Origin of the sequence: Megasphaera sp. MJR8396C (assembly GCF_001546855.1) — a bacterium.
Classification (GTDB): Bacteria; Bacillota; Negativicutes; order Veillonellales; family Megasphaeraceae; genus Megasphaera.
In genome coordinates this window covers 1-45,068 of sequence record NZ_KQ958166.1, presented here as the reverse complement: position 1 = coordinate 45,068, position 45,068 = coordinate 1, and the positions used below count along the sequence as shown (strand labels likewise).

Sequence of the window (45,068 nt, the reverse complement as noted above, 5' to 3'; positions counted from 1 at the left end):
CTGCTTTCGCGGCTGTTGTCTCAGCCGGGCTGTCTAAGGCGTTGCCCTGACAGCTTGTTAAGTATACTACGCTAAGAAACCCTTGTCAAGCAAAAAGTAGACAACTCGCAAAGTTTCCCTTCAAAGGCGTCCCCTTTTATAGTATAATTATGTGGAAGTTGTATTTTATATTTCCGCTTACATAAAGGAACAGGAGTTGTTACGTATGAACAAAAAGTATTTAGTTATGGCGGTAACTGCCGCGGCAGCAGCCACCTTACTCGCCGGATGTGGTTCTTCAACAGACAAACAGGGAGGCGCTGCCGATGAGCAGAAGACCCTCGTCGTCGGCATGGAACCGACCTTCCCGCCTTTTGAATTCACGGACAACGGCAAGTATGTCGGCTTCGATATCGATTTAGCCAATGCCATCGGCGAAAAGACAGGCATGCAGGTTGAAGTCAAGAGCCTCGGCTTCGATGCCCTTATCCCGGCACTGCGCAGCGGCCAGATCGACATGATTGCTTCCGGCATGGATGCTACGCCGGAACGACAGAAACAAGTTTCCTTTACGGAACCGTACTTCCAGGACGGCTATTCCGTCGTCGTCCGCAAAGATAACGACACGATCCACGGTTTTGATGACCTCAAAGGCCGTACCGTCGGCACCCAGGTCGGCACTAAAGGCGTAGACCTCGGAACGGAAGCCGGCGCAACGGTCAAGCAGTACGATGCCAACAGCCAGGGTTGGATGGAACTGCAGAGCAACACCTGCGATGCCGTCATCATCAACACGTCGGTAGCGCTCTACTATCTGAAAGAAGGCGGCGATAAGGATCTCAAAATCGTCGGTGACTCCAAGAAGACCGATGCCGGCATCGCCATGGCTGTCGGAAAAGACAACACGAAACTCCTTGAAAAGGTCAACAAGGCCTTGGCTGATCTTAAAGCAGACGGAACGTATGCCAAACTCTACAAAAAATGGTTCGGCGTCGATCCGCAGATGTAATCCATGTATAAGACATATATCTTCGACTTCGACTATACCCTGGCCAATTCGGAAAAGGGCATCGTCATGTGCTTCCAGTTGCTCTTCGAGGCCGAAGGCTATAAAGGCATACCCGAAGACGCCATCCGCCGTACGATCGGCATGACCATGTTCGATGCCATGAAAAGCCTTACGGGTGAAACGGCCCCGGACCGGATCTACGAACTGATTAAAGAGTACAAGGTCCGCTTCTCGGATAAGTACATGACGGCCAACACCCATCTCTATCCCGAAACCCTGCCGGTCCTAAAGGCTTTGAAAGAACAGGGAAGCCGCTGCTGCATCGTCTCGACGAAGACCCGTTCGCGCATTAACGAAACGCTCCGAAAATACGCCATGGAAGATCTCATCGACCTCGTCGTCGGCATGGAAGACGTCGATAACGCCAAACCCGCGCCGGACGGAATCAATCGAGTCTGCGACCATTTCGGCCTGGATAAAAAAGACGTTCTCTATATCGGCGACAACACCATCGACGCCAAGGCCGCACAAAATGCAGGCGTCGCCTTTGCCGCCGTGACGACAGGCACGACGTCGGAGCCGGATTTTCGGCCCCTGCCCCATGTGGCAATCATGAAAGACCTCAGTCATATCCTTGCTATTCCCTAATTGGAGGAACCTACTATGATGAAGAAAAAAGTGATGACCTTGGCAGCGGCTTCGATAGCCGCCTTGACGTTACTCGCCGGCTGCGGCGGCAGCACAGAACAGTCCGCCGGCTCCAAGGGAGATAAGACGCTCATCGTCGGAACCGAACCGACCTTCCCGCCCTTTGAATTTACGGAAAATGATAAGGACGTCGGCTTCGACATCGACTTAGCCCAGGCGATCTGCGATAAGTTAGGCTACAAGATGGAAGTCAAGAACCTCGGCTTTGACGCCCTGATCCCGGCCTTGAAGAGCGGTCAGATCGATATCATCGCCGCCGGCATGGATGCGACGGAAGAACGCAAGAAACAGATCAACTTCACGGACGTCTACTATCAGGGCGGCTACACCATCGTCGTTCCTGTAGGCAACACAGATATTACCGGCTATGATTCCATCGCCGGCAAGACCGTCGGCGCCCAGGTCGGATCAAAGGCTGCCGACTACGCCCGTGAGCACGGCGCCAATGTCAAAGAATTCGATACCAATACGCAGGGCTGGATGGAACTCGAAGCCGGCACGTGCGACGCCGTCTCCATCGACCAGGCTGTCGCCCAGTACTATCTCCAGCAAGGCGGCAAAGACAAGCTGAAACTCGTCGGGGCTCCCATCACCTCCCGCGGCGTAGCCATGGGTATCAGCAAAGATAAGCAAGAACTGACCGACCAGGTCAACCAGGCCTTAAAGGAACTCAAGGCTGACGGCACGTACGACAAGATTTATAAAAAATGGTTCGGCACAGAACCGAATAAGTGAGACCCAAAAGAGACGTTACGTCCTCTGGTCAACAGGACAGAAAAAATACAGCCATCCATGCGGATGGCTGTATTTTTATGTATCTTTATTTTTTCTTCTGCTGCAGTTTGGCCATGCGGTCCTTTAAGGACGTAAAGGGTGTCTGATTATCGGACTGGAGTTCTTCCGGTTGAATCGTCGTATCCTGGCGAGCGGCTCTCCGTCTGGCTTCCGCTTCGGCAGCCCGGCGTTCTTCCGCTTCACGATAGCTTTGTACGGCTTCGCGGATCGGCTGCAATTGGCTGTCGGGCACGACCAGGAAGCGAACCGGCAAATTGGCGGCTCCCGGCGGCATGATGTGAATGGTCATATCCGTTCCAGCCGGGAAGGTATCGACGTATTCCATGGCATAAGGGTCATTGAGCCCCATGGAATGGCGATTGCGCGGCAATTCTACGATTTTTTTATTTTCTCCTCGCTGAGGATCACTGTAGATAAGCTCGGTAACACCGGCATATTCACCACCCTGGGGATTAAAATAGAGGTGAATGTCTCCGGTCCCCTGGGTGCGCAGGTGAATGGTGTAATCGAGACCATAGTTGCCCGTATCCTGCGACGAGCGGTTATCCATGACGTCTCGACCTTGCAGGAAGCGGTCCATGACGCCGTCGGCCAAGAGGATGTAGCCGATACCGCTGTCCGTAGAGTACGGCGTCAGGGTACTCATGAAGCGGTCTTTGCCGTGAAAAGTCCCCCGCAGTTTGACCGAGTCACTGGACAGATACTGAAGCTTACGGACGAAGGCCGTCGGATCTTCTTTAACCGGCAAGATCATGGACGACAGAATCATCGGTTCCGGAAGGCTGACGTTGACGATGCCCGAAAAGAGCTGATCCGGATGGACGACGACTTCATTAAGCCGCTGGCCGACCAAGGCGTAATCATGAGGCTGCACGGTAACCTTATTGACCGTCATATTGCCTTCATAATACAGGGTCGACAGTTCTTTTCCGACCTGATAGTAGTCGGCACTGGGCCGCGTATACTGATAGCCTTGAAGGAAGGCGTCAATGGGATAGTCATGGGGATTATAGAGCATGGCTACGATTTTGCGGTCCGTCTGCTGTTGATTGACATGATAAAAATAGAGACGTACATCACCGCTGACCATATCCCCATAGAGGATGCCGTCCTTTTCGGCATATTCCGGGCTGTCCGATAAGAGCAGCGTTCCCGTATCGATGGGCGGCGTCATCGAAATAGCCCGCATCGGCTGCACGACGACACGGCTCATGACATCGGGATCATCGATTCTCGGAAACTCCGCCGCCAAGGACGCTCCCATGGGCATAAAGGCCGTCAAAAGACCGGCAATATAGGTACATAGTTTCTTAATGTTCATCATGTTGTTGACCTTCTATCTGTTTTGCTATATCCGCAATTTTTTTGAAACGGTGAGTGAGTCCGGACTTCGTCAGTCCGGACTGAGCTGCCAATTCGCTCATCGAGGCTTCCGGATTGGCCATGCGCAGTTCTGCCGCCTCGCGAAGCTTAGCTGACATGCGCTGGTAGAGCCCCGACTCCTGAATCCGGGTAATGGCCCGGCGCTGGCGAACGGCGGCATCGACGGTTTTTTGAAGATTGGCCGTTTCACAGTTGACGACGCGATTGACGTTGTTGCGCATCTCCTTTACGACGCGAACTTCTTCAAAGGTGAGGTAGGCCTGGGCAGCCCCAACGTACTGCAGAAAATGCGCCACGCCATTTCCTTCTTTTATATAGACCAAGTAATCCCCTTTGCGGTCGGTAATCTTGGCCGGCAAGCGGAAACGGCGCATGATTTTGAGCAGCTTTTCCGCAAAGGCAGCATTGCCCGTTACCAATTCCAAATGGTAGTCCCGTTGTGGCTGATTAACCGATCCGCCGCCCATAAACGCGCCCCGCAAAAAGGCACGTTGGCATTCTGTTTTGTTCAGATTGATGGCAGAAAATTCCTTATCCGTCGGAAAGAGAGACAAGTCTCGCAAAGCCATCGTACTCTCCGGGGACGGCGCTACGCGCAGGATATAATAATTTTTCTTTCGCAGGCGCAGTCCCTGGCGGACTCTCACTTCCGGACGAATGGGAAATGCCTTCATCCACATCTTCAGGACCTTACGGGCGACGGCGTTATTGGATGTACTGAATTCGATGCCAATCATCCCGTGAGAGCCGAGAATCAGTGAGCCGCCCATACAAAGGAGGGCTGCCAGTTCCGCAAAGCGGCAGTCGGCATTCTCTGGTTTATAATGAGCAATCTCATTTTTCACTTCTTCCGCAAAAGACAATGGCTGCCGCCTCCTAACGGTGAGTCAGCGTATAACGCTTGAGATAATAGTGAAGCAATTCCGGCGATAAATCGGTCCGCAGGGCATTGATCAAGTCAAAGAGGACATTCGCCAGTTTCTTCGTATCGTGAGTAGCACTGTTTTCTTTATTGATGAGATCCGACAAGATCAGCGTGGCACCGGTTTCACCGATTTCTTTCTTATCAATGATAACCGGGTGCGAGCCGTGGGCCACGTAGCGCTGGAGTACTGCCGGGTCAACGTCGCCGTTATTGGCAATGACAAAGTCGATGATCTTGTCACCGGCCTGACGATGGATGGCCTTGACGTGGTCGGACACGGTATAGTCATCCGTTTCGCCCTTCTGAGTCATGACGTTGCAAATATAAATTTTAGGAGCCTTGCTGTCCCGAATCGCTCCGATGATATCGGGCACACACAGATTCGGCATGATGCTCGTATAAAGGCTTCCCGGCCCCAGGACGATGGCATCGGCACCTTTGATGGCGTCGACAGCCGACTGGATGGCCTTGGGATGTTCCGGCGTCGTAAAGACGCTCTTGATACGGCCGTGGGCATGAGGGATCTGTGATTCGCCTTCGATGATCCGTCCATCGGTCATCTTGGCATTGAGGCGGATTTTCTCTGCCGACGACGGGATGACCTTGCCTCGGACACGCAGAATCTTACTGGTCGCATCCATGGCTTCTTCGACGTCGCCAAGGACCTCGATGAGGGCTGCGATGAAGAGGTTGCCGAAACTATGGCCGGTCAGGTCGCCGGAACCGCCAAAACGATGCGCAAAAAGCTGTTCCATGAGCCCTTCTTTATCGGCCATAGCTACCAGGCAGTTGCGCAAATCGCCGGGGGCAATGATATCCAGGTCTTCACGGATACGCCCAGTCGAACCGCCATCGTCGGCCACGGTGACGACAGCCGTCAAATTATAAGTCTTCGACTTGAGGCCACGCAGCATGACCGACAGGCCCGTACCACCGCCGATGACGACGACTTTCGGTCCCTTCGAAAGCTGAAATTTAGAAAAGATCAAATCGCTGAAATTTCCCGATTCACCGGGCATGACGACACCGATCATGGTCCGTATCAGCCGCCGCGTCGCCCAGCCCATAATGACCATGCCGACGAGGATGACAAAGATACCCAAACTAGCCAAAATCGTATAATTATAGTGCCCCGTCATTTCATAGAGCAACCGGAAAGCCCACTCTTCGACTTCACCCAACCACTGGTAGTTAAAGGTCAGGATAATGCCGAAGCTGGAAAACATCATGCCCAGCCCGAAAAGGAAGAGCCAGCGCTTAATGTGCAGTCCCGGATGCAGCCATTTCATAAAACGCATGACAGTACCTCCTAGGCTTCGCCTTCGTACCCCGGCGCATCTTCTTCAACGTCGTTTTTCTGAATATCGCGGTGTTCGATGGATACATCGACGCCGTTATCCCGCAGGTGTTTATACATCGCTTCGGCCATGCAGACACTGCGGTGCATCCCGCCGGTGCAGCCGACAGCAATGACCAGTTGGCTCTTGCCTTCTCGTTCGTAGTTAGGCAGGAGGAAATCGATCATATCGAACCACTTTTCCTTGTATACCTGGGTAATGGGGAAACTTTCCACGTAATCCCGCACGCAGGGAACGCGGCCCGACTTATGGCGAAAGTCGTCGATATAATAGGGATTCGGCAGGAAGCGAACGTCTTCGACGATATCGGCGTCAATGGGCATTCCGTGCTTAAAGCCGAAAGACACGACGGTGACGGTCATGCTCTTTTTGCTGTCCGTAATGGCATAGCGTTTGACCAGGATTTCCTTCAGCTGTTTCGGCTGTAAATTGGATGTATCGATGATAAAATCGGCTTTTCTTCGCAAGGAAGCCAGGCGGTTCCGTTCTTCGGCAATGCCCTGGCTGATGCGGCCGTGAGGCGCCAAGGGGTGGACCCGGCGCGTTTCCTTATAGCGGCGGACCAAGGCCTGGTCAGACGCTTCGATAAAGACGATTTCATAAGAAATGCCTTCTTCTTTTAAATCTTTCAGATCCTTCAGGCACTGGCTCATGGCGTCAAAAAATTCACCGCCGCGAATATCGGCAATGAGGGCGACGTGGCGCACTCTTTCGCCGCCTTTGATGCATAACTCGGCAAACTTAGGAATCAATACCGGCGGGATGTTGTCGATGCAAAAATAGCCGATATCTTCTAAGACTTGAACGGCATGAGTTTTGCCAGCACCGGACATGCCGGTAACGATAATCAAGTGAAAATGGTCCATAAGAACCTCCTATTACAATACAAATTTCTCGACGACAGCGGCCACGCCATCTTCATCATTCGACAAGGTGACGTAATTGGCAGCATCCTTCACTTCCTGGCCGGCGTTGGCCATGGCCACGGAAAAACCGGCAGCCTTCAGCATATCCAGATCGTTTTCTGAATCGCCAATGGCCATAATATATTTTGGATCTACGTCATAGAGCTCGCCGAGGCGGCGGATGCCGTGCCCCTTATCGACGCCAAGGGGCATGATTTCTAAAAAGGTCAGATCGGAAAACAGGATATTAAATCGTCCGGGGAAGGTCTTTTCAATAAGGGCCTTACGCTCCAGGAGTTCTTCATGGGGCCCCCGGCTGAGGAGTTTATTGCAGTCGCCCTGTACGCGGTAAAATTCATCGCCGCAGATGACGGCCTTGACCTTGGTAGTCCGTTCATAGTCGCGAATCCACGGTTCATCGAGTTCGACTCGCAAGACGTCGTCAATATAGGTCTGCATCTGCCAGGATTGTTCCCGGGCCAAGTTGACCAAATCCTGGGCATCTTGGCGGGGTACGGTCTGCTGAAACAGGATCTTCTTTGATTCCAGCGTTTGAATCAGACCGCCGGCAAAGAGCAGCATCGGACTGTCACCCAGAGCCAGACGTTCTCCATAAGCTTTCGCCGTCTGATACATGCGACCCGTGGCAATGGCGACGATGACGCCCTTTTGACGGGCTTTCTGCAGCGTCTCTACGGTGTGATCGGAAACGGAGCCGTCACTGCGAAGGAGGGTCCCGTCGAGGTCAATCGTAATCATCTTAATGGTTTCCATTATTTACTGGCTCCCTTCCAGTCAAAGGCGACGCCCTGCGGCGTATCATCGTTTTTTTGCGGTGCATCGGTCAGATACTGCAAGTCATCGGCATAGCTTTTAGCCAGTCTGTCGATAGACTGTTGCTGGGCTTCTGTCGCCTTGCTGCGGTTCTTCATGGCGACGGCGATCATGGACGTCACTTCATAACGCGTCAAGTTATAAGAACGGTCGAACCGTTCCATCGGCGCCCCGGTCAAACCGGCTTCGGACAAGGCGTAAACGGCCTTGTACTCCCAAGAACTCCGGTCAACACTATCAAATTGGTTGGGCGCATAGGGATTATAGGCACCGGCCGGGCTCACCACGCCTAAAAAGAGGCAGGCTGCCAGTAACAGAAAAAGCTTCTTCATCGTCGTTCCTCCTATAAATAAATATACTCCCCGCCGGGTCTAACATATGTCATACCTGAAAGAGAGCATATTCATGAAACACGTATTATTTGGATTTCGGGGCATCTTTTTTGCCGCCATCCTGCCGACCCTGGTCGGGGCGGGCCTGCTGTGCCGATTTTTCGTTGACAGAAACGGCCGGAGCCATATCAGACTGAGCCAAGATATCGGCTGCATTTCCTTCGCCGTCAGCTGCCATGTCATCGAGCAGCCGCAGCTGGCTGGTCAGTATAGCCTTGCATTTGGCGCGATATGCTCCCGTTTGAGCCTTGAGTTTTTCCCATTCCTGCTGTGAATTTTGCAGGCTCATCATCGTTTCGTCGAGCATTTTCTGCTTTTTGCTTTCGGCTTCCTGTAAAATCAGGTCCGCTTCCTTACGAGCCGAAACCTTAACATTTTCAGCCGTTTGCTGGGCCAGCATGAGCGTACTGTTCATGGTTGCTTCCATTTTTTCGTACTGCGTCAGCTTATCCTGCAGGCTGTCACAGCGCTCTTTCAGTTCACAATATTCCCGATATACTTTTTCATAGTCGCCGGCAATATTATTCATGAAAGCATCGACGTCTTCTTCGCTGTAACCACGAAAACCGCGTTTAAACTCTTTATTATGAATATCCATAGGTGTAAGCATGGTGGTATCTCCTCCGTACAAAGGGAACTACATATAGCGCTTCAACAGAACGCCGGTTCGACCTTTTCGCGACGTTCCGGTAATTTCGGCCAGCTCCATCCGCCCTTTGCCGCGGAGAGAAATGACATCGCCTTGACGAACTTCCTGACTGGGACCTTTGGCGGGCTGCCAATTTACCTGTACCCGTTCACCTTTAACGGCATCGGCTGCTTTCGTGCGGGAAATGCCAAAACCCGATGAAACGATGGCATCCAGGCGAAGCGAAGCCACAGTCGTCTTGATTTCTTTCACTTTTTCCTGACGCGGCGCAATGTCGCTCAGGGGTATTTCTTCAATCGTAATGGGGACCATCGCGATTTTTGTAAAATTCTGCTGTAAGTAGGGAACCAGCGGCGTCTCAGCCAGTAATACGGCTCCAGCATCCTGCATGATGATATCGCCGAAGCGTCCCCGGTCGATGCCGAGGCTCATGAGCGAACCCAGGACGTCGCGATGCCCTAAGAGGCGGTAGCGGTCATCCCAGCTCAGTTTGCAGGCCGTAATCCCAAAATCGACGGGGCCGTCATAGTCGACGCTGACAAAAGCCAATTTGACCCGTTCAGCCCCTTCATAACCGCCGGAAGTCCGAAGGACCAAAGACGGCACATGAGCCTGAATGGTTTCTCCGATTTGGACGGCACCGGGCGATACAAATTCACTGACGGCATAAGGCCGCCCTTTTGCCGTACTGTCTGCCAGGTCGATGAGACGGGCAGCCAGTTCGCCGTTATCCGTTCCCTGATAATAGCGGATAATTCTATCTCTATTCTTCAAAACAATCCCTCAATCATTAACGAAGCGGTGTATTGCCGCCGTTGTTGTCATTATTCGTACCGCCGGCATTCCAGGTAAGGGGCGGCGCATTAAAATCGCTGTAGTCATCGCGTTTGCCGTGGTCTACGGTAACATTGCTGGGCACGCAGAGGAAGATTTCCTTGCCGACCTTCTGAATATTGCCGTCGATAGCATAAGTAGCCCCGCTGACGAAGTCAACGACGCGTTTAGCAACGTCTTCCGGCGTCGCTTCAAAGTTGATGACGACCGGTTTGCGGTCGCGGATGTAGTCTGCAATGCTCTGAGAGTCATCGAAGGTTTCCGGTTCGACGATGACCATGCGCAGCGGTTTGGCCGGAGTCGGCGTGTAATTGACGCTGGTACGGCTCGGTGCTACGGCAGGGGTACGGCGCGGTACGCGTTCTTCTTCATATTCCAATTCGTCTTCGTATTCGTCCGTTTCAAATTCGTCGTCTTCGTTGACACCGCCTACGCCGCTCACGACATTTACAAATCTATTCCACATGTTCTTCGACTTCTTCATAGTAAATACTCCTCCTTAGTAATTACGTGCCCCAAAGATTGCCGTGCCGACGCGGACGACATTGGCGCCTTCTTCAATTGCTATTTCAAAGTCATGGGTCATCCCCATGGACAGATACCGGATCTGGCCTTCCGGAAATTTTGGCTTCATATCTTCATATAAAGCGTGGGCAATGCGGAATACGGGCCGCACGTCTTCGACGTTGTCGTAATTCGGGGCCATGCACATCAGCCCCCGGACACAGACGTGATCCAATCCCTTTGCCAGTTCACAAATCGCCGGAAAATCTTCGACTTCCATTCCAAATTTACTTTCTTCGCGGGCTACATTGACCTGCAAAAGGATATCCTGCACCTTCCCGATCTTGCCGGCTTCCTTATTTACAGCTTTCAGCAAGTGCTCCGAATCGATAGAGTGGATCAAATGGAAGTGTTCTACCGCAGGTTTAGCCTTATTGGTCTGTAAATGTCCGATTAAATGCCAGGTCAATCCATTATCCGGAAATGCTTCTAATTTTTGCATCGCTTCCTGGACACGATTTTCACCGACATCGGTCACACCGCACCTGGCGGCTTCTTCCATCATCTCTACAGGATGATTTTTCGTCACTGCAACAAGCGTAATTTTGTCAGTTCTGCCGACACGGGCAGCTGCATCAGCAATTTTCTTGTGTACTGCCTCAAGATTTTCCTTAATCAAGCCTATCCCTCCGTCGTGCATGCAATTATATGTATTTATAAAACATTACACTTCTTTTATTATATATAGTTAGCCCTATAAAAGCTAGTCATATTTAAAAATTTATTCATCGGCTTTTACAAAACTGCAAAGGCACCCATGCGCCCCGTATGGCCTCCATCGCGGCGATAAGAAAAGAATTTATCCGCCTGATCGAACACGCAACTCGTCGTCGTTTCAATGTGTTCGGGCACTAATCCGGCATCGGTCAAGAGAAGGTGATTGGCCTTCCATAAGTCGACGCGCCAGATTCCTTCCTGGTGCTCTGTACACGCGCCGTAAGCCGGTCCTAAATTCTGAAAAGTCATAGCCGTATCTTCACTGACTTCAAAATGAGCCTTTGAAATAGACGGGCCGATATAAGCCAGGATATCTTTCGGCTTGGATCCATAAGCTAGCTGCATGGCCAACACGGTCTTCGCGGCAAGCCTTTGCGCCGTCCCCCGCCAACCATCATGAACGACGGCACAAACGCTCTTTACCGGATCAAATAAGATGACCGGCACGCAGTCGGCAACGCACATCATGAGCGGTACTCCGGGAAGATTCGTCATGAGGGCGTCCGTATGAGGAAAGGCGTCGGCATAGCTTCCGGCACCGCGACCGATTTCCGTTTGGCCGACGGCGATGATATGGTCTTCATGGGTCTGCCGGGCCGTCGTAAGCTGCGGCAAATCGCAGTTCAACACTGCCATGAGGCGGCGCCGGTTTTCGAGGACATCCTGGGTCCGGTCGTCGACGTGAAGGCCCAGGTTAAGCGACTGAAAGGGCGCTTCACTGACGCCGCCGCTGCGGCCGGTCACGCCGTGACGCAAGCCGGCTTCGGCCAATAGCGTGCTTTCTTCCCAACAAATTCCGTTTTCATGTTCTACCCACTTGGTCATACTAGCCTCCACAAATATGGCAGCGGCGACAGCCGTCAAAACACGGCAAGGTATAGTCACCGGCTTCGGCCTTCTTCAATTCGTCGGTCAGATACGTCGGTACCAACCCGGGATCGAGCGTATCCCAAGGCAGGACGGCATCGATGGGCCGCTGGTCATATAAAAATCCGTCGATATCAAAATGAAGTTCCTTCGCCGCCCGCTTCCAGCCTTTGACGCCGCCATACTCACAGGCTTTCGCCAAAAGCTGTCCCACGCGGCGGTCCCCGCGGGACAAGACGCCCTGGATGTAGGCTGAACGCAGGGGCTCAATGAGCAGCTCTATCTGTTTATCTTTTAAAGCCTTCTTTAAAAAGGCCAGTCGTTTCTCAACGACTTTCTTATCAGTCATCGCCATCCATTGAAAAGGCGTAAGCGGTTTAGGGATAAAGGGGTTGATACTCAGGGTAATACGGCTGGTATTGCCGATGTCCTTCATATGGTCCTGGACCCGGCGGGTCATCTCGACGATGCCTTCGATATCGGCATCGGTTTCCATCGGCAGGCCGACCATGATGTACATGCGCACGTGACGGATGCCGGCTTCCGTTGCCAGGTCGATGGATTTCAGCAGATGTTCTTCCGTAATGCCCTTATTGATGATATCCCGCATCCGTTTACTCCCCGCTTCCGGCGCCAGGGTAATCGTCTTTTGGCCGCTCTCGGCCAGCCCCTTTACAATAGCCGGCGTAATCGAATCGGCCCGCAGGGAGGCGCAGGAAAAGCCGAGGCCCTGGTCGCGAATAAAGGTGACCAGTTCGTCGATATAGGGATAATCCGAAATGGCGGCCCCCATGAGGCCGATTTTCTTCCCCAGCTCCTTGCCGCGGAGCACGGCCGATTTGACGTATTCCAAGGGGCGGACGCGAGGTCGACGGTAACAGTAGCCGGCCATGCAAAAACGGCAGTGACGGCCGCAGCCGCGGGCAATCTCGATGAGATACATGGCGCCAAATTCCGTATTCGGTGTGGCAATGACCGTTTCTGCCGGCAATGTCAGTTCACGCCATTGCCGTTCCACCTTCGCCGGAATCCCGTCTTCCGGGACGATTCGCAGAAGATGGCCGTCATCGTCGTAGTCGTGACGGTATAAGGACGGTACGTAGACGCCCGGCACGCGCTGAGCCAGATAGCGAAGGAGGTCATGACGCCCCAAATGGTTCTCCTTCGCTTCTTCATAGGCATCGAGGAAGGCATGGATAAAGCCCTCCCCTTCCCCGACCAGGACGACGTCCACAAAAGGCGACAGGGGTTCGGGGTTAAAGAAGGCCACCGGGCCGCCCATGACGACCAGTGTATCGTCGTCGCCGCGCTCGGCTGCTAAAACGGGAATCCGCCCCATCTTCAAAATAGACGGCACATTGAAATAGTCCATTTCGAAACTGACGGAAAGCCCCAGGATTTCAAAATCTGACAAGGGCCGCCTGTTTTCTAAGGACACCAGCGGTTCCCCCGTCTTTTCAAAGACCTTCATCAAGTCTTTATCTGGCAGGAAAGCCCGCTCACAGAGCCAGTCCTCGCGGCCGTTTACTTCGCGGTAAATGATCTGCATCCCCAGATTACTCATGGCGACGTCATACGTATTGGGGTAGCAAATGGCCATGGCCCGCCGCGTCCCAAAAGGATAGACGACGGCACCGGTTTCCTGACTCATCAGTTCATCCAGCGCCTTCTCCACTTGCCAGCTCATCGACATTCCCCCTTCATACGGCAAAAGCTCCCCGGCTAAGGGAGCTTTCCGTGCAACTCCTTCGAGATTCACCAAGTCGCCGATAAGCGGCGGCCCTCATCTTAGGTATCCTATATTGTATCACAGATTGCCTCAATGGGCCAGCAGCCAATAGAAGGCCCTTACCGATAAGAAAAGGAGGCCAGCCATTGCACTCAAAGAACCATCGTGCTATCTTATAAAAGACCTAGTTTACGGGATGTATTTCATAGCACTGATCATAAGGAGACTATCATGGAAAAAATCATCTTCATTGCCCTCGGCGGCGGCATCGGTTCAGCCCTGCGCTACGGTATCACTCAACTGACACTTCGTTACGGAGCCGTCAGCCTCCCTTACGGAACGATCCTGGCCAATACCATCGGATCCTTTTGCATCGGACTCCTCTTCGTATTCTTTACGCAGATGTCGAACCTTCCGCCGACGGTCAAGCTCTTTTTCGTAACCGGCATCCTTGGCGGTTTTACGACCTTTTCGACGTACAACATGGAACTCTTGACCCTCGTCCGCACCGGCGATATACTGTCGGCGGCAGCTTATTTTTCTCTCAACGTCGTCGGCGGCTTCCTCTGCTGCTGGCTCGGATTTGCCGTCGGCAACGCCCTTTGGCAATGAGCCTTTAATGCTGCGCCGGCGCACTGACCTTTTCAGCCAGCCCGTCCGTTGAAATGGATTTCTTCGAAACCAGGCTGATACCGCAGAAGGTCACACTGCAAACGATCCATTCAGCATAAATGACATGGGGCAGCACGCGAACGGCAGGAATGACCATCCAGGCGACGAGGACGATGATCGAGGCCATAATCGTGTAGAAGGCCGCCTGCCGCGAGCAATATGCCGGGGCATACATCGTCATGAGGACGATGACGGCAAAGGCGGTCATGAGCGATAATCCCGCCATGAGCGTCGAAATGATGCCGCTGATCGTAAGGGCAAAGCCCAGTGTAAGAAGTCCTAACAGGAGTACCGACATGCGAGTGATGGCCATGTACTTCTTATCCGACATCTGAGGATCGATGAACTGTTTGTGGATGTCGTGAGAATAGAGCGTCGCTGCCGACAAGAGCAGGTTGCAGGCCGTACTGACATCGGCGGCCCATAAGGAGGCCAAGGTGATTCCGGCAATCCAGGGATTGAGCGACATGATGAGCTGCGGCAGGGCCGTCGTCGGGGAAATTGAAGGATACATTTCCGAAGCAATGACCCCGAGCAGGGCCGCGACGAAACCGACGGGAAGCATGACCAGGCCGCCGATGACGAAGCCTTTGCGGGCCGTCTGCACATCTTTAGCGCCGAGGGAAATCTGAATGATCGCCTGCAGGGAAATATTGACCGTAATCAAGACGACGATCCAGGTAACAATCGTCATCGGTCCCACACCGCTGAAGAAATCCATCGCCGTCACTGTCGGAGCCTGAATAGCCACGACATCGATGCCGCCAGCCATGGCCACGATGAGGAAAGCCGCAACGGTAATGCCGATATACTGCAGCGTTACATTGAGGATATTGGACTGACTGGCCGACCACATGCCGCCGATGAGGGTAATCCCGATGAATACGACGGCACTGGTGAACATCCCCGTAACCGGTGTGAAGATATCCGGCATGAGGGCGGCCAGGACGGCGCCGCCGGCTACATACTGCAGACTCATGACGACGAGCTGCACCAAGACCTGGCAGGCGATGCCGGCCACCATGCTGCGCCGGTCATAATACCTTTCTAAGAGTTCCGGAACTGTCGTAATATGGAGGCGGCGATACTTCTTGGCAACGGTCAGCCCCATAACGATAGCACCGATGCCCCAAGCCGCTGTATACCAGCCGGCAGACAAGCCGACCTTATAGGCCTGTTCGGCAACGCCGATCGTCGAGGCACCGCCGACGGCAAGACCGACGATGGATACCATGATAAGGGGCGTCGTAAGTCTGCGGCCGGCCAATACATAGTCTTCGGTCGAAGAGGCGGCCCGACGCTTCACATACCAACTGATGCCGAAGAGCACGCTGATATAAGCTAAAATAATAACGATTTGAATTCCTGTTGTTCCCATCCTAAAAACTCCTCTCTTCCTAATTTCCCGAAAAAAAAATCGCCCCTAAAAAGGGACGACAAGGTCGCGGTACCACCCAATTTATCGATAGAACAAAAAAAGGGTGGCACCCAGGGACGGAAAAATCCGCGGTACCACCCTATTTATCTTGAATCGATCAACTCATGGCCGTATAACGGCAGCCGCCCCGGTACAGCCTACTTCAGTTCAGCCGTACAGTTCAGGAATGAACTTCGGGCCTCATCCCCTGTATCCTCACACCACCCGGATACTCTCTGAAAAGTTTAAAGGCCTTACTTTTTTCCGTCACAACTGTTATCAGGAAATTAATTGTTGATAATGATTATACCGGAAAATAAATGAAAGTCAAGGACAGATTTCCATAAAAATCAAGAAAAATTACGTAAAACGTCGTACTAATCCGGCAATACCTGCGATTTCAAGATCAAGACGATTTCTGTATTCTTATGCGACTTATAATGATAGCGGAATAATTTTCCAATTAAGGGCAGGTCCGCCAAGAGCGGCACTTTACGGAAATGTTCAAGGTCTTCGCGGCGAATGAGACCGCCGATAACAAGCGGCTGACCTTCCGATAGACGCACCGTCGTCCGAGCCTGACGGGTCGCGATACGATAGGCTTTCAACTCGGGAACAAAGACCGGCGTGCTGACCTCGGCAAAGAGATCGGCCGTTACCGAATTGTCCGGATGGACCTGGGGCGTATAGGTCAATTTGATGCCCGCATCTTCATAAGTCGTACTGATGGCCGTCTCCTGACCGGACCGATGCTCCGTCTGAACGGGGATCTTATCGCCGATGAGGATATGGGCTTCCCGACCATTGCTGGCGACGATATGCGGACGAGCTAAGATTTTCGCCTTGCCTCGTTCTTCTAAGGCGTGAATCGTCCCGGACAGGGAAAAAATGCTGTGATCCGCCCCGCCTTCAACGGTAGACCAATTGTACTCAATGCCGGTCTGCTTCAACAAGCTGTCGTCGATGGAAGCGATTTCAACTGAAACATCAACCTGCCGGACCGGTACATCGAGGCGCCGGACCAAGGCCTGTACGGCAGCCTGGGTCTGTGCCGTCCCGCCGACGACCACCGTATTGGTATCGCCGTGACAGCGCACATCGGCTTCGGGAACCGCCGCCTCAACAGCTTTCTTTACTGCTTCAGGATCGGCATGGCGAAGCTGCCACGTATGAAAGGTCTTGACACTCTTTCCGGAATGGGGTCCGGTCATCGTCCGTATGGGCCCGGAGGCATCGTAATAGAGGCCTTTGCTGTCAGCAATAGCCTGCAGGGCCTCATCGACAGTGATATCATGCAGGGTCATGGTGAGGGTGCCATCTACACTGTCATCGACGATGAGATTGATATGACCCGACCGTGCCAAACCCTCAAGGACGGTCCGAACCGGAACGTCCCTCACCTGAACATCAATGGCAACTGCCTGAAAAGGCAAAAAGCAACAGACCGCTGCCGTCCAGGCTTTGGTATAAAAATTCATGACACTTCCTTTCTCCCCATCACAAGCGAATTTCCCAAAGGTTTCCGTCGCGCATGAGTCCCACGGCCTGGCTGTTGACATAAGCAACATACCAGCCCTGCCAGGATTCTCCGGCTGCACAGGCAGCCGACTGGCCCTGCCACTGTAAAATGACCAGGTGCTCCTCACCTTGATGAATAGACCCGCCAACGGTGGGCAACGTCCACTGCGGCGAAGCGGATTCCTTTTCCGTCACCGATCTTACCGTCAGTGATACCTGAGACACCCCTGTTGGTTCTGCGGCGACAGCTTTCTTCGGCAAACTGCCGCCAAATAAATCAGGCAATGGCTTATACTGTATCGCCGACCTTACGTCGTAGACGAGGCTTCCTTCGGCCTCCGTCTCCGGCGTATCAAAAACGGGATGCTTCTCAGCTTGCTGCTGAGAGGCATCCCGTTTCATGTTTACTTGTCCCTGGGGCTCTTCCCACCAAAACCATACAGCGCCAAGGCAGACAAGTATCCCCACATAGGGAAGCCAAGTCTTGCGACGTTGAACGATACCGTTCCCCACCCTTTGCAGGACCGATAAACCCCTATTTTTTATCGCCATACCCCTGCGGATGGTGTTGATGCCAATGCCAGGCATCGGCTATAATTTGTTCTACGTTACTGTGTGTCGGCTGCCAGCCCGTAAGGCGGCGGATTTTTTCCGACCCGGCAATGAGCACGGCCGGATCACCGGCACGACGCGGTGCTTCTTCCACGTTAAAATCACGGCCCGTAACCTTCTTGGCGGCTTCAATCATGTCCCGGACGCTGAAACCGTTCTGAGAGCCCAGGTTAAAGTACTGTGACTCGCCGCCTTCGGACAGGTAGCGAAGGACCCGTACGTGGGCATCGGCCAAATCCGTGACGTGAATGTAGTCACGGATACAGGTTCCATCAGCCGTCGGATAGTCTGTACCGAAAATTTTAATGCTCTTCCGCTGTCCCAAGGCCGTCTGCAGGATCAAGGGAATGAGATGTGTTTCCGGTGTATGATCTTCTCCGATGGCACCGCTGCCATCGGCACCGGCCGCATTGAAGTAGCGAAGGGCTACATAGTGCAGTCCATAAGCACGGCTGAACTGGGCCAGCATCATTTCGATCATCAGCTTGGTCTGACCGTAGACGTTGGTCGGCTGATACGGCATGTCTTCCGTGATCGGCGTCTGTTCCGGTTCGCCATAGACGGCAGCCGTCGAGGAAAAGACGAAGTACTTGACCTTAGCCTGACGTACGGCTTCAAGGAGGCTGTACGAGCCGACGACATTATTATCGTAATAAATAGTCGGATTTTCCATCGATTCGCCCACCTGGCTATGAGCCGCAAAATGCATGACGGCATCGATGTTCATATCTTCAAGGATCCGGCGCACACCGTCGATATCGTGGATATCGACGACGTAAAAAGGAACCGATTCCGGGACGGCTGCCCGATGGCCGCGGGACAGGTTGTCGATGACGACGACCTTATGGCCTTCGTGAAGCAAGGCCTTCACCGTATGGCTGCCGATATAGCCGGCACCGCCGGTAACTAATACATTCATAACTTAACCTTCCTGCAGTTTTTTCAGGCGGCCGCCGAGGAATTTCTTGTATACTTCGACGCCGGGCTGGTTGAAGGCATCGACGTTGGCAAATTCGCCTTCGTAAGCAATGGACAGGCAGAGCATGAACATCAATTCGCCCAAATGATACGGAGTCATAGCCGGCATGATGTAGTTAGCGCTGGGACGGCCGTCGCCGGCAAGGGCTTCGGCGTTGGAGCTGCGGGCAGCTTCCAAGATCTGGCTGAGGGGCAGACCGCTGAAAGCAGCCAATTTCGGATATTCATCGTACAGGTGAGGCACCGTAACGTCATCGGGCCAGTTTTCGACAGAAACGAACTGGACGACTTTATCCTGGGGCCCTTCCTGATGTTCCTGAGTCTGGGCATGCATGTCCGTCGTACCGACAGCGACGATCGGCGTACGGCCATAGTTGACGACATTGCCCTGCTTATCGAGGCGCTTGCCGAGGGATTCTGCCAAGAGCTGAATATACCATTCCGACAAGGATTTCAAGCTGTCGGCATAGGGCATGAGGACTTCCAGGCTGCGGCCATGATTTTTACCGGCCAGGAATTTAAGGACACTGTTGAGGAGAGCCGGGTTTTTCCAAATATCCGGATTCTGGCAGGCGTGATCCATATCACGGGCACCGTCGAGGAACTGACGGATGCTGAAACCGGTCAGGGCGCCGACGATGAGGCCGACTTCGGAAAAGACGCTGAAACGACCGCCGATGCCATCGGGAACGTAGAAAATGGGCCAGCCCGATTTCTTAGCAAGGCCGTGGAGCAGCGTTTCTTTATCGCCGCCGTCGTGCGGGTCGGTAACGGCTACCGTTTCAAGGGTAATGCCGGCGTCGTTCATAGCGGCTTTTAATACCATATAGTTCGACATCGGTTCGATCGTCGAGCCCGATTTCGAAATGACGACGGCCATAACCGTATAATTCGGTTTCGTCTGGCTGTCATTTTTCAAGAACTGAATAAGGCCTGTCATCTTATGAGAGTCAACATTGTTGCCGGCAAAGAAAGCTTTCGGGAAGCCATTGCGTTCTTCCGTGCTCTTCATATTCCAAAATTCACCGCACTGAACGTCAAACAGTACTTTCCCGCCCAAATAGGAGCCGCCAATCCCCAAGAATACGACAGCATCGACGCGGTTGCGCGTCGTCCGAGCCAATTCTTCCAGGGCAAAAATACGTTCCGGACTGTTGATGTTGCCATCTTCAATGTACGGAAGCTGTGTAAAAAGGACGGCTTCCGGTTCTCCATCTTTGGAGAGATGGCCCGGCATGGTACCGTTTTTGCGCATGTTCATCACTGCTTCGTGCGCTTTGGTATAGACCGGTGAAAAGTCCTTTACCTCTGCTTCCGTGACGGCCTGAGGGCCATAAAGATTGGTTACATCAAAAGTAAAGCCTGAACGTAATTTTAATTGTGTCATGTTCACTTCACTACCTTTCGATAGAATAATGTCTTATTCGCGTATGAAATCATTATAGCACAGAACGGGTATACTATGCCACCTGCGGGGCATTGAATGACCCATGTAAACAAAAAGCCCCTTTAAGGGGCTTTAAAGACAGCAATATCGCAGCTTTTCGTTTAGAATCGCAGCATCGATTGGAGAAAGCTTTGCGTCCGTTCATTTTGCGGATGTTCAAAGACGTCTTCCGGTTTGCCTTGTTCCTGAATAATGCCGTCGGCCATAAAAATAACCCGGTCGGCCACTTCTTTGGCAAAAGCCATCTCATGGGTTACGATGACCATGGTCATGTTTTCATCGGCCAGTTGCTGTATCGTGCGCAGGACTTCACCGGTCAATTCCGGGTCAAGGGCACTGGTCGGTTCGTCAAAGAGCATGATATCCGGGTCCATCGCCAAGGAACGGGCAATGGCCACACGCTGCTGCTGACCGCCGGAAAGGCGTGACGGATAGGTATCCCGCTTTTCCCACAAGCCGACTTTTTTAAGCAGTTCCTCAGCCTTCGGCATGATTTCTTCGGTCTTCATCTTCTTGACGACGCGAGGCGCTTCCAAGATGTTGTCCAGCACGGTCATATGCGGAAACAGGTTGAAGTGCTGAAAGCACATGCCCATGCGGCGACAGATAGCCCGAACGTCGGCAGCCGGTGCATAGACGGCACGCTGGCTTCCGGCCGGCGTACTGGCCATGGTCTTACCGTCGACGACGATGGAACCGCTGTTGATGGTTTCCAACTGGCAAAGACAGCGCAGGAAGGTACTCTTGCCGCTCCCGGACGGGCCGATGATGGAAACGACTTCCCCCGTTTCAACATGAAGGGAAACGTCTTTTATGACTTCCAAATTTCCGAAACTCTTTCGGATGTGATCCATTTCAATAAAACTCATGACAAGACGTCCTCCTTATTCATCATAGACGGCGTAACGTTTTTCCAGGTACCCGAAAATTTTGGTCAGGATAAACGTAAAGAACAGGTAGAATACGGCGGCGACCAAAAAGGCTGTCGTATCGAAATCACGCTGAACGATGGACCGCGTAATACGCAGGATATCGTTCATGGCCAGGATGTAGACGAGGGACGTATCTTTAAGCAGGTTAATCGTTTCATTGGACACTGGCGGCAAAACCCGTTTTACGACCTGAGGCAGGATGATCCGGCGCATGGTCTGAATGTAGGTCATCCCCAAAACCTTGGCACCCTCATACTGGCCGCGGTCGATGGACTGGATGCCGCCGCGGAAGATTTCGGCAAAGTAAGCGGCATAGTTAAAGACGAAGGCGATGATGGCCGCCGGAAATGCCGGCAGGGTAAACCCATTGATGATAAAGGGCAGGCCGTAGTAGATGAACAAGATCTGCAGCATCAGCGGCGTACCACGCATGACATAGATATAGGCATACATGACCTTTCGCAGGACGGCGATCTTAGAAATACGGCCAACGGCCATGAGGATACCCAAGGGCAGACTCAAGACGATGGTGATCACAAAAATTTGCAGTGTAATTTTCAGGCCTGCAGCAACGGCAGGCACAATCTGAATTAAATAATCCATGCTGGCTCCTTCTTCAGGCACGGCGTTTCACACAGGCAGTGTGCAGCACGGAAAAACAACCTCTCCGTCCATGCCGGGGACCTCTCCACGACGGGGAGCTGTCAGCGTCATCTGACCGAAAGGTTGTTTTTCGTACATCTTTCCCGATTACCGTACTTTTATGGTAATATCTTCGTTAAACCACTTCTGGGACAACTTAGTCATTGTACCATCTTCACTCATTTGTTTCAAGACGTCGTTGAGTTTATCCCGCAGGAGGTTGTCGTCTTTACGCAGGCCGACGCCGAATTGTTCGTCGCCCATCTTGTCGTCAATGACTTTAAACTGGCCCGGCTTCTTGGTCATGTAGTAGCGGCCGACGACACTGTCGACGAGGACGCCGTCAATACGGCCGATTTCAAGGTCCATAAAGGCGTTGACGAAGTCGCCGTATTTTTTGACTTCAGACAGGGATTTCTGGAAGTCCATGTTCTTTTCCAAGGCATTGATCGAGCTGCTGCCTTCCTGAGTCCCTAAGATCTTGCCGGCCAATCCTTCGCGATTGGTGATCGGCGAATCATTGCGGACAACGAGGAGCTGCTGGTTGTGCATATAGGGTTTTGAAAAGGCAATTTGCTGTGCCCGTTCATCGGTGATGGTCAAGCCATTCCACAAGAGGTCGACTTGCTTGCTCTTAAGAGCAGCTTCTTTACTGTCCCAGTCAATCGGTTTAAATTCAACCGGGATTCCGAGTCGTTTCGACGCTTCCTGAGCCAGGTCGATATCGAAACCGACGAGGTTGCCGCTTTCATCACGGAAGCCCATAGGCGGGAAATTATCATCGAGGCCGATAACGATTTTATCCGGTAGTTTCTGCTCTGCCTGACTGCTGTTATCAGTACCGCAACCAACGAGTAAGGCAGCCGCTGCTGCTGTCAATGCGCCGGCAGCCAATATTTTTTTCCAATTCATGTAAATTCCTCCTTACAGAGTAACATAACGAGTAAAGGCTGTCAGAAACTCCCTTCCCGGCCTTCAGTCAAAAGCCTGTGAGTTTCCTTACGTTCATCAGGAATGGCCGTTCTCCCAAAAGGCGAACACTTCCTGATGTATATGACATATTTTACTTTATTTCGTTAAAAAGATAAAGGGTTTGGATTATGAAAAATCAGCATGTTTCCATGCTGATCGATGCATATTTCGAATGGTTCACACGGTTACGCCTCTTCATCATCCTTGTCCTGCATGTCCTTGATGGTGTCGATAATCTGTTGTTTACTCTTTTTCGACAAAAACTGGAGTCGGACGGGAAGGACGACGAGGCCCCCTTCTTCGGCTTGGCCTAACTGGATTTCCTGCCACGTATCGCCGATGACAAAGATATCCTTATAAGGCAGGAATACCAGGCTTCGGTCGGTATGAAACAGGTCGTCGTAAAATTCGTGAAGGGATCGGAATTGACGGCGGACAAGGATGCCCTTTTCCGCCACGTAGCACATGATGTCACTTTGCCGGTGCATGCGCCACAGACAAAACGCGAGGACGGCCCAGTTGTCAAGATGCTCGACGAGATGGGCCTCGCCCATCATGAGCCAGAAAAAGTAAATGGCCACCAAGAGAAACAAGACTCTCATAAAACCAGAAAACCATTTTGAATTTTCATAAGCCGCCTTGATGGGGCCGCAGTGAAACTGTTTTTCTAAGTCCTTGTGTTCCATGGCCAGGCCTCCTTCAACGACAATCGGCGGCAAAGCTATTTACGCAGTTTTTTGCTGGTCTTAGGAGCCGTTTTGATGACGACGTTACGGCCATCTTTTACGACTTCCAGGGAAATATCACCGACTCCGTCTTTAAAATAGGCCATCTTGATATCGAGGAGGATGGAACCCACTTTTTCCTGAAGGTCATCGGTAAAGAACTGGCGGCGAAAATCGCCGGCCGTCTGTTTTTTATCTGCTTTTCGAACAGGTTGACGGCGAGGGCTGGCGTCATCATCTTCCCAGCCCGTCGTTTCAAAGGTATCTTCTTCCTGAACACCTTTGAACATATCTTCAATTGAACGATTCTTAGGAATCTTATGTTTTGCCAAGGTCAATCACCTATTCCTTTTCCATTTTATCCGACTTTTCCGAGGCTTCATGCATGCTGTTTAAGGTGATGCTGTTGAAGTCTTCCGGCGTCCGATAGGTAGCAATCTTCTTAAAGCCTACGCCTAAACGGCCGCGATAAGCGGCAATGACTTTGTCGTCACGATTCATTTCAGCGATATAGATTTCCTGGCCGTCGAGGCCGATGAGTCTGAAATTACCGCTCGGTGAAATTTCACGCCAACTGCTGGTAGCCCCGTCGAGCATGTAGACGACGCCGGTCCGGAGGTTATCGTAGAAGAAGGTATCCGAATCGTAGAAGACGGCAATGCGGCCGATATTTTCAGCCTGGACGTGAATGCGCCGCGTATCATAGTTGGCGTCGGTCCGATAAATGCGGTAACGGTCTTCGCCGACTTCAAGTTTCATGTAAACGACGTTGGTCGCCGTCGAATACGCGACGTCGACGATTTTGCTGTCTGCCGGTGCATCTTCAATAGGCGTATCTAATTCGCGGTCCGGATAGATGGGGTTGTACTGGGCGATGTAGACACCGTATTCCCCGGTCTTATTGTCGCGGCCATAGGTTGCAAAGATAGCCAGATTGCGGTCCGGAAGCCATTCAAAGAAGGATACGTTGCGGCCGTGCAGATTGATGCGCTGAGGATCGTTCTTTTTCCCGGCTTCATAGATCGTAACCTGATCGTCGAGGATGGTCGCCATGAAGCGCTTGTCATAGGAATAGAAGCTGCGGCCGTTCGTTTCCGTACCATCCCCCATGGCTTCCTGCTGGGTCGTACCGCCGATTTGGAAATCCGACGTCGGCGCAAACAAGACCTGATCCAAATAAATATAAACGCCGGCCTGGACGGCAATACCGGCCACAAAGACGGCAATAAACTTTCGAAATTTCATAGCCTGCCCTCCTACTTGACGACGAACGCCGTCGGAATCATGCGTTCACCCAAGAGGTCCGCCGGTTTGTTGACGACTTTTCCATTGTAATATAAGGTCGAGCTGGACCCGCCGTCGAGGTTAGCTGCAATGACGGCACCTTCTTCATACAAAATATTCTGCAAATCGCGCAAGGTCGCACCGACAGAATAGCCAGGCTGACGGCCGTCGATAACCAGCAGCAGCACCGTGCCGTCCTTACGCTGGCCAATAGCCGTGCGCGGTCCGACACCCCAGCCGCCGTCGCCATTGGTAATCATCTTTTCACCGTTGACGATGAGCGCCGGTCCGAAGGAAATGCCTTCGACGACGTCCTTTTCCCGCAGTTCGGCCTTGGAATAATTGCCGACGATGAGGTTGCCGCCGGAAGTGAAGCCGACAAATTCATTCGTTTCATCGTCAGAAGAGTTTTGACCGAGGAGGTACTTTCCATCATGGATGATGAAGCCGTAAGGCTGGCGGCCCGTCCCGGTCCCATTGGCATCATAAAAACCGCCGGCATTGATGGCCGCTACAGCACCGACGCGTTCGGCAATGCCGCTCGTCGTATCGCCTTTTTCATCCATATTTTCCGCCGTTGCTACCTGCAGGCGATGGGGATCAGGGACTTCCAGCAAGAAGCCCTTAAACCGACTGGAATCAATATTTTTCAGGGTAAGTGTCGTATCCGTGCGGGCCTTGAAATTAAACAATTCCTGCTTCGGCGTCGAACTGATACCGCCTAAGATCTCATCGATTTCCTGCTGCGTAAAAAGCCACGTAATGTACTGCGGATGGCGGCTCTTCAAAATAGCGCCCACAACCGTCCGCTTCAAATTGTCGAAGGGTCCGAAGAGGACGACAAAGGGTGATGTCAGAGAGAAAAAAATGGCGATAAAGATAAAAAACTTACCGATTTCTTTTACGTGTTTCCTCATATGTAACCTCGAAAAAATAAAGTTAACGTTCTTCGTATTGCGGTGTCGTAACGCGCTGCTTGAAGTTTTCAATGTCGACAGCGTTGCCGATCCAAATCCGTTTGACGGCATACAGGTTATCCCCGTATTTTGCCCAGCCCGGATCCATGGTCACGGCCATTTTAATACCAGCGGCCTTTAAGACGTCGCCGGCTTCCCGGGTATACCCGCCATAGGGATAACAGAAGTATTCATTAGTAATGCCGAGCTGTTCTTTTAACTCAGCCTGGCTCTTTTTGACTTCGTCGGCAAAGGAGTTGCCCGTCATCTCCGTCGCCCGCTCATGATGATAGCTGTGCGAGGCAATGGTAAGGCCTGAGGCCTGCATTTCCTTTACCTGCTGCCAATTGATGCGCGTCCCCTGGTCGGTGTCATAGGTCGGCACGAAGACCGTCCCGGCAAAGCCATATTCCTTTAAAATCGGCATGACGATACGATACGTATCGGGGTAGCCGTCATCGAAGGTGAGGACGACGGGCCGAACCGGCACCGGTTTGCCCTTGGCCAAATAGTCGTACAGCTGATCCATGGTCAGGGGATGAAAATCGTTATCCTTTAAAAATTTCATCTGTTCCCGGAAATGAGACTCTAAGAGAACGGCGTCATTATCCGGAACGTCGCCGATCATATGGTACATCAGAACGGGAATCCCCTTTTCCGGTACGGCCATGGCAACTTCCTGCGGCGGGTTCTTTTCCGCCGCAGGTGTGTCCGCCGTTTTATTGTCCAGTGCGCAGCCTGCCAGGATAAGGCAGCTCAACAGAGCCATACAGGCCAATTTCAAGATGCGCAAATCGTACAGCTCCTCTCGTCAAGATTATTCGCTGTCCCGTAAGGTAACTACGGGCAATTCATCGTAATGGCCGGCCAGGAAAAGCCGGATATAGCGTTCGGCATCGTCGCGGATGTCACGCATCGCTTCGACGGAATGGAAGCTGACGCTCGGCGTCAATAAGAACTCCGGCCGGGCAATCATCTTGAGCAGCATCGGGCTCGGATGTTCTGTCGACAGGGCATCGAGGGCGGCGCTGCGGATATGGCCGTCGTCGACGGCATGGTACAGAGCCGCTTCATCAACCAGGCCGCCGCGGCAGCAGTTGACGAACATGGAGCCCTTTTTCATTTCTTCGAATTGTTCATCCTGAAAAATGTAGCGTGTCGATTCGTTCAGCGGCATGTGCAGTGATACGACGTCGCTAGTCTGAAGAAGTTTGTCAAAATCGACGGGGCGGACGCTGCTTTCCATCATGAATTTTTCACTGACGAAGGGATCGTAAGCCTGGATTTTGCATCCAAAAGCCTGCAATCGCGAAGCAACGGCACGGCCGACATGGCCAAACCCGACGAGGCCGATGAGATTTTTGCTGACCCGGTGAAGGGGCCAGGGAACAGCCCCGAATTCCCAACGGCTGTTGGTCCGGATATCGCTTTGATATTCCGGCAGCTGACGAATCAAGGCCAAAATCATGGCACAAGCATGGTCGGCAATGTCGTCGACACAGTAGGAAGTATTATTGATGACCATGACGCCCTTTTCGTGGGCCGCTTTCACGTCGACGTTATCCGACCGGGTCGATAAGACGACAATCAATTTCAAGTCATCGAGTTTCTCGAGGAGTGAAGCCGTAATCGGTTCATGATGGCAAATGAGAATATCTGCTTCCTGAAGCCTGTCGGCTAATTCATCTTCATCTCCTGGAGGACAATATTCAACGCGCGCTACATCGCGCAGTCTCTCTCCAAAATCATCTTCATCCTGACGTCCTGTCAAAACACTTATGTGATACATTATCACAGCCCCTTTTCTATAAACAAAATCATTTAGACATAAAGATACATCTAATTATATACCATGTAATCGTCAATTATCAAGTATTCTGGCCGACCTTGACGGAGTTGTCGAAACTTTGATATAATATTTTCGTTATGGAAAGGTGTCCGAGTGGTTTAAGGAGCTAGTCTTGAAAACTAGTGATGCGGCAACGCACCGTGGGTTCGAATCCCACCCTTTCCGCCAAACAAAAAAGCAGGTCCCGACGGGGCCTGCTTTTTTTATATACCGGTATGCCGGATTGGCATACGCTCGAGTCGGTTCAAAGCCTTTTACTTGCGATGGAAAAAGTGCGGCGAATCGCCCCATTGGCCAAAACCAATCGTATCGCCGACGGAAGCGACGCGGGCGCTGATGCAGTTTTTGCACTGTTCCGGCACTTCATCGACACAAGGTTTGTTGTCATACAAGAGGTACTGCGGACGGAATTTAGGAACGGTGACGATCGGCATGAGGACGTTGGCCCCGGCCTTTAAGCCCAGTTCCCGTCCCAAAGGATGGAGAGCCTGAAGGGCCGTCGTCGCTGCGATGTTGACGTCGGGTAAAAAGAGGCGGGTCACGGCGATCATCTTAAGTCCCATTTCCAGCCGCCGCTTCTGTTCTTCTTTGCTGTCCATGCCGCTGGCAAGGACGGCTTTCCCGATGGGCGTATTATGGTGGACGACGTAGGGTCCCATGCCGATCATATCGATATCCATGTCGCGGTAGAGGAGGATATCGTCAGCCAAGTCGCCGAGGGTCTGGCCGGGAAGGCCGATCATATCCCCCGTCCCGACCTGATAGCCGATACGGCGCAGGCTTTCCAGGCAGGCTTTGCGGACCTGCCATTTATGATGGCCGTCATCGGGATGGAGGGTCGCATAGAGAGCGGGATTGCTGGTCTCGATGCGCAGCAGGTAGCGGTGGGCACCGGCTTCAAACCAGCGCCGATAGGTTTCTTCCGTCTGTTCGCCGACACAAAGGGTCAGGCCCAGCTTGCCGTCGCTCAGTTCCTTGATGTCGCGGACCAGGCCTTCGACATAATCGATGAAGGCCTCGTCCTGCCGTTCGCCGGACTGGATAGTCAGGGAGCCGTACTTATTCTCATAGGCCCAGCGGGCCATGGCCAAAATATCTTCCCGCGGCGTATCAAAGCGTTCGACTTCGTCGTTGCTCTTGCGGATGCCGCAGTATTTACAATCTTTAATGCAGTAGTTGGAAAACTCGATGAGCCCCCGATAGTAGACGACGCGGCCGACATTTTCAGCCTTGACGGCATAAGCCGCATCATACAATTCCTGCAGGTCGTCGGGCTCAGTCAGACTCAGCAGGGCGATTAAATCATCGCGGGTTTTCGGTGGTTTAATCTTCATCATAATATCTCCTTTCAGAACCGCCGGAAGCAGCCCTTACAGAAAAGCGGAGGAAAGGCCTTTATTCTTCGTTGGCCCAGTGGATTTTTTCAAAGAATAAGAAGACGCAGCTCATGACCATGGCGACGACCGTTGCCAGGCCCATGCCCTTGAGCTGGACCGGGCCGAGTACGATGGTAGCGCCGCTAAGGCCGGAAATCATAGTGACCGCCGTTAAGATAAGATTCTTCGAACGTGTATAATCGACTTTCTTTTCAACCAGCATGCGCAGCCCCGATGCGGCAATGAAGCCGAACAAGAGGATGCAGACGCCGCCCATGACCGGCGTCGGAATGGCGTGGATGAGGGCCGCGATTTTACCGATAAAGGAAAAGAGGATGGCAAAGATGGCAGCGCCGCCGATGACCCAGGTGCTGTATACACCGGTAATGGCCATGACGCCCATATTTTCACCGTACGTCGTATTCGGCGTCGAGCCGACGAGGCCGGAGAGGACGTTCGATACGCCGTCGGCGAAGAGCGAGCGGTGAAGGCCCGGATCGGCAATGAGGTCTCGGCCGACGATATCACTGGTAACGAAGAGGTGCCCCAGGTGTTCAGCCAGGACGACGAACAGGGCCGGCATGATCATCATGATGGCACTGAGGTTAAATTCCGGCTTATAAAAAGTCGGCAAGGCAAACCAGGGAACTTCCTGAACATGGGTCAAGTCGACGACGCCCATGAAGAAGGACAGGATATAGCCGGCAATGACGCCGATAAGAATGGGGATGATGCCGATGAAGCCGCGGCCGAGGACAGTCGTCAAAATGGTGACGATCAAGGTAAAGGTCGAAATGATCATGGCCGTTTCGTTGGACATGCCCTGGACTTCGCCCATATAGCCCGACATGTTCATGGCCAAGGGCGCCAATTCCAAGCCGATGATGGCGACGATAGAACCCATGGCAGCTGGCGGAAAGAGGATGTCGATCCACTTCGTACCCACCTTATCGACGACGGCCGCCAAGATAATAAAGGACAGCCCGAAGACGATGAAGCCCCCCTGGGCATCGCCATAGGTCATGCCCGGCGTAGCCGTAACGGCCAGGACCGGAGAAATAAAGGCAAAGCTCGAGCCGAGATAGGCCGGCAGCCGCCATTTACAAATGGTCAGGTACAGCAAGGTGCCGACGCCGTTCATAAATAAAGCCGTTGCCGGATCGACATGGAGCAGGAACGGGACCAGGACTGTCGAGCCGAACATGGCAAATAAATGCTGCAAACTCAACGGAATAGTCGGCAGTACGGGCAGCCGTTCTTCTACGTGGATAACCCTATGTTGTTGCATGCAATCTCCTCCCAAAAAAGACAGATTTCTTATAAAAAATCAGCGTTATCAGGCGCCGCTCCTTAGAACGGCTCCTGTTCGACGTCAGCCTGCCCCGCCTCGGCTTCGCAGAAATTATCATAACTGATGCGCAGTAAAAACGTAACCGAAATGATATTTAAAATAAGCGAAGACCCGCCGTAGCTGATAAAAGGCAGGGGCACCCCGACGACAGGGACAATGCCCGTGACCATGGCCATGTTGATGAGGCCCTGGATGCAGAGCGAAAAGGTAATGCCCAAGGCCAGAAAGGTTCCGAAGCGGTCGCGGCAGCGGATAGCCGTTTTCACGCCGACGGACAGCAGGCTGCAAAACAAAAACAAGACGGTGACGGCCCCGATGAGGCCCCATTCCTGGGCGATGACGGCAAAGGCAAAGTCCGTATGGGCTTCCGGCAAGTAATTGAACTTACTGATCCCGGTCCCCATCCCCTGGCCAAAGACGCCGCCGGAGCCGACGGCAATATAACTTTGAACCGTTTGATACCCGCTGCTCTGACTATAAGGCCACGGGTCCCACCAGGTAACGATTCGCATCATCTGGTACGAGTGGGCAAAGAGATAAACACCGAGTCCGATAAGGGCGACGACGCCAATGGCAAAGGCCAGGCGCTGCTTCCATGAAAATTTGGTGTGAATCACCGTCAGTTCGCAGCAAAAAAACATCATCAGAACAGGGAAAAAGATGACGATAGCCGTCCCGGCATCGGGCTGCAGTGCTACTAAGAAAGCAAAAAAGAGGGTCGGGAAAAAGGCAAAAAGGCCGTATCGATTGAGGAATAAGGCAAAGAGCCGCTTCCCGAAGGGAATCTTTCGTTCCAATTTATCGATGGGAAAGATATTGCGCAGGTGAAGGGACATCAATTCCTTATTCCCATGTCGTTCCAAATAAAAGGCAATGGCCGCAGCCATCGTGATAATCGCCGCTAACTTGGCAAACTCCGAAGGCTGAAAGGAAAAGGCACCGAAGCCCAACCAGCGGCGAGCGCCGTTGACCGTAATGCCGACGAATTTGACAGCGATGAGGCAGACGATATTGATTAGGACAATTTTGCTGCACCAGCGGCGAATAAACTGATACCCCAGCTTCCAAATGACCCGGGCAATGACGACGCCGGCAACTAAAAAACCCAGTTGTTTGCCCAAATAACCGGACAAGGACGCTCCTTCGTCGAGGACAAAGGTCGAGCTGAGGATATTTTCAAGGCCAATGACAACCAAGAGGGATACAGACGCCAGCATCCAAAGGAGGTTACTCCTCCGGGCCTTCGTTTCGGCATTCATCTTTTTCGACAACATGAGCTATCACTTCCTGTGGGCGTGTGGCAACACAATGAAAAATAGGCTGTCCCTTGGCACTGAATTTAGCCTCGTATTCGGTCATGGCTTCATTCAACACCGAGCTGTTATGCAAATCATAGGTCACTTCCGACAGCGGCCATCCGCAGGCTTTAAATTCATCGAGGGTAAAGTCGAAAAGGCCGGCATTGTCGGACTTAAAGTAGATCTTGCCGCCTTCTTTTAAAAGACGGGCATAGCGGTCGAGAAAGCTGCGGTAGGTCAGACGCCGCTTGGCATGGCGCTTTTTAGGCCAGGGATCGCAGAAATTGATGAAGAAGCGGTCGACTTCACCGGGCTCAAAAATATCTTCCAGTCGGGCGACATCACAGCGCAGGAGCTGCACATTATCGACTTCGGCATCGGCACACTTCTTGCCGGCATAATAGAGGACCCCGGCCTGAATTTCAATGCCGATAAAGTTGACGTCGCGGTGAAGCTGGGCCAATTGGGAAATAAAGTTTCCCTTGCCGGTCCCAAGCTCTACCCACAACGGCGCTTCCGGGGATTTAAAGAGCGTATGCCACTTCCCCTTATACATTTGACAATCGTCGAGGTGGAGAAACTCATTGTACTCCTTGATAGCCTCGTCAATCCACGGTTTTCTTCGTAAACGCATGTATCCTCCTCGATTCATAAATGGATTCATCGTACAAGAACCCTTCAGACCTGCTGCACAAGCCGGAAGGGTTCCTTAACAAACTGTATGATACTTTTTTTATTATAAAAAATGTCAGCCATCGTGTCAACAGAAAAAGCCGGACCCGTCCTTTAAAAAGGGGTCCAGCCTTCCACACCTTGAATGCCAAGGCCCGGCATGTCCGAGAGGACGAGATGGTCCTCATCATAGGTAATGCCGCCCTGAATGGGATCTGCCGCCATGAGATCGGCTGCATCCAAATCATTCTTTGTAATCACTGCCGTCCCGGCCGATAAGGCCGCCGCTGCCGTGATACCGATTTTGCATTCCAGCATGCAGCCCATCATGCATTCGACACCGGCCGCTTCCGCCATGGCAGCGATTTTCGAAGCCGGCCCGAGGCCGCCGGCCTTCATGAGCTTTATATTGATCAAGTCACAGGCCCGCATGGACAGCAGGCGAAAGACATCGGCCGGGCTGAATGCCGATTCATCGGCCATGATCAGGGTATCGACATGATCCGTCACCTGTTTCAGGCCTTCAAAATCGGCGGCCTTTACGGGCTGTTCGATGAGTTCGATAGCAAGACCGGCATCTTCCATGGCCCGGATGAGGCGGATGGCTTCTTTGGGCTTCCAGCCCTGATTGGCATCGAGGCGGATGGCAACGTCTTTCCCGACAGCCTGGCGAATGGAGGCGACGCGGTCAAAGTCAACGGCACTGTCGCTACCGACTTTCAGCTTCAAATGACGGTACCCAGCCCGAACGGCTTTTATCGCATCAGCGGCCATGACGTCAGGCGGATTGACACTGATCGTAAGGTCCGATGCGATGCGCTGGCGGCGGCCGCCAAAGAAGCGATAGAGGGGCAGACCATAACGCTGGCCGAAGAGATCATGGACGGCGATGTCGAGGGCGGCCTTAGCCGATGTATTGTGGACCATCGCCCCTTGGATTGTTTCTAAAATGAGTTCCCGGTCGTCGATATCCATGCCGATCAGCTTCGGCCCGATGACATGTTCGACCGCCCCGGCTACCGATTCGTGGCTGTCGCCGGTGATGACGACCGTTGCCGGCGCATTGCCGTAGCCAACGTGTCCGTCATCGGTGTGGACCTTGACGACGACGTCTTCGGCCACATCGACGCGGCGCAGGGCCGTAATAAAAGGTGTTTTTAAGGGAATGGCAATTTTCCCGATTTCAATGGCTGTAATCTTCATAAATATGTCCTATACTAAAAAATCTAAAATAGCTTCCACACTGGTGACGATATGAGAAACGCCTTCTCGTTCAAACATCGTCCTGGCCTCGTCTCCATCGATACCGGTCAAGGTCCCGATCATGACGGCCCCCAAGGCTTTGGCACACCAAACGTCGGCTAAGGAATCACCGACGACATAGTACGTCCCCTGCTTGAAATCATCCATGCAGTTCACATAGTCCGCGTAGCGGGCCTTATCCTTCCCAAAGGCACCGAGGCAGTAGACGAAGGGATGCGGTTTATCCAAAGACAGGTTCAGCATGCCTTCCGCTTCTTCGACGTCGCTGTAGGTGGCGGTGTAATGCTCGTCAAATTCGTCCAGCCAGCCGTAGGTGCGGAAAGGGATTTCCATTTCCGCCCGGGACCGACCGGTAGCGATGGCAATCTCATAGCCCCGGCGCTTGAGTTCACGAAACATATGCCGGATGCCTTCGATCGTTCCCAGCGGTTCTTCGCGGGTCAGAAAGCCCGGTTTTCCCGGCGCATAAGGCTTTTTCCCATACGTCTTTTCATAGAGCGAATCGCCAAAGTACCAATCCTGAAAGGCTTCAAAAGCCAGATTCCACAGCGGCGAACGAAGGGGCGTCCACTGGCGCGTCCCCTCTCCCAGAGATGCCGCAACGGCATCGCTCAGGTAAGCAAAGACGTCGTCCTTACTAGCCTCATCGGGCACCGTTTCAGCCAACCTTTGACAGACGTCATCGGCCGATGGAAGTTCATAGGCCTGAAGAAGTCTGCCGAGCCCTTGAACGTCGGCATTCGTCTCAATGACGGTTTCCACGGGACCATGCTGTGCGGTATACCGTTCCAACAGGAGCCACAAGGTGACGACGAGATGGGCGTGGACCATATCCCAGTTGCTGTTGACACCGTGCTTTTTCAGCCACAACAATATGGCGTCGTCTTTCCAAAACCGGCCGCGCAGGCGGTCAATGGCTTCATCACTGAGTTCGGCCGTAACCGTCTCATGGCCCAAATGCAGGTATTTTTCACTGTAATACCACTCCCAGAGGACCAGGGCCGATACGTCAAAATACCGTTTTTCGCTGAGTAAGACGCCGTCGACGTCAAAAATTACTTTCTTCATGGGACTCCCTTTTCTTAAAACGTCTTATCTAAATGACCGACGGTCTTCTTATTGCCCTTGACATGGGACCGTTCTTCCAAGACCTTCATGACGTCATTCACCGTAACCCCCGTATCTTCCCACAAGACGGCCAGGTGATACAGTAAGTCCGCCGACTCCTTGCAGACTTCGAGCCGCAGGTCTTCGGCCTGTTCTGACTTGTCATCGGCAACGGGATCGGCATTCTTGGCAGCGATGATGACTTCTGCCGATTCTTCACCGATCTTCTTGCAGATCTTATCGATACCGGTCTGGAGCAGATAGGACGTATACGATTTTTCCGTCGGATGAATCCGCTTGTCGCTGATTTCCTGGCTGAGATCCGACAAAATGGACAAACTTCCGGTATAGCTCTTTTCCCATTCCGTCATGGACCGGAAGAAACACGATTTATGGCCCGTATGGCAGGCCGCGCCGATTTGGTCGACAGTCAGTAAGATCGTGTCGGCGTCGCAGTCGACGGCAATGGAACGGACGCGCTGGAAATGGCCGGACGTTTCGCCCTTGTGCCATAAAGCCTTGCGGCTGCGGCTGTAATACCAGGCATCGCCGCTTTCTACCGTACGCTGCAGGGCTTCTTCATTCATATAGGCTACCATCAAAATTTTGCCGCTGCAGCCTTCCTGAACGACGGCCGGCACCAGACCTCTGCCGTCAAATTTTATATCTTTCATCGATACACTATCCATTTATACTTCTGCCCCTCTCATGGGAATGCCCTGTCCCTGTAAATAGCCTTTCAAATCGGGTATGTCGATTTGGCCAAAATGAAATACCGAAGCTGCCAGAGCCGCATCGACACCGGTATCGAAGACGTCCTTAAAGTCCTGCATCGTACCGGCCCCGCCGGAGGCGATGATCGGTACCGGGAGTTCGGACGCTAAGCGGCGGTTCAATTCCAAATCGAAGCCGGCCTTTTCCCCATCGGCATCCATAGAATTCATGCAGATTTCGCCGGCACCTAAGGCCACGCCTTCTTTAGCCCAGGCCATGGCATCGATGCCCGTATTCTTGCGTCCCCCTTCGACGTATACCTGCCAGCTGCCATGGTTGTCGCGCTTGGCATCGATGGACAAGACGACACACTGGCTGCCAAAACGCTGAGCCGCTTCGCGGATCAGTTCCGGCCTAAGAACGGCTGCCGAGTTGACCGAGACCTTATCGGCACCGGCCCGCAAAACCTGGTGAAAGTCATCGATACTGGCGATACCGCCGCCGATCGTAAAGGGGATGGTAATCGTTTCGGCCACAGCACGGACGACGTCGAGGAAGATATGGCGTTTTTCATGAGTCGCCGTAATATCGTAAAAAACGAGTTCGTCGGCCAACTGGTCCGAATAGAATTTCCCCAAGCTGACCGGGTCGTCGACATCCTGCAGGTGCTTAAACTGCTTCCCCTTCACGACGCGGCCGTTGCGGACGTCGAGGCAGGGTACAATTCGTTTCGCCAACATCTTACATTCCCCCTAAACTACGGATTTCAGCCATGGTGATTTTCCCTTCGTACAGGGCCTTTCCCGTAATGGCCCCATAGATGCCCATGGACTTCAGTTTCTTCAAATCGTCGATGCTGCTCATCCCGCCCGATGCGATAAGGCGGATATAAGGCAGCTGCTGAAGCTGGCCGAGCATGGTAAAATTCGGTCCGGTCAGCATCCCGTCGCGGCTGATATCGGTGTAAATCAAGGTATTGATGCCCAGGTCCAACATCGCTTGGGCAAAGGGCAACACGCGTTTATCGCTGCCGTCGACCCAGCCGCGGGTAGCGACGACATCTTCCTTGGCATCGATGGACACGGCCAGCATAGAGCCATATTTTTTAGCCATGGCCGCCATAAAGTCCGGATCTTCGACGGCCTTAGAACCGATGATGACCCGATTGACGCCGGCCTCTAAATACGTTTCGATAGCTTCTTCACTGCGAATGCCTCCGCCGACTTCGACAGGGATATCGACGGCTTCACAAATATCACCGATTATCGAGGCGTTAGAGAGACTGCCCGAAAAGGCGCCGTCGAGGTCGACGACGTGGAGAAAGAGAGCCCCTTCGTCGGCCCACTTTACCGCCGCTTCGACAGGATTGTCAAAATACGTCGTACTGTCTTCCTTTACGCCCTGGCGCAGGCGGACGGCACGGCCGTTTTGGATATCAATAGCGGGAAATACAATCATGGTCTCATCCTTCCTGTTTCACGTAATCGACGACATTTTTAAGGAGCTGCTGCCCGACGCGGCCGCTCTTTTCCGGATGGAACTGAAAGCCAAGGACGTTGTCCAGGCCGCAGATAGCCGGTACGGGTTCTCCATAGTCGGCAGTGGCAATGACGTCGGGCGTATCAGCCGGTGCTTTATGATACGAATGAACGAAATAAACGTAAGGTTCTTTGGGAAGATTCTTTTGGAGCCAGTGAGCCTTCCGAAATTCCAAGGCGTTCCAGCCCATATGGGGGACCTTCAATTTCGTGTGGAAGGGAACGATATCACCGGGCAAAAAGCCTAAGCCCTTATACGTCCCCCCTTCAAAGCTCTGTTCAAATAAAAGCTGCATCCCCAGGCAGACGCCCATGAAGAATTTTCCAGCCTTTACCTGTTCCTGAAGGAGGGGTATGAGGTCAAATTTTTCTAAACTCCCAATGGCATCCCGGAAGGCCCCGACGCCGGGGAGTTCGATTAAATCGGCGTCGCGGATGACGGCGGCGTCGCGGGTAATGACCGCTTCGATGCCCAGACGCTTCCAGGCATGATAGACATTGGCCAAATTTCCAACTTCATAGTCGATGACAGCGATTTTCATTCCAACACCCCTTTTGTCGATAAGACACTCGTTTCATCCCCATCGATACGGACGGCTTCTTTCAAGGCATGGCCTAAGGCTTTAAAGACCGATTCGACGATGTGATGGGCGTTTACACCATATAAGTTGGTCACGTGGAGGTTCATGCGGCCGTGCACAGAGAGCGCATAGAGGAATTCCCGCAGCATCTCCGTTTCAAAGGCACCGATTCGTTCTACCTTGAGTTCCACATCGTAAACGAGGTAGGGCCGGCCGCTGAGATCGATGACGACCCGTGTCAGGGCTTCATCCATGGGGCAGTAGAACATGCCGTAGCGGCGGATTCCCTTCTTATCCCCGAGAGCCTTGGTCAGGGCGTCGCCAAAGACGATGGCCAAATCTTCCAGGACATGATGGGTATCGACGTCGAGGTCGCCGTGGACGTGGAGTTTGATATCCATGCCGCCGTGGCAGGCCAAGAGGTTCATCATGTGATCAAAAAAGCCGATGCCCGTCGAACCGCCAAAGGTTCCGGAACCATCGATATTGAGGGAAACGGCAATCTGCGTTTCTGCCGTTTCTCGTTCGATTTGAGCACTACGCATGTTTTTTCACCTCTTCCTTCAGGACAGAGACGACCTTTCGGACGACGTCTTCTGTCGTAATCGTAATTCGCAGGCAGTTTTTGAGATTTTCCGCCTTATAGGAACGGACGGAAATATCGGCAGCGCGCAGGGCCTTGTCCATGGCCGGTCCGTCAGGGACGCGGATTAAGACGAAGTTGGTCGCGCTGGGGTACATCGTAATTTCAGGCACATCCTCCAAGGCTTTATAGAAAACGTCGCGGGCCGCCAGCGTCGGCGGGATGTTGTGAGCCAAGATTTCGTCGGCGTATTCCAAGGCGGAAAGCGCTGCATTCTGAGAAAGGACGTTCAGGTTGTAGACCAGTTTTGTCAGGCTCAAGGCGTCGATGACCTCTTTTTGGGCTACGCCGTAACCGACGCGGCAACCGGCCAGGCCAAAGGCCTTAGATAAGGTACGGATGACGATGAGGTTATCGTACTGGGAAAGCTTGGTAATGATGCTGGGTACCCCGGAAAATTCCAAGTACGCTTCGTCGACGACGACGGGATTTTCCGAAGCCTGTAAGACCGCTTCGACATAGGACATCGGCAGGAGTTCCCCGGTCGGGTTATTGGGATTGCAGAGGACCGTGACCTTAGGCTGCAGTTCTTTTATTTTTTCAAGGAATCCGTCGCAGTCCCGGCGGTAGCCGTCGAGGTCGGGAACGGTGACCACTTCAGCACCGAGGACTTCGGCATCGAGGCCGTAAATATCAAAAGTCGGCGCATGCGTAAGCAGAACATCACCGGGATTTAAGAAGGTGTTCATGACCAGGCTGATGATTTCATCGCCGCCATTTCCAACTAGGACTTCATCGGCCTCGCAGCCGACGTAACCAGCCAGGGCCTGCCGCAGTTCTCCGGCAAAAGGATCGGGATAATGGTAGGACGGCGTCTGTTTCATGCGGGCCAAAAAGGCTTCTGCCACCTTGGGAAAATCGAAGATATTATACGGACTTTCATTGGCATCAATGACGATATTTTCGTTGATGTTCGGAGCCGCGTAGGGCTTAAAAGATTGTATGGTCTGACGAAGCCATTTATTATTCATCGATTCTCCTCCTGACAGCCAGGCCGTGGGCCTGTAATCCTTCGACATTGGCAAAGCGGATGACCTTATCGGCGACGGCTTCAAAGGCTTCCTTATTATAGGACAAGAGACTGCTGCGCTTGACGAAATCATAGACGCCGAGAGGCGATGAAAAAGCAGCCGTCCCCATGGTTGGCAAGGTATGATTAGGCCCTGCAAAATAATCGCCTAAGGGTTCCGTCGTATAAGGGCCGATGAAGATGGCTCCGGCATTGACGATTTTTTTCGCATAGGCTTCGGCATCGCTAAAGGCAATTTCCAAGTGTTCTGGTGCAATGAGATTCATGATCGCGACGGCCTGGTCCTTATCTTTGACGATGAAGAACTTGGCGTATTTTTCAATCGCTTCAGAAGCGATATCCTTCCGCGGCAGTTCTTCTAACTGGCGTTCGATTTCACGTTCAACTTCAGCCGCCAGGGCGGCACTCGGCGTAACCAGGAAGACCGCAGCCCGCCGATCGTGTTCGGCTTGGGCCAAGAGGTCGGCCGCAATCCAAGCCGGATTGGCTTCGTGATCAGCCAGGACGCCGACTTCACTGGGTCCGGCAATCATGTCGATGCCGACCGTGCCAAAGACCAGCCGTTTGGCCATAGCGACATAGGCGTTGCCCGGTCCGACGATTTTAAAGACCGGGGCAATGCTTTCCGTTCCGTAAGCGGCCGCCGCAATGCCCTGAGCCCCGCCGACCTTGTAGATTTCCGTAGCACCGGCGACGTGAGCCGCTGCCAGGATGTAAGGATTGACCGATCCGTCTTTGGCCGGCGGCGTAAAGACGGCAATGGACGGGACGCCGGCGACGTGAGCCGGAATGGTATCCATGAGAACCGTCGACGGATAGGCTGCCGTGCCGCCGGGTACATAGACGCCGACTCGTTGAATAGGCGTAAACTTAGCGCCCAGACGGACACCGGGACGGAAGGTATCGAACCAGGTCTTTTCCACCTGCCGTTCATGATAAGCCCGGATATTGGCCGCTCCTTCTTCAAGGATGCTCATAAAATCCGGACCGACGGCGGCGACAGCCTTTTCTATTTCTTCGGGCGTGACCAAGAAATCGTCGATGTCGACGCCATCAAATTGTTTTGTATAGGCACGAACAGCGGCGTCGCCGCCCTGTTCGACATTGGCTAAAATTTCTTCTACAGCCTTGCGGATCGCTTCACTTTCGGCCTGATCGCGCCGGGTAATGCGGCGAATATCGCGCAAGGTCAACCCCTTAGCGGGTACATCTATCCATTCCATCCTGATTCCCCCTACTTATGCCTTCATGCTGTGCTGACGGATGACGTCCATGAGCAGCTGAATATCGCGGTACTTCATTTTAAACGAAACGGGATTGCAGATCATACGGGCACTAAAATCCATAAAGTAATTCAAGACTTCCAAGCCATTGGCTTTCAGTGTATTGCCCGTTTCGACAATATCGACGATGACGTCGGACAAACCAACAATGGGTGCCAGTTCGACAGAGCCATTGAGTTTGATAATATCTACGCTGTGGTGATGGGCTTCAAAGTAACTTCGGGCAATGCGCGGGTACTTCGTGCCGATCGTAATGCGTTTGGTCATGTCGACTTTTTTCCCGGCAATGCCGGCGACGGCCATGCGGCAGCAGCCGATACCAAGGTCCATGACTTCGTAGACATCGGCTCCCGGAGCTTCTTCAAGGAGGACGTCTTTACCGACGATGCCGACGTCGGCTGCCCCTCGTTCGACGTAGACCGCCACATCGGGCGATTTGACCAGGGTTACCTTGAGCTGCCCCTTGGCATCTTCAAAAATCAGCCGGCGGCTTTCCTCGGAATACGTCGGAAATTCATAGCCGCTGTCGGCCAAATACTTCATGACTGCTTTATGAATGCGGCCCTTAGCCAGGGCAATGTGAATCGCCATCTTACAACCTCCCCATCAATGCTTCCAAGTCTGCTGCCGTCAGGCACTGGCCGTCTTTATAGTACGAGCCGTTGCGGTATATGGCATGAATGCTGTAATCAGAACTGTCGATAAACGACGAATCAGGATAAGCCGCAACGCGGAACCCCTTACTGCGCCAGTTCATGAGATCGCGAATCAAGGGCTGGTCCGTCGTCGTATAGGAGACAGCGAGCTGGAAAGACGGCTCCGTATCTTCAAGGAGGCCGGCGTCGTTCATGTATTCATACAAGAGGTTGATATTCATGCCAAAGCCGCAGGCCGGCCGATCGACACCGAAGCGGGACGACAGTCGATCATAGCGGCCGCCGTCGATGATGTCATACAGGGCTCCGTCGACGTAGACCTTAAAGACCGTATCCGTATAGTACCCCAAGGGGCTGGCAAACCCGAAATCGAGCTGGACTTTATCGGCATAGCCGGCATAGAGGATATAGTCGTAAACGGCTTCCAGTCGGGACAGGGCGTTGAGCATGCCGCTGTTGATCGAATAGTCGCGGGCCTTACTGAGGGTCTGGGCATAGGAACCGAATAGGACCGGCAAGGCGATGAGGGCTTCCCGGGCTTCGGCCGAAAGGGAGAGGGACTCGATATAGGACTTGCAGGCCACGAGATTCCGTTCTGCCATGTATCGCTTCAGCGTGTCTTTCTGTTCCGCCGAAATGGGAAGGCCTTCGAAGAGAGCCTGGGTATAAGCCGCCGTACCGATATCGATGCGAATGTTTTCGACGCCGACAGCCTTTAATATCTCCGCTGCCGTGACGATGACTTCACCGTCGCACTCCGGACTGGAGTCGCCTAAGATTTCAATACCGCCCTGTAAAAAATCCTTGCCATACGTCGACCGGCCATAGTATTCACGGAATACGGTGCTGACGTAGCCAAATTTAATGAGCTGGTTGGCACGGGGAAATTCGCGGGCCGCCGTTTCGACAACCGGCAACGTCACATCAGGCCGCAGGACCAGGACCCGGCCGTCGGTATCGATGGTCTTGACCATTTGCTGGCGGAGCTGAGGAAAGAAGTGTCGGTACACATCGTAATCTTCGAAGCTGGGCGTTTCAATAATCTTACAGCCGTGGTTCATGATGACAGAAATGATTTTTCCCTGGATTCGGTCATAATTGCGCATTTCATCGTGGTGGAGCATCTTCACTCCATCCAAGGTATTGTTGTTCATCCTATGACCACCCTTTCTTTATCGCTTTATCTTGGTAAAGTATTAAAATATTAACTGTTGATTATTGTACCACAAAGTTCCCAAAATAAAAATACCTTTTTCTAAATTTTTACGCTTTTTCTGTATTTTCGCCATGGGTATGAAGCCGTTTCTTGACGGCCTTTTCAAACTTCGGTCTGGGGATCATGACCCGGTGACCGCAACCGGTACAGCGGATGACAAAATCGACGCCGATGCGCAGTACTTCCCACTCGTTGCAGCCACAGGGATGGGCTTTCTTCATTTGGACCACGTCGCCTACATAGTAACGAACAAAATCAGCCATTAAAAATTCCTCCTCTATAAGAAGCTAATTATTGCATATATATCATTATATAGTCTGAGCCACGGCCCCGCAAGTCACAGCCCGCGGAAAAGAGGCCCATAATTGACCGACCTCAGCGGCTGTGTTAAGATAAGGGATAATCACAGAAACGAGGAGGGATTTTTTTGACGTCATCGACGAACCAGCAAACCCTGCGCCGATTATATCGACTCTGTTATGCTGCCGGCTCCGTTCTGACCTTGTGCATGGTCGCCCTTTTGGGCTGGATAGCCGTCTGTATCGCCTTAGAAAAAGAACCGCTGGCATCGATTGCCTTTTTACCCGATATGCCAACCTACGGTATCTTCATCCTCATCGCCGCTACCGCGGCTGTCACCATTGCCGTCTGGCAATACGGCGCGTCATTTCACCAGCGCTATGAAGAATCGGTAAGAAAGGAAGGGCCTCTAAACCAAAGACATGAGAAAGAATGAATTCATGGACCTCTTGCAGTATTACTTCCGCAAGAGCGATAAAAACGACTTAAAAGGCATTATTGAAGACTGTGAAGAACAGTTCCGCCTCGGCGCTAGCCAGGGAAAAACAGAAGAAGAAATCTGCTGTAAGCTCGGTCACCCAAAAAACATCTACCGCTACTATATCGGCGAACCCGTCGTCCCCGAAGACAATCCGCGGATGCCCGGCGACGACTACGACGACGCCTACCAGGAGTATGACGATTTCGGCCCGGGGGCCTCGTCGTCCCGCTATGATTTGCCGGAACAGCCCATCGATGATTATCGCCGCCCCCGCGAAAGGCGTCGGCCCTACGAATCCCGTCCGCCCCAGCACAGGGCCTACCGAGAACCGGACCGGGAAACAGGCAAGGATTTTAATTGGAATGACGGGGCCAACAACACAGCCAAAGCCGTTGCCAGTCCTTTTTTAGATATTCTCGGCACCTTGTTCGGCATTCTAAGCGGTTTCTTATACGCCGGGCTCACCCTCGTCATATTGGCATCCATCGCGATTTCCTTCATTCCCGCCTATGCCTATAGCGATCTTCTGCCCTTGCCTACGATTTCTATCGTGACCCGCATCCTGGTCGTACTCACCGTCCTCTTTGCCAGCTTAACCGCCAGTTATGCCGGCCAGGCCTGCCATGCGGCAGCCCGCGGAAGGAGGTCCTAAAAATGGCCCGTGTTATCATCTGCCTCTTTTTGACCCTGGCCTTTGCCTTCGGCAGCTATACGTCCTTTATGAGCAATGACTATCCGGCCCTGAAGCGTTGGATGACTTATTATAAGGAATATAAAGAACTCCAGGGAGCCCTCGATAAGGGCAACGCCAGCAAAGCCGAAATGCTCGATAAACTGCGAACCATGTATCCTGAAAAAGCCGCCGAAATCGAACGCCAATTTGAATCGAAGTACGGCAACCTGAAGGATTCCGCCGAAGAAGCCGGCAGCGACATCCAACACGAATGGGACTCCCGCGTCCGTGATGACGGCGACAGCCTCCGCAGCCGGGATGAATCTTCCGATTCCCAAAAATCATCCGACTCGTCGACACGCCGTAAAGAACAGACGCAGGATACCCGCCGTAACGATACCAGATCCCAGTCGGAATCATCGGATCGTTCCGCCGTTCACGACAATAATCGCGCAGCAGACGAAAAAAACCAGTAATTTAGGCCTATTCCTTTTTATCAACAAAGAATTAATCTTCGTTGACAGTAAAATCAAAAGGTGTTACAATAATATCAACCCAGAGGGGTGCTAACAGTAACAACGTCCCTATGAATTTATTACCATTAAGGAGGAATTGAGTTATGGAATTTAAAGGTTCAAAAACAGAAAAAAACTTACAGGCTGCATTTTCCGGTGAATCCCAGGCACGCAATAAGTACACCTATTATGCCAGCGTAGCTAAAAAAGCAGGCTACGAACAGATCAAAGCTTTCTTTGAAGAAACGGCCAACAACGAAAAAGAACATGCTAAAATCTGGTTCAAACTTCTCCATGGCGGCGAAATGCCGAACGACGTCGATGCATTGAAAGATGCGGCTGCCGGCGAACATTACGAATGGACGGAAATGTATCCGACCTTCGCTAAAGAAGCTCGCGAAGAAGGCTTCGACAAGATCGCTTTCTTGTTCGAAAAAGTCGCTCAAATCGAAAAACATCACGAAGAACGTTACTTAGCGCTCCTCAACAACATCGAATCGAAACAGGTATTCAAACGCTCTGAAAAGAAAACGTGGGTATGCCGCAACTGTGGTTTCATCGTAGAAGCCGACGAAGCTCCGAAGATCTGTCCGGTATGTGCTCATCCTCAGGCCTTCTTTGAAATCCAAGCTACGAACTACTAAGCAATACGAAGGGAGCCCTCTTTGATGTGACCCCAAAAAGTTAGGCCTAGCCACCGTAACAAAATGTTGCGGTGG

Annotated in this window: 50 protein-coding genes, 1 tRNA gene and 1 other annotated feature; of the genes, 9 read left to right on the top strand and 42 right to left on the bottom strand. The window is 52.6% G+C overall.

The window, feature by feature from the left end:
• Positions 1 to 205: 205 nt before the first annotated feature.
• From HMPREF3201_RS04330 to HMPREF3201_RS04320, 3 genes are read left to right on the top strand one after another with little or no spacing between them, the layout of a single operon-like run.
• Positions 206 to 988 carry a basic amino acid ABC transporter substrate-binding protein gene (locus tag HMPREF3201_RS04330; RefSeq protein WP_062411917.1) on the top strand — a complete coding sequence of 261 codons (783 nt, stop codon included), beginning with the start codon at positions 206 to 208 and terminating at the stop codon, positions 986 to 988.
• Positions 989 to 991: 3 nt separating this feature from the next.
• On the top strand, positions 992 to 1,636 hold the full coding sequence (locus tag HMPREF3201_RS04325; protein WP_062411916.1) for an HAD family hydrolase: 645 nt from the start codon (positions 992 to 994) through the stop codon (positions 1,634 to 1,636).
• A gap of 15 nt (positions 1,637 to 1,651) precedes the next feature.
• A complete protein-coding gene (locus HMPREF3201_RS04320) occupies positions 1,652 to 2,431 on the top strand; it encodes a basic amino acid ABC transporter substrate-binding protein (protein ID WP_062411915.1) in 780 nt (259 codons plus the stop codon).
• An 85-nt stretch (positions 2,432 to 2,516) separates the two neighbouring features.
• Here the strand turns inward: HMPREF3201_RS04320 and HMPREF3201_RS04315 are convergent, their stop codons facing one another.
• The 12 genes from HMPREF3201_RS04315 to HMPREF3201_RS04260 all read right to left on the bottom strand — a co-directional run bounded on the left by HMPREF3201_RS04315 (position 2,517) and on the right by HMPREF3201_RS04260 (position 13,606).
• Positions 2,517 to 3,815, bottom strand: coding sequence for a hypothetical protein (locus HMPREF3201_RS04315; protein ID WP_227163217.1), 1,299 nt, complete (start codon positions 3,813 to 3,815; stop codon positions 2,517 to 2,519).
• A complete protein-coding gene (gene whiA / locus HMPREF3201_RS04310) occupies positions 3,802 to 4,737 on the bottom strand; it encodes a DNA-binding protein WhiA (RefSeq protein WP_062411914.1) in 936 nt (311 codons plus the stop codon). The genes HMPREF3201_RS04315 and whiA overlap by 14 nt, the downstream gene beginning before the upstream one ends.
• Positions 4,738 to 4,750: 13 nt before the next feature.
• Positions 4,751 to 6,097, bottom strand: a complete 1,347-nt coding sequence (gene yvcK / locus HMPREF3201_RS04305; protein WP_062411913.1) for a gluconeogenesis factor YvcK family protein — start codon at positions 6,095 to 6,097, stop codon at positions 4,751 to 4,753.
• Positions 6,098 to 6,108: 11 nt separating this feature from the next.
• Positions 6,109 to 7,023: an RNase adapter RapZ gene (gene rapZ / locus HMPREF3201_RS04300; RefSeq protein WP_062411912.1), complete on the bottom strand. Its 915-nt coding sequence runs from the start codon at positions 7,021 to 7,023 to the stop codon at positions 6,109 to 6,111.
• A gap of 12 nt (positions 7,024 to 7,035) precedes the next feature.
• A complete protein-coding gene (locus HMPREF3201_RS04295) occupies positions 7,036 to 7,836 on the bottom strand; it encodes a Cof-type HAD-IIB family hydrolase (RefSeq protein WP_062411911.1) in 801 nt (266 codons plus the stop codon).
• Positions 7,836 to 8,228 (bottom strand): hypothetical protein, encoded by a 393-nt coding sequence (locus HMPREF3201_RS04290; RefSeq protein WP_062411910.1) that lies wholly within the window; start codon positions 8,226 to 8,228, stop codon positions 7,836 to 7,838. Before HMPREF3201_RS04290 ends, HMPREF3201_RS04295 begins: the two co-directional genes overlap by 1 nt.
• A gap of 85 nt (positions 8,229 to 8,313) precedes the next feature.
• Positions 8,314 to 8,898: a DivIVA domain-containing protein gene (locus tag HMPREF3201_RS04285; protein WP_062411909.1), complete on the bottom strand. Its 585-nt coding sequence runs from the start codon at positions 8,896 to 8,898 to the stop codon at positions 8,314 to 8,316.
• Positions 8,899 to 8,925: 27 nt separating this feature from the next.
• Positions 8,926 to 9,711, bottom strand: coding sequence for a YlmH family RNA-binding protein (locus tag HMPREF3201_RS04280; protein WP_062411908.1), 786 nt, complete (start codon positions 9,709 to 9,711; stop codon positions 8,926 to 8,928).
• Between the two features lie 16 nt (positions 9,712 to 9,727).
• On the bottom strand, positions 9,728 to 10,255 hold the full coding sequence (locus HMPREF3201_RS04275; RefSeq protein ID WP_062411907.1) for a cell division protein SepF: 528 nt from the start codon (positions 10,253 to 10,255) through the stop codon (positions 9,728 to 9,730).
• 15 nt (positions 10,256 to 10,270) lie between these two features.
• The gene (locus HMPREF3201_RS04270; protein ID WP_062411906.1) at positions 10,271 to 10,954 is read right to left on the bottom strand and encodes a YggS family pyridoxal phosphate-dependent enzyme; all 684 of its coding nucleotides are present in this window, start codon (positions 10,952 to 10,954) and stop codon (positions 10,271 to 10,273) included.
• Between the two features lie 116 nt (positions 10,955 to 11,070).
• Positions 11,071 to 11,877, bottom strand: coding sequence for a peptidoglycan editing factor PgeF (gene pgeF / locus HMPREF3201_RS04265; protein ID WP_062411905.1), 807 nt, complete (start codon positions 11,875 to 11,877; stop codon positions 11,071 to 11,073).
• 1 nt (position 11,878) lies between these two features.
• Positions 11,879 to 13,606, bottom strand: a complete 1,728-nt coding sequence (locus HMPREF3201_RS04260) for a radical SAM protein (RefSeq protein WP_062411904.1) — start codon at positions 13,604 to 13,606, stop codon at positions 11,879 to 11,881.
• A 273-nt stretch (positions 13,607 to 13,879) separates the two neighbouring features.
• Here HMPREF3201_RS04260 and crcB point away from each other — a divergent pair, with 273 nt between their 5' ends.
• Positions 13,880 to 14,260 (top strand): fluoride efflux transporter CrcB, encoded by a 381-nt coding sequence (gene crcB / locus HMPREF3201_RS04255; RefSeq protein WP_062411903.1) that lies wholly within the window; start codon positions 13,880 to 13,882, stop codon positions 14,258 to 14,260.
• Between the two features lie 4 nt (positions 14,261 to 14,264).
• On the opposite strand, the gene HMPREF3201_RS04250 is transcribed toward crcB, so the two are convergent.
• From HMPREF3201_RS04250 to HMPREF3201_RS04185, 14 genes are all read right to left on the bottom strand, one after another.
• Complete coding sequence (locus tag HMPREF3201_RS04250; protein WP_062411902.1) at positions 14,265 to 15,698, bottom strand: sodium:solute symporter family protein; 1,434 nt, start codon at positions 15,696 to 15,698, stop codon at positions 14,265 to 14,267.
• Between the two features lie 48 nt (positions 15,699 to 15,746).
• Positions 15,747 to 16,017: a binding site (T-box leader), on the bottom strand.
• Positions 16,018 to 16,114: 97 nt separating this feature from the next.
• Positions 16,115 to 17,215: a type II secretion system protein GspD gene (locus HMPREF3201_RS04245; protein WP_062411901.1), complete on the bottom strand. Its 1,101-nt coding sequence runs from the start codon at positions 17,213 to 17,215 to the stop codon at positions 16,115 to 16,117.
• Between the two features lie 19 nt (positions 17,216 to 17,234).
• A complete protein-coding gene (locus tag HMPREF3201_RS04240; protein ID WP_062411921.1) occupies positions 17,235 to 17,657 on the bottom strand; it encodes a hypothetical protein in 423 nt (140 codons plus the stop codon).
• Positions 17,658 to 17,790: 133 nt separating this feature from the next.
• Positions 17,791 to 18,786, bottom strand: a complete 996-nt coding sequence (galE, locus tag HMPREF3201_RS04235) for a UDP-glucose 4-epimerase GalE (protein WP_062411900.1) — start codon at positions 18,784 to 18,786, stop codon at positions 17,791 to 17,793.
• A 3-nt stretch (positions 18,787 to 18,789) separates the two neighbouring features.
• A complete protein-coding gene (locus HMPREF3201_RS04230) occupies positions 18,790 to 20,232 on the bottom strand; it encodes a glucose-6-phosphate isomerase (protein ID WP_062411899.1) in 1,443 nt (480 codons plus the stop codon).
• Between the two features lie 161 nt (positions 20,233 to 20,393).
• Complete coding sequence (locus HMPREF3201_RS04225) at positions 20,394 to 21,161, bottom strand: amino acid ABC transporter ATP-binding protein (RefSeq protein WP_062411898.1); 768 nt, start codon at positions 21,159 to 21,161, stop codon at positions 20,394 to 20,396.
• Positions 21,162 to 21,176: 15 nt separating this feature from the next.
• Positions 21,177 to 21,827 (bottom strand): amino acid ABC transporter permease, encoded by a 651-nt coding sequence (locus HMPREF3201_RS04220; protein WP_062411897.1) that lies wholly within the window; start codon positions 21,825 to 21,827, stop codon positions 21,177 to 21,179.
• 147 nt (positions 21,828 to 21,974) lie between these two features.
• Positions 21,975 to 22,778, bottom strand: a complete 804-nt coding sequence (locus HMPREF3201_RS04215) for an amino acid ABC transporter substrate-binding protein (RefSeq protein WP_062411896.1) — start codon at positions 22,776 to 22,778, stop codon at positions 21,975 to 21,977.
• Positions 22,779 to 23,023: 245 nt separating this feature from the next.
• Positions 23,024 to 23,524 carry a hypothetical protein gene (locus HMPREF3201_RS04210; protein ID WP_062411895.1) on the bottom strand — a complete coding sequence of 167 codons (501 nt, stop codon included), beginning with the start codon at positions 23,522 to 23,524 and terminating at the stop codon, positions 23,024 to 23,026.
• A gap of 35 nt (positions 23,525 to 23,559) precedes the next feature.
• Positions 23,560 to 23,895 carry a hypothetical protein gene (locus HMPREF3201_RS04205; RefSeq protein WP_072272017.1) on the bottom strand — a complete coding sequence of 112 codons (336 nt, stop codon included), beginning with the start codon at positions 23,893 to 23,895 and terminating at the stop codon, positions 23,560 to 23,562.
• Between the two features lie 10 nt (positions 23,896 to 23,905).
• Positions 23,906 to 24,808 carry a hypothetical protein gene (locus HMPREF3201_RS04200; protein ID WP_062411894.1) on the bottom strand — a complete coding sequence of 301 codons (903 nt, stop codon included), beginning with the start codon at positions 24,806 to 24,808 and terminating at the stop codon, positions 23,906 to 23,908.
• A gap of 11 nt (positions 24,809 to 24,819) precedes the next feature.
• Complete coding sequence (locus HMPREF3201_RS04195) at positions 24,820 to 25,764, bottom strand: phosphodiester glycosidase family protein (RefSeq protein ID WP_062411893.1); 945 nt, start codon at positions 25,762 to 25,764, stop codon at positions 24,820 to 24,822.
• Between the two features lie 22 nt (positions 25,765 to 25,786).
• Positions 25,787 to 26,596 (bottom strand): polysaccharide deacetylase family protein, encoded by an 810-nt coding sequence (locus HMPREF3201_RS04190; protein ID WP_062411892.1) that lies wholly within the window; start codon positions 26,594 to 26,596, stop codon positions 25,787 to 25,789.
• A gap of 24 nt (positions 26,597 to 26,620) precedes the next feature.
• Positions 26,621 to 27,592, bottom strand: a complete 972-nt coding sequence (locus tag HMPREF3201_RS04185; RefSeq protein ID WP_062411891.1) for a C-terminal binding protein — start codon at positions 27,590 to 27,592, stop codon at positions 26,621 to 26,623.
• A 139-nt stretch (positions 27,593 to 27,731) separates the two neighbouring features.
• On the opposite strand from HMPREF3201_RS04185, the gene HMPREF3201_RS04180 reads away from it, so the two are divergent.
• Positions 27,732 to 27,820, top strand: a tRNA-Ser gene (locus HMPREF3201_RS04180).
• Between the two features lie 86 nt (positions 27,821 to 27,906).
• Here the strand turns inward: HMPREF3201_RS04180 and hydE are convergent.
• From hydE to HMPREF3201_RS04100, 16 genes are all read right to left on the bottom strand, one after another.
• Entirely contained in the window at positions 27,907 to 28,986 is a 1,080-nt protein-coding gene (hydE, locus tag HMPREF3201_RS04175) for a [FeFe] hydrogenase H-cluster radical SAM maturase HydE (RefSeq protein ID WP_062411890.1), read from the bottom strand.
• 61 nt (positions 28,987 to 29,047) lie between these two features.
• On the bottom strand, positions 29,048 to 30,316 hold the full coding sequence (gene uraA / locus HMPREF3201_RS04170; protein WP_062411889.1) for a uracil permease: 1,269 nt from the start codon (positions 30,314 to 30,316) through the stop codon (positions 29,048 to 29,050).
• Between the two features lie 62 nt (positions 30,317 to 30,378).
• Positions 30,379 to 31,653, bottom strand: a complete 1,275-nt coding sequence (locus tag HMPREF3201_RS04165) for an FtsW/RodA/SpoVE family cell cycle protein (RefSeq protein WP_062411888.1) — start codon at positions 31,651 to 31,653, stop codon at positions 30,379 to 30,381.
• Positions 31,607 to 32,311, bottom strand: coding sequence for a tRNA (guanosine(46)-N7)-methyltransferase TrmB (gene trmB, locus HMPREF3201_RS04160; RefSeq protein ID WP_062411887.1), 705 nt, complete (start codon positions 32,309 to 32,311; stop codon positions 31,607 to 31,609). The genes HMPREF3201_RS04165 and trmB overlap by 47 nt, the downstream gene beginning before the upstream one ends.
• A gap of 152 nt (positions 32,312 to 32,463) precedes the next feature.
• Positions 32,464 to 33,552 (bottom strand): dipeptide epimerase, encoded by a 1,089-nt coding sequence (locus HMPREF3201_RS04155; protein ID WP_062411886.1) that lies wholly within the window; start codon positions 33,550 to 33,552, stop codon positions 32,464 to 32,466.
• A gap of 9 nt (positions 33,553 to 33,561) precedes the next feature.
• Complete coding sequence (locus HMPREF3201_RS04150) at positions 33,562 to 34,680, bottom strand: HAD family hydrolase (protein WP_172980570.1); 1,119 nt, start codon at positions 34,678 to 34,680, stop codon at positions 33,562 to 33,564.
• 14 nt (positions 34,681 to 34,694) lie between these two features.
• Positions 34,695 to 35,393 carry a bifunctional phosphoribosyl-AMP cyclohydrolase/phosphoribosyl-ATP diphosphatase HisIE gene (hisIE, locus tag HMPREF3201_RS04145; RefSeq protein ID WP_227188647.1) on the bottom strand — a complete coding sequence of 233 codons (699 nt, stop codon included), beginning with the start codon at positions 35,391 to 35,393 and terminating at the stop codon, positions 34,695 to 34,697.
• Between the two features lie 15 nt (positions 35,394 to 35,408).
• Positions 35,409 to 36,173, bottom strand: coding sequence for an imidazole glycerol phosphate synthase subunit HisF (hisF, locus tag HMPREF3201_RS04140; protein WP_062411884.1), 765 nt, complete (start codon positions 36,171 to 36,173; stop codon positions 35,409 to 35,411).
• Position 36,174: 1 nt separating this feature from the next.
• The gene (hisA, locus tag HMPREF3201_RS04135; RefSeq protein ID WP_062411883.1) at positions 36,175 to 36,891 is read right to left on the bottom strand and encodes a 1-(5-phosphoribosyl)-5-[(5-phosphoribosylamino)methylideneamino]imidazole-4-carboxamide isomerase; all 717 of its coding nucleotides are present in this window, start codon (positions 36,889 to 36,891) and stop codon (positions 36,175 to 36,177) included.
• Between the two features lie 4 nt (positions 36,892 to 36,895).
• Positions 36,896 to 37,513, bottom strand: coding sequence for an imidazole glycerol phosphate synthase subunit HisH (gene hisH / locus HMPREF3201_RS04130; protein ID WP_062411882.1), 618 nt, complete (start codon positions 37,511 to 37,513; stop codon positions 36,896 to 36,898).
• Positions 37,510 to 38,097: an imidazoleglycerol-phosphate dehydratase HisB gene (gene hisB, locus HMPREF3201_RS04125; RefSeq protein WP_062411881.1), complete on the bottom strand. Its 588-nt coding sequence runs from the start codon at positions 38,095 to 38,097 to the stop codon at positions 37,510 to 37,512. The genes hisH and hisB overlap by 4 nt, the downstream gene beginning before the upstream one ends.
• The gene (gene hisC, locus HMPREF3201_RS04120; RefSeq protein WP_062411880.1) at positions 38,090 to 39,166 is read right to left on the bottom strand and encodes a histidinol-phosphate transaminase; all 1,077 of its coding nucleotides are present in this window, start codon (positions 39,164 to 39,166) and stop codon (positions 38,090 to 38,092) included. Before hisC ends, hisB begins: the two co-directional genes overlap by 8 nt.
• Complete coding sequence (hisD, locus tag HMPREF3201_RS04115) at positions 39,159 to 40,448, bottom strand: histidinol dehydrogenase (RefSeq protein WP_062411879.1); 1,290 nt, start codon at positions 40,446 to 40,448, stop codon at positions 39,159 to 39,161. The genes hisC and hisD overlap by 8 nt, the downstream gene beginning before the upstream one ends.
• A 15-nt stretch (positions 40,449 to 40,463) precedes the next feature.
• On the bottom strand, positions 40,464 to 41,099 hold the full coding sequence (hisG, locus tag HMPREF3201_RS04110; protein ID WP_062411878.1) for an ATP phosphoribosyltransferase: 636 nt from the start codon (positions 41,097 to 41,099) through the stop codon (positions 40,464 to 40,466).
• 1 nt (position 41,100) lies between these two features.
• The gene (locus HMPREF3201_RS04105) at positions 41,101 to 42,318 is read right to left on the bottom strand and encodes an ATP phosphoribosyltransferase regulatory subunit (protein WP_062411877.1); all 1,218 of its coding nucleotides are present in this window, start codon (positions 42,316 to 42,318) and stop codon (positions 41,101 to 41,103) included.
• Positions 42,319 to 42,427: 109 nt separating this feature from the next.
• Positions 42,428 to 42,643: a DUF951 domain-containing protein gene (locus HMPREF3201_RS04100; RefSeq protein WP_062411876.1), complete on the bottom strand. Its 216-nt coding sequence runs from the start codon at positions 42,641 to 42,643 to the stop codon at positions 42,428 to 42,430.
• A gap of 164 nt (positions 42,644 to 42,807) precedes the next feature.
• Between HMPREF3201_RS04100 and HMPREF3201_RS04095 the strand changes: the two genes are divergently transcribed.
• The 4 genes from HMPREF3201_RS04095 (at position 42,808) to rbr (ending at position 44,993) form a co-directional block, all read left to right on the top strand.
• Positions 42,808 to 43,116, top strand: a complete 309-nt coding sequence (locus HMPREF3201_RS04095; protein WP_062411875.1) for a hypothetical protein — start codon at positions 42,808 to 42,810, stop codon at positions 43,114 to 43,116.
• Entirely contained in the window at positions 43,103 to 43,813 is a 711-nt protein-coding gene (locus tag HMPREF3201_RS04090; RefSeq protein WP_072272016.1) for an HAAS domain-containing protein, read from the top strand. The genes HMPREF3201_RS04095 and HMPREF3201_RS04090 overlap by 14 nt, the downstream gene beginning before the upstream one ends.
• Positions 43,814 to 43,815: 2 nt before the next feature.
• Complete coding sequence (locus tag HMPREF3201_RS04085; protein WP_062411874.1) at positions 43,816 to 44,310, top strand: hypothetical protein; 495 nt, start codon at positions 43,816 to 43,818, stop codon at positions 44,308 to 44,310.
• Between the two features lie 143 nt (positions 44,311 to 44,453).
• Positions 44,454 to 44,993 carry a rubrerythrin gene (gene rbr / locus HMPREF3201_RS04080; RefSeq protein WP_062411873.1) on the top strand — a complete coding sequence of 180 codons (540 nt, stop codon included), beginning with the start codon at positions 44,454 to 44,456 and terminating at the stop codon, positions 44,991 to 44,993.
• Positions 44,994 to 45,068 lie beyond the last annotated feature (75 nt).

Coding starts and splice junctions, on each gene's coding strand:
- HMPREF3201_RS04225 (WP_062411898.1), bottom strand. CDS start 21,161: ATGAGTTTTATTGAAATGGATCACATCCGAAAGAGTTTCGGAAATTTG.
- hisIE (WP_227188647.1), bottom strand. CDS start 35,393: ATGAAAGATATAAAATTTGACGGCAGAGGTCTGGTGCCGGCCGTCGTT.
- HMPREF3201_RS04320 (WP_062411915.1), top strand. CDS start 1,652: ATGATGAAGAAAAAAGTGATGACCTTGGCAGCGGCTTCGATAGCCGCC.
- HMPREF3201_RS04185 (WP_062411891.1), bottom strand. CDS start 27,592: ATGTATCACATAAGTGTTTTGACAGGACGTCAGGATGAAGATGATTTT.
- HMPREF3201_RS04090 (WP_072272016.1), top strand. CDS start 43,103: ATGAGAAAGAATGAATTCATGGACCTCTTGCAGTATTACTTCCGCAAG.
- HMPREF3201_RS04195 (WP_062411893.1), bottom strand. CDS start 25,764: ATGAGGAAACACGTAAAAGAAATCGGTAAGTTTTTTATCTTTATCGCC.
- HMPREF3201_RS04165 (WP_062411888.1), bottom strand. CDS start 31,653: ATGTTGTCGAAAAAGATGAATGCCGAAACGAAGGCCCGGAGGAGTAAC.
- HMPREF3201_RS04285 (WP_062411909.1), bottom strand. CDS start 8,898: ATGCTTACACCTATGGATATTCATAATAAAGAGTTTAAACGCGGTTTT.
- hydE (WP_062411890.1), bottom strand. CDS start 28,986: ATGAAGATTAAACCACCGAAAACCCGCGATGATTTAATCGCCCTGCTG.
- rapZ (WP_062411912.1), bottom strand. CDS start 7,023: ATGGACCATTTTCACTTGATTATCGTTACCGGCATGTCCGGTGCTGGC.
- HMPREF3201_RS04230 (WP_062411899.1), bottom strand. CDS start 20,232: ATGACACAATTAAAATTACGTTCAGGCTTTACTTTTGATGTAACCAAT.
- hisD (WP_062411879.1), bottom strand. CDS start 40,448: ATGGAATGGATAGATGTACCCGCTAAGGGGTTGACCTTGCGCGATATT.
- pgeF (WP_062411905.1), bottom strand. CDS start 11,877: ATGACCAAGTGGGTAGAACATGAAAACGGAATTTGTTGGGAAGAAAGC.
- HMPREF3201_RS04210 (WP_062411895.1), bottom strand. CDS start 23,524: ATGGAACACAAGGACTTAGAAAAACAGTTTCACTGCGGCCCCATCAAG.
- hisB (WP_062411881.1), bottom strand. CDS start 38,097: ATGCGTAGTGCTCAAATCGAACGAGAAACGGCAGAAACGCAGATTGCC.
- HMPREF3201_RS04250 (WP_062411902.1), bottom strand. CDS start 15,698: ATGGGAACAACAGGAATTCAAATCGTTATTATTTTAGCTTATATCAGC.
- uraA (WP_062411889.1), bottom strand. CDS start 30,316: ATGCAACAACATAGGGTTATCCACGTAGAAGAACGGCTGCCCGTACTG.
- HMPREF3201_RS04215 (WP_062411896.1), bottom strand. CDS start 22,778: ATGAATTGGAAAAAAATATTGGCTGCCGGCGCATTGACAGCAGCAGCG.
- rbr (WP_062411873.1), top strand. CDS start 44,454: ATGGAATTTAAAGGTTCAAAAACAGAAAAAAACTTACAGGCTGCATTT.
- HMPREF3201_RS04200 (WP_062411894.1), bottom strand. CDS start 24,808: ATGAAATTTCGAAAGTTTATTGCCGTCTTTGTGGCCGGTATTGCCGTC.
- trmB (WP_062411887.1), bottom strand. CDS start 32,311: ATGCGTTTACGAAGAAAACCGTGGATTGACGAGGCTATCAAGGAGTAC.
- galE (WP_062411900.1), bottom strand. CDS start 18,786: ATGAATGTATTAGTTACCGGCGGTGCCGGCTATATCGGCAGCCATACG.
- HMPREF3201_RS04325 (WP_062411916.1), top strand. CDS start 992: ATGTATAAGACATATATCTTCGACTTCGACTATACCCTGGCCAATTCG.
- HMPREF3201_RS04295 (WP_062411911.1), bottom strand. CDS start 7,836: ATGGAAACCATTAAGATGATTACGATTGACCTCGACGGGACCCTCCTT.
- HMPREF3201_RS04100 (WP_062411876.1), bottom strand. CDS start 42,643: ATGGCTGATTTTGTTCGTTACTATGTAGGCGACGTGGTCCAAATGAAG.
- HMPREF3201_RS04315 (WP_227163217.1), bottom strand. CDS start 3,815: ATGATGAACATTAAGAAACTATGTACCTATATTGCCGGTCTTTTGACG.
- hisF (WP_062411884.1), bottom strand. CDS start 36,173: ATGTTGGCGAAACGAATTGTACCCTGCCTCGACGTCCGCAACGGCCGC.
- hisA (WP_062411883.1), bottom strand. CDS start 36,891: ATGATTGTATTTCCCGCTATTGATATCCAAAACGGCCGTGCCGTCCGC.
- HMPREF3201_RS04330 (WP_062411917.1), top strand. CDS start 206: ATGAACAAAAAGTATTTAGTTATGGCGGTAACTGCCGCGGCAGCAGCC.
- HMPREF3201_RS04150 (WP_172980570.1), bottom strand. CDS start 34,680: ATGAAGAAAGTAATTTTTGACGTCGACGGCGTCTTACTCAGCGAAAAA.
- HMPREF3201_RS04290 (WP_062411910.1), bottom strand. CDS start 8,228: ATGAAGAAGCTTTTTCTGTTACTGGCAGCCTGCCTCTTTTTAGGCGTG.
- HMPREF3201_RS04260 (WP_062411904.1), bottom strand. CDS start 13,606: ATGAGCTGGCAAGTGGAGAAGGCGCTGGATGAACTGATGAGTCAGGAA.
- HMPREF3201_RS04155 (WP_062411886.1), bottom strand. CDS start 33,552: ATGAAGATTACAGCCATTGAAATCGGGAAAATTGCCATTCCCTTAAAA.
- HMPREF3201_RS04245 (WP_062411901.1), bottom strand. CDS start 17,215: ATGAATTTTTATACCAAAGCCTGGACGGCAGCGGTCTGTTGCTTTTTG.
- HMPREF3201_RS04220 (WP_062411897.1), bottom strand. CDS start 21,827: ATGGATTATTTAATTCAGATTGTGCCTGCCGTTGCTGCAGGCCTGAAA.
- hisG (WP_062411878.1), bottom strand. CDS start 41,099: ATGGCGATTCACATTGCCCTGGCTAAGGGCCGCATTCATAAAGCAGTC.
- hisC (WP_062411880.1), bottom strand. CDS start 39,166: ATGAATAATAAATGGCTTCGTCAGACCATACAATCTTTTAAGCCCTAC.
- crcB (WP_062411903.1), top strand. CDS start 13,880: ATGGAAAAAATCATCTTCATTGCCCTCGGCGGCGGCATCGGTTCAGCC.
- HMPREF3201_RS04275 (WP_062411907.1), bottom strand. CDS start 10,255: ATGAAGAAGTCGAAGAACATGTGGAATAGATTTGTAAATGTCGTGAGC.
- HMPREF3201_RS04105 (WP_062411877.1), bottom strand. CDS start 42,318: ATGAACAACAATACCTTGGATGGAGTGAAGATGCTCCACCACGATGAA.
- hisH (WP_062411882.1), bottom strand. CDS start 37,513: ATGAAAATCGCTGTCATCGACTATGAAGTTGGAAATTTGGCCAATGTC.
- HMPREF3201_RS04240 (WP_062411921.1), bottom strand. CDS start 17,657: ATGAAACGGGATGCCTCTCAGCAGCAAGCTGAGAAGCATCCCGTTTTT.
- yvcK (WP_062411913.1), bottom strand. CDS start 6,097: ATGCGTTTTATGAAATGGCTGCATCCGGGACTGCACATTAAGCGCTGG.
- HMPREF3201_RS04085 (WP_062411874.1), top strand. CDS start 43,816: ATGGCCCGTGTTATCATCTGCCTCTTTTTGACCCTGGCCTTTGCCTTC.